This window comes from Stenotrophomonas sp. YJH_SMC_4, assembly GCF_059371575.1.
Genome location: NZ_JCAFUR010000003.1, coordinates 1 through 57,671, shown reverse-complemented (window position 1 = coordinate 57,671; position 57,671 = coordinate 1). Strand labels below are relative to the sequence as shown.

Genomic DNA, 57,671 nt, shown 5'->3' with positions numbered 1-57,671 from the left:
CCCTTCAGTTCCGGCGGCGTCTCGATCACTTCCAGCACCACCGAGGCCGGCAGCTGGATCGCCACCGGCTGCTCGTCGATCACCTGCACGTAGATGCCGGTCAGGCCATCGGTGATGTAGCCAGCGTCGTCGCCGATCACGTCCGCGTCCAGGGTGTAGGGGGTGTAGTCCTCGTCATCGAGGAACACGAACGCGTCGCCGTCCTTGTACGAATAGGTGGACTGGCGGCGCAGCAGTTCGACCTCGACCAGGTTGTCGTCGGCATCGAAGCTGGCATCGAGCTTGTTGCCGCCCGGCACGCTGTACATGATGAAGCGGAAGCGGACGTTGCCGCCGCGACCCTGCGGCGAGCTGCGCTCGATGTCGCGGATCTGGTACACGCCGTTGTTGTACTCGACGACGTTGCCCTTCTTGATGTCGTTGGCTTTCATGGTGATCTAGGTCGTTGGGGGAGGGCGCCGTCCCGGCGCCCGTGGGGAATCACTTCGGAGCGAGGCGGGTAGCGCCGTCCAGGCGGATGGTCTCGCCGTTGAGGTAGGTGTTGCCGAGGATGAAGCCGACCAGGCTGGCGAAGTCTTCCGGCTTGCCCAGGCGCGACGGGAACGGAATCGAGGCGGCCAGCGACTGCTGCACGGCTTCGGGCATGCCGTCGACCATCGGCGTCCAGAACACGCCCGGAGCAATCGTATTGACGCGGATGCCGAAGCGCGACAGTTCGCGTGCCATGGGCAGCGTCATCGAGACCACGCCACCCTTGCTGGCGGCATACGCGGCCTGGCCGATCTGGCCTTCATAGGCGGCGATGCTGGCGGTGTTGATGATCACGCCGCGCTCGCCGTCAGTGCCCGCTTCGTTGTGCTGCATGCGGTTGGCCGCGGCCTTGGCCACGTTGAAGCTGCCGACCAGGTTCACCATCACCGTGCCCTGGAAGCCGGCCAGCGGCATCGGGCCTTCCTTGCCCAGCACGCGGCCGGCGCCCAGGATGCCGGCGCAGTTCATCGCCACGTTCAGGCCGCCGAGGAAATCGTGGGCCTGGTCGATGGCCGCGGTCACCGCCGCCTCATCGCTGACGTTGACGTTGAAATAGCGGACCTTGTCGGCACCCAGCCCGGCAATGGCGGCAGCGCCCTTGTCGTCGTTGAGGTCGAACAGGGCCACCTTGCCGCCCTGGGCGACGAGGTGCTGGGCCACGGCCAGGCCGAGGCCGGAGACGCCGCCAGTGATCACGGCACGTACGGAAGACAGCTGCATTGAACGGTCCTGCAGGTTCGAGAACCGCCGATTCTAACGGAAGCCGCGACCGCCGCTGTTGTGCACTGCGCCGCCTTTGCGGGGCGGCGCAGTGCGGCGGTCAACCGGCGGCGGCCAGCGCCTGCCCGGTGCGGCTGGCGGTGGCGCGGCCGAGCAGGCCGGCCAGCCAGCGGCCGGTCTCGGCCAGTGCCGGCAGGTCCACGCCGCTGTCCAGGCCGAGGCCCTGCAGCAGGTAGACCACGTCTTCGCTGGCCACATTGCCGCTGGCGCCCTTGGCATACGGGCAGCCACCGGCACCCGACACCGCACTGTCGACCACGCGCACGCCTGCTTCCAGGCAGGTGGCGATGTTGGCGATGGCCTGGCCGTACGTATCGTGGAAGTGCACGGCCAGTGCTTCCATCGGAATCTCGGCAGCGACCGCCTGCAGCATCGCCCGTGCCTTGCGTGGGGTGCCGACGCCGATGGTGTCGCCCAGCGAAATTTCGTAACAGCCCATCTGGTGCAGGGCGCGTGCAACGCGCACCACATCAGCCAGCGGCACTTCGCCCTGGTAGGGGCAGCCGAGCACGGTGGAGACGTAGCCGCGCACGCGCACGCCATCGGCGGCGGCACGGCGCAGGATCGGCTCGAAGCGCGCCAGCGATTCATCGATGCCGGCATTGGTATTGGTGCGGTTGAATGCCTCGGACGCGGCGGTGAACACCGCTACTTCCTCGACGCCCACCGCACGGGCGCGGTCGTAGCCCTGTTCGTTCGGCACCAGTACCGGGTAGTGGATGCCGGGCCGGCGCTGGATGCCGGCATAGACCTCGGCGGCATCGGCCAGCTGCGGGATCCACTTCGGGCTGACGAAGCTGGTTGCCTCGATGCTGCGCAGGCCGGTGGCCGACAGGCGGTTGATCAGTTCGATCTTGTCGCCGGTGGAGACCGACTGCTTCTCGTTCTGCAGGCCGTCACGCGGCCCGACCTCGACGATGCGGACGTAGTCACTCATGCGGTTGCCCCATTGGCAGGGCGGTGGCAGACCGCCTCGATGTTGTTGCCATCCGGGTCCAGCACGAAGGCGCCGTAGTAGTCCGGGTGATACCACGAGCGCAGGCCCGGGGCGCCGTTGTCGCGGCCACCGGCGGCGAGGGCGGCGGCATGGAAGGCGTCCACCTGGTCGCGGCTGGCGCAGGCGAAGGCCACATGCACGCCATGGCTGGCGGTGCCGCCATTGCCAAGCCAGAAGAACGGCTTGCCGTCGCTGCCGAAGCCGATGTGGTCGTGCGCGCCGGTCTGTTCGGCGGTCACTTCCATCACCACGCCGATCTGCAGTGGCGCCAGTGCCTGCAGGAAGAAGGCCTTGCTGCGCGCCAGGTCGGCGCTGGTCAAACCAAGATGATCGAGCATGTTCAGGCTTCCGTGACCCAATGGGGGGCGCGCTTGTCGAGGAAGGCGCCCAGGCCTTCCTGGCCCTCGGCCGACACCCGCAGGCGCGCGATCAGGGCGGCGTTATCGCGATCCAGGGTGTCGCGGTCATGGCTGTCGCGGACCTGGCGGACCAGTTGCTTGGCGGTGGACGAGGCGATCGGGCCGGCCTTGTCGAGCAGGGCCAGCTGGCGTTGCACGGCCTCGTCCAGGCGTTCGGGCTCGACCAGCTGGTGGACCAGGCCGATGCGCAGCGCGGTGTCGGCGTCAAAATGCTCGCCGGTGGCGAACCAGCGGCGGGCTTGGCGCGGGCCGATGGCTTCGATCACATAGGGCGAGATCACCGCCGGCAGCAGGCCCAGGCGGCTTTCGGTCAGGCCGAAGCGGGCCGAGGTGCTGGCGATGGCGATGTCGCAGCAGGCGACCAGGCCGACGCCGCCGCCGAAGGCCGCGCCATGGACCCGGGCCAGGGTCGGTTTGGGCAGCTCGTCCAGGGTGCGCATCAGCCGGGCCAGGGCCAGCGAGTCCTCGCGGTTATCGGCTTCGCTGGCCGCCGCCATGCCGCGCATCCACTGCATGTCGGCACCTGCCGAGAAGGAGGCGCCGTGGCCGGCCAGCACCACCGCGCGCACCGAAGCATCGTGGCCGGCGGCCTCCAGTGCGGCAGTCAGCCGGGCGATCAGCCCGGCGTCAAAGGCGTTGTGCAGCTCCGGCCGGTTCAGCCAGAGAGTGAGGACGGCGCCGCTGCGCTCGATCTGCAAAGCATCGTTCATGGGATTCCAGGGTCACTCCATACCTGTATGGATCATAGCGGGCCATTGGTCATGGGCCATGACGCGACGCGGGAATGTTAGAATCGAGAACCATTTACATCCAGCAGAGAATACGCTAGATGACGCTGTCCGAACTGCCGCTGCACACCTCGGCCGTGGTCGAGTCCGTGCAGGACCTGCATGCCAACGATGCCATCGCCCGTCGCCTGCGCGAGCTGGGTTTCGTGAAGGGCGAGGAAGTACGCCTGGTGGCCAAGGGTCCGGTGGGGGGCGAACCGCTGCTGGTGCAGGTCGGGTTCACCCGGTTCGCGCTGCGGATCAGTGAAGCCAAGCGCGTCGTGGTCGACGCCGCCAGCCAGGAACGACGTGCATGACCGCCACTGCCACTACCGCCCCGCTGCGTATCGCGCTGGTCGGTAATCCCAACAGCGGCAAGACCGCACTGTTCAACCAGCTGACCGGCAGCCGGCAGAAGGTCGCCAATTACACCGGCGTCACCGTCGAGCGCAAGGAAGGCCGCCTGCGTGCGCCGTCCGGCCGCGAATTCGCCGTACTCGATCTGCCCGGTGCCTACAGCCTGCAACCGGCCAGCCTGGATGAAGCGATCACCCGCGACCTGTGCCGGGGCTTCTACCCGGGCGAAGCCGCGCCGGATGTGCTGCTGTGCGTGATCGACGCCACCAACCTGCGCCTGCACCTGCGTTTCGCGCTGGAACTGCGCGAGCTGGGCAAGCCGATGGTGGTGGCGCTGAACATGGTCGATGCGGCGCAGCGCCGCGGCATCCAGGTGGACGTGGCCGCGCTGGAGCGCGAGCTGGGCGTGCCGGTGGTGGAGACCGTGGCGGTGCGCAAGCAGGGCGCCAAGGCCCTGGTCGAGCGCCTGGACGCGATGGTGCCGCACCTGGATGCCCCTGTGCCGGGCCCGGAAGGCGGCATCGACTACCACGCCAAGGTGCGCCAGATCCTCTCGGTGGCCGTGCGCATGCCCGCACGTACCGCGAAGATCGATGACGCGCTGGACCGCTGGCTGCTGCACCCCGTGTTCGGCCTGATCAGCCTAGCGGTGGTGATGTTCCTGATCTTCCAGGCGGTGTACGCCTGGGCCACGCCGCTGATGGATGGCATCGAGGCCGGCTTTGCCTGGCTCGGCCAGTTCGTCGGCAGCGTGCTGCCGGAAGGCCCGCTGGCCAGCCTGCTGACCGACGGCATCATCGCCGGCGTCGGTGGAGTGGTGGTATTCCTGCCGCAGATCCTGATCCTGTTCTTCTTCATCCTGGTGCTGGAGGAATCCGGTTACCTGCCGCGCGCGGCGTTCCTGCTGGACCGCATGATGGCGGCCGCCGGCCTGTCCGGCCGCTCGTTCATCCCGCTGCTGTCCAGCTTCGCCTGTGCGGTGCCGGGCATCATGTCCACCCGCAGCATCCAGGATCCGCGTGACCGGCTGGCCACGATCCTGGTGGCGCCGCTGATGACCTGTTCGGCGCGCCTGCCGGTGTACGCGCTGCTGATCGGCGCGTTCATCCCGCAGAAGACGGTCTGGGGCGTGTTCAACCAGCAGGGCCTGGTGCTGTTCGGCCTGTACGCCGCCGGCATCCTCAGTGCGCTGGCGATGTCGTGGATCATGAAGAAGTGGCGCCGCGACAAGAGCGAACACCCGCTGATGCTGGAGCTGCCGTCGTACCGCCTGCCGCACGTGCGCGACCTGGCGGTGGGCCTGTACGAGCGCGGCATGATCTTCCTCAAGCGCGTCGGCGGCATCATCCTGGCGCTGACGATCCTGCTGTGGGTGCTGCTGTCGTTCCCGGCCGCCCCGGCCGGCGCCACCATGCCGGCCATCGATTACAGCTACGCCGGCCAGATCGGCCATGCGATGGCGGTGTTCTTCGCGCCGCTGGGCTTCAACTGGCAGATCTGCATCGCGCTGATCCCGGGCCTGGCCGCGCGTGAGGTGGCGGTGTCTTCGCTGGCCACCGTGTATGCGCTGTCGGCAGCCGATGACGATGCCGCCAGCCAGGCACTGACCCCGCTGATCAGCGATGGCTGGTCGCTGGCCACCGCACTGTCGCTGCTGGTCTGGTACATCTACGCCCCGATGTGCATCTCGACGCTGGCCACCATCAAGCGCGAGACCAACTCATGGAAACAGATGGGCTTCGCTGCGTTCTACCTGTTCGCGGCGGCCTACGTGGCCGCGCTGATCACCTACCAGGTGACCAGGGCGCTGGGAGGCGGCTGATGGATGCCGGGCTGCTGATCCAGTACCTGATCATCGCGGTGGCCGTGCTGGTCAGTGCCTGGGTGGTGCTGAAGAAGCAGTTCCCCGGTACCGTGCGCAAGCTGCGCGGTGCGTTGGCGCTGGCCCTGCTGAAGCCCGGTCGCGCCGCCTGGCTGCAGGCGCTGGGGCGGAAGGTCGCGCCACCGGCGAGCGGAAGTGGCGGTGCCTGTGGCGGTTGCGACAGTTGCGGGCCGACTCCGCCGAAGCGGCACTGACGCTGCTTCTCCTGCGCTGGTGGGTGCGAACCTTGGTTCGCACGCTTCCGGGGTTCAGACCTCTCTGCGGATGATCGCCCGGAAGCGTCCATCCCGATTCAATCGCCGCACCGATTCCCGGTTCCCATGGGTTGCCGCGAAGCCGGCCACGTCGGCAAGGGCATCGAGCAGCAGGCCTTTCAGTCCGTCGCGGTTACCAGCCTGCAGCAGGTCTTCAAGATCCTGCTGGATGAAGGCCCGGCGCAGGCCTGGTGTCTCTTCGATCCGCCAGTCGACGTGGGGCGTGGGAATGCTGGAGCGGTACCTGAAAGCCGTTTCAAGATCGTCAGGTGCGAGGGGATGCTCGAGCAGCTCTGGAAAGTAGAGTCCAGCATTCACATAGAAACCCCGGCTTTCGCTGGCACGCTGGTGATTCACGACAAGGAGGGCGTCATCCAGCAAGCGGTAGCGGGTAGTCGTGGTCCCGGCAAAGCCGGTCTTCCTGGCGCACTTGCTGAAGACAGTCGAGGATTTCATGGGCTTTGCCCGGGCCGGAACAGGGGGCCACAGCCTTGAGGCGCGGTGCCTGGCGGTCAATTGGCAAACGCGACACCCGCAACGAGCGCCCCAGGTGCGTGCGAACGCCCCGGGTGGGTGCGAACCTTGGTTCGCACGCTCTTCTGGCTAGTTGGCCCGTGAGCCCAGCTCCGCCGCCAGCGCCAGCCACTTGCTGCGTTGTGCCGGTGTACTGCTGCGTACAGCGCCAAGGCGGCTGACACGCACCGGGCGGATGCCGCAGAACTGCAGGATGGTGGCGCGGATCTGGGCGATGCCCGGGTCGCGGTAGATCCAGCGGTAGTACCAGGGCGGCGTATCCAGCGTGGTGATCACCCGCGCGCTGCGCCCGGCCAGCAGCCGGTCCCACCACACCGAATCGCGCCGGTAGCGGAAGGCGTACCCCGGCAGCAGCACGCGATCGAAGAAGCTCTTCAGCAGTGCCGGCATCGCGCCCCACCAGGTGGGGTAGACCAGCACCAGGTGATCGCAGGCCTCGATCGCTTCCGCGGCGTCCTGAAGGTCGGCTTCCAGCGGCTGGATCTGACGGTAGCCGTGGCGCAGTACCGGGTCGAACTGGAGGTCACCCAGCGCGATCAGGCGCACCCGGTGGCCAGCATTCTCGGCGGCGGTGGCATAGCGCTGGGCGAGGGCGCCGCACAGGCTGTCACGGTCAGGATGGCCCAGCAGGATCAGGATGGAACGGGACACGGCAACCTCGCGCAATGGAAAGTGCGCGAGGTTGGGGTCTGCCCCAGGGGCAGAGTCAAACCGGGGTGGTGCAGCCGCTGGGTTCCAGGATGCAGTCGCCGCTGCCGGAGTGCAGCCACTGCTGCAGTTCGTCGCTGACCAGCTGCAGGTCGCGCTCGACCTGTGCCAGCCGCATCCGCTCGTCGGCGATGCGGCCGCGCTGCTCCTCCAGCAAGGCCAGTACCGCTGGCCAGTCGAGCCGTCCATCGCGGCCCTGCAGGCGTGAGATCGCGGCCAGGGTGATGCCCAGCCCCAGTGCCTGGCGGATCAGCTGCACCCAGGCCACGTCCTGTTCGCTGTAGTCGCGATAGCGGTTCAGGCGTGGCACCGGCGGCAGTAGTCCGCGCGCCTCGTACAGGCGGATGGCCCTGGCACTGGCGCCGGTCAGGCGGCTGACTTCGGAGATGCGCATCGACTCAGTCCCGCACCAGCCCGCCATCGACCACCAGGTTCTGACCGGTCACCGCGCGCGACCAGGGGCTGGCGAAGAACAGCGCGGCATCGGCGAACTCGGCCGGCGTGGTGACGCTGCGCAGTGGCGTGTTGGCGGCGATGTAGTCGAACACTGCTTCCGGCGTGGCGGCGCTGGCATCGGTGGTGCGCAGCAGGCCGCCGGACAACATGTTCACGGTGATGCCATGCGGGCCGAGGTCGCCGGCCAGGGTACGGGTCAGCGACAGCAGTGCGGCCTTGGCGGCGGTGTAGTCGTGATAGGGCACCACCGGATTCTGGAACAGGTTGGTGCCGATGTTGATCACCCGACCGAAGCGACGGGCCTGCATGCCGGGCAGGGCGGCCTGCACGGTGTTCAGCGCGCCGCGCACGCTGCCGTCGAACTGCGCCTGGAACGCCGGCCAGCCGATGTCGGCGGCGCCGTCGCGGGCATCACCATTGAACGAGAACGCTGCCAGTGCGTTGTTGACTACGGTGGTGACGCCCTGGCCGAAGTGGGCGAGGGCGTGCTGCAGCATTGCATCGACCTCGGCGCGCTCAGTGACATCGGCCGGCAGCGCGATCGCCTGTCCGCCCAGCTCGGCAGCCAGAGCACGTGCAGCGCCTTCGCTTCGGTGGTAGTTGATGATGACGCGCGCGCCCTGCGCGGCGAAGGCGCGGGCGATGTGCTGGCCAAGTCCGCGCCCGGCACCGGTGACAAGCACCAGCTGTTCACTGATCTGCATGAGGGAACTGCCATCCATTGCATGAAAGGGCATGCAGCGTAGCAGCGATGGCGCTTGCCGGAGCGGGCGTGCTGCCGCTAGCCTGCAGGCATGAACCAGACTCCCCTGCGATTGCTCATCCACGGTGCCTCCGGGCGCATGGGCCAGGCCCTGCTGCGGCTGGCCGCCGAACATCCCGAAACCCTGCAGATCGCCGCTGCGGTGACGGGTCGTGCGCCGGCCCAGCGCGTGGTCGATGGCGTACCGTTCTTCGCGGCCAGCGAGCTGCCCGGTGCGCCGGCATTCGACGTGGCGATCGACTTCAGCCTGCCGGAGGGTTTCGACCCGATGCTGGCACTGTGCGTGGAACGTGGTGCGGGGCTGGTCTCGGGCACTACCGGCATCTCCAGCACGCAGCGCCAGGCGCTGGAGGCGGCGGCGGCGAGGATCCCGCTGGTCTGGGCCTCGAACTTCAGCCTGGGCGTGGCGGTGCTGGACGAGCTGGTCGAGCGCGCGGCGCAGGCGCTGGCCGGCTGGGACTGTGACATCGTCGAGTCTCACCACGCCCAGAAGAAGGACGCGCCGTCGGGCACTGCACTGACCCTGGGCGCGGCCGCGCAGCGGGGCGGGGCGGAGCCGCACTATGCCAGCCTGCGCGCTGGTGACATCGTCGGCGAGCATCTGGTGCAGTTCACCGGGCTGGGCGAGCGCATCGAGCTGGTGCACCGGGCCACCAACCGCGACATTTTCGCCCGCGGCGCCCTGTTCGCCGCCCGCCAGCTGCAGGGCCGCGCCCCGGGCAGCTACCGGGTACGGGACCTGCTGCAGTAGGGCGGGCTGATTCCTGGGGTCGGATCCCTTTCCTGCGGAAAGGGCTCTGACCCCATCCGAGGGCGCCTGGGGTCAGAGCCTTTCCGATTCGGGAAAGGATCCGACCCCACCTCCGGCCCGCATACGCCGCCGGATTGAAATGAATGCGCAATCGCCCGTTCATGAAGCGCGATAACCGCTGGCGCGAGCGCCCCGGCAGCGCTACAATTCGCACTCGCCGAATCACGAAAGCCGGACCGGTCCCAGACCGCACGTCCGCGCTTTTTTGCAACCGGATTTCCGTGAAGCGCAGGCGTGACTTCGGCAGCCCCCTCGGTAGCCAAAGTGAGATTCCCGTGACCCAAGCCGCAATCCTCGTCCTCGAAGACGGCACCGTATTCGAGGGCGAATCAGTAGGCGCGCCCGGCCTGTCCGTCGGTGAGGTGGTGTTCAACACCGCCATGACCGGCTATCAGGAAGTTCTGACCGACCCGTCCTACGCCCGGCAGATGGTCACGCTGACCTATCCGCATATCGGCAACACCGGCATGACCGACCAGGACAATGAAGCGTCCAAGGTGTGGTCGGCCGGCCTGATCGTGCGCGATGTTCCGCGTCGCCCCAGCAACTGGCGCAGCCAGGTGTCGCTGCAGGACTGGCTGATCCAGCGTGGCGTGGTTGCCATCGCCGGCATCGACACCCGCAAGCTGACCCGCATCCTGCGCGAGAAGGGCGCGCAGAACGGTGCGCTGATGGCCGGCGACATCGACGTGGAAAAGGCACTGGAAGCCGCCCGCAAGTTCCCGGGGCTGAAGGGCATGGATCTGGCCAAGGTCGTCACTACCGAGAAGACCTACACCTGGACCGAGGGCCAGCTGGACCTGGATGCCAATGCCTTCGTCAGCGTGCCGGCCAAGTACAAGGTCGTGGCCTACGATTTCGGCGTGAAGACCAACATCCTGCGCATGCTGGCCGAGCGCGGCTGCGAAGTGACCGTGGTGCCGGCGCAGACCCCGGCCGCCGAAGTGCTGGCGCTGAAGCCGGATGGCGTGTTCCTGTCCAACGGCCCGGGCGACCCGGAACCGTGCGACTACGCCATCGAAGCGATCAAGACCTTCATCGACGTGAAGATCCCGACCTTCGGCATCTGCCTGGGCCACCAGCTGCTGGGCCTGGCCTCGGGCGCGCAGACCATGAAGATGGGCCATGGCCACCACGGTGCCAACCACCCGGTGCAGGACCTGGACAGCGGCCGGGTGATGATCACCTCGCAGAACCACGGCTTCGCGATCGATGAAGCGACCCTGCCGCCGACCCTGCGCGTGACCCACCGCTCGCTGTTCGATGGCACCAACCAGGGCGTGGCCCGCACCGACGTGCCGGCGTTCTCGTTCCAGGGCCATCCGGAAGCGTCGCCGGGCCCGACCGATGTCGGCCCGCTGTTCGACCGCTTCGTGGTGCTGATGGAGCAGGCCAAGGCGTGATCAGTACGCCGCCGGCCCCCCGGTGGCGTCGCGATGGACCGTAAACCCCGCATCGCTGCTGCCCCTGGCGCGGCGCTGCGGTTCAAGATTCCTGATCGACAGCGTGCGATCACTCCCCCTTGTCACGCTGTACTGACTTAGAGAAGAAAATGCCCAAGCGCACTGACCTCAAGACCATCCTCATCATCGGTGCTGGCCCGATCGTCATCGGCCAGGCCTGCGAGTTCGACTACTCCGGCGCCCAGGCCTGCAAGGCCCTGCGTGACGAGGGTTACCGCGTGGTGCTGGTCAACAGCAACCCGGCCACGATCATGACCGACCCGGAGATGGCCGATGCCGTCTACATCGAGCCGATCAACTGGCAGACGGTCGAGAAGATCATCGCCAAGGAAAAGCCCGATGCGCTGCTGCCGACCATGGGTGGCCAGACCGCGCTGAACTGCGCGCTGGACCTGGCCGACCACGGCGTGCTGGAGAAATACAACGTCGAACTGATCGGCGCCAAGCGCGAAGCGATCCGCATGGCCGAAGACCGCGAGCTGTTCCGCGTGGCCATGGGTGAGATCGGCCTGGATTGCCCGACCGCCGCCGTCGCCCACACCCTGGACGAAGCGCTGGAGATCCAGACCCGCGTCGGCTACCCGACCATCATCCGCCCCAGCTTCACCCTGGGCGGCAGCGGTGGCGGCATCGCCTACAACCGCGAAGAGCTGGTCGAAATCGTCAGCCGCGGCCTGGAACTGTCGCCGACCACCGAAGTGCTGGTGGAAGAGTCGGTGCTGGGCTGGAAGGAGTTCGAGATGGAAGTGGTCCGCGATACCGCGGACAACTGCATCATCGTCTGCTCGATCGAAAACCTCGACCCGATGGGCGTGCATACCGGTGACTCGATCACCGTGGCCCCGGCGCAGACCCTGACCGACAAGGAATACCAGCGCCTGCGCGATGCCTCCATCGCCGTGCTGCGCAAGATCGGCGTCGATACCGGTGGCTCGAACGTGCAGTTCGGCATCAACCCGAAGACCGGCCGCGTGGTCGTCATCGAGATGAACCCGCGCGTGTCGCGTTCCTCGGCGCTGGCGTCCAAGGCCACCGGCTTCCCGATCGCCAAGGTCGCCGCCAAGCTGGCCGTGGGCTACACCCTGGACGAACTGAAGAACGAGATCACCGGCGGCCTGACCCCGGCCTCGTTCGAGCCGTCCATCGATTACGTCGTCACCAAGATCCCGCGCTTCGCCTTCGAGAAGTTCCCGGCCGCCGACGCCCGCCTGACCACCCAGATGAAGTCGGTGGGCGAGGTGATGGCGATGGGTCGCACCTTCCAGGAGTCGGTGCAGAAGGCCCTGCGTGGCCTGGAAACCGGCAAGGTCGGCTTCGACCCGACCGGCCTGGACCTGGGCAACGAAGACGACCTGCAGACCCTGCGCCGCGAACTGAAGGCACCGGGTCCGGAGCGCCTGTTCTTCGTCGCCGATGCATTCCGCGCCGGCATGAGCGTGGAAGAGATCTACGCGCTGTCGTTCATCGATCACTGGTTCCTGGACCAGATCGAGGAAATCATCGCTGCCGAAGCTGACGTCGCCGCCGGTGGCATCGACGCACTGGACGCCGCACGCCTGCGCAAGCTGAAGCGCGCAGGCTTCTCCGACGCACGCCTGGCGCAGCTGACCGGCACCAACGAAGCCGCCATCCGCGCGCTGCGTCGTGCGCACAAGGTGCGCCCGGTCTACAAGCGCGTGGACTCCTGTGCCGGTGAATTCTCCACCGGTACCGCCTACCTCTACTCGACCTACGAGGACGAGTGCGAGGCCGCGCCGAGCAACCGCGACAAGATCATGATCCTGGGCGGTGGCCCGAACCGCATCGGTCAGGGCATCGAGTTCGACTACTGCTGCGTGCATGCGGCACTGGCGCTGCGCGAGGATGGCTATGAAACCATCATGGTCAACTGCAACCCGGAAACCGTGTCGACCGACTACGACACCTCCGACCGCCTGTACTTCGAACCGCTGACCCTGGAAGACGTGCTGGAAATCGTCGAACTGGAACAGCCGAAGGGCGTGATCGTGCAGTACGGCGGCCAGACCCCGCTGAAGCTGGCGCGCGCGCTGGAAGCCAACGGCGTGCCGGTGATCGGTACCAGCCCGGATTCGATCGACCTGGCCGAGGACCGCGAGCGCTTCCAGCAGCTGGTCGACAAGCTGGGCCTGAAGCAGCCGCCGAACCGCATCGCCCGCAACGACCAGGAAGCGCTGCTGCTGGCCCGCGAGATCGGCTACCCGCTGGTGGTGCGCCCGAGCTACGTGCTGGGCGGCCGTGCGATGGAAATCGTCTACGGCGAAGCCGATCTGGCCCGCTACGTGCGCGACGCGGTGAAGGTGTCCAACGATTCGCCGGTGCTGCTGGACCGCTTCCTCGACAATGCTGTCGAGTGCGATGTCGACATCATCGCCGACAAGGAGGGCAACGTCCTGATCGGTGGCGTGATGGAGCACATCGAAGAAGCCGGCGTGCACTCGGGCGATTCCTCGTGCTCGCTGCCGCCGTACTCGCTGTCGGCTGAAACCCAGGCCGAGCTGCGCCGCCAGGTGGTGGAGCTGGCCAAGGCCCTGAACGTGGTCGGCCTGATGAACACCCAGTTCGCGATCCAGACCAGCGACGAAGGTGCCGACACCATCTACCTGCTGGAAGTGAACCCGCGTGCCTCGCGCACCGTGCCGTTCGTGTCCAAGGCCACCGGCATGCCGCTGGCCAAGATCGCCGCGCGCTGCATGGCCGGCAAGAGCCTGGCCGAGCAGGGCGCGACCAAGGAAATCGTGCCGGACTACTACTCGGTGAAGGAAGCGATCTTCCCGTTCGCCAAGTTCCAGGGCGTCGACCCGATCCTCGGGCCGGAGATGCGCTCCACCGGTGAGGTGATGGGCGTGGGCCGCAGCTTCAACGCCGCCTTCGCGCGTGCGCAGGAAGCCGGTGGCATCAAGGCACCGCCGGTCGGCAAGGCCTTCGTCTCGGTCCGCGATCCGGACAAGAAGCGCGTGCTGCCGGTGGCCAAGGCGCTGCTGGCGCGTGGCTACAGCCTGGTTGCGACCCGTGGCACCGCCGCGTGGCTGCAGCAGCACGGCATGGACTGCGAGATCATCAACAAGGTGGTCGAAGGCCGTCCGCACATCGTCGACTCGATCAAGAACGGCGAGATCGTCTACATCGTCAACACGACCGAAGGTCGCTCGGCGATCAACGACTCGTTCTCGATCCGTCGCGAGGCGCTGCAGCATCGCGTCACCTACTCGACCACCATTGCCGGCGCCAAGGCGCTGGTGGATTCACTGGAATTCCGCGGCACCGGCCCCGTCTGGTCGCTGCAGGAGCTGCACAAGGAGTTGAATGCATGAGAGCCCCCATCACGATGAAGGGTGCGCAGAAGCTGCGCGACGAACTGGATCACCTGAAGTCGGTCAAGCGCCCGAAGGTGATCGCGGCCATCGCCGAAGCGCGTGAGCATGGCGACCTGAAGGAGAATGCCGAGTACCACGCCGCGCGCGAGGAACAGGGCTTCATCGAAGGCCGCATCAAGCAGCTGGAAGGCGAGCTGTCGCACGCCGAGATCATCGACGTGAGCAAGCTCAATGCCGGCTTCAAGGTGGTGTTCGGCGCCAGCGTGACGCTGGCCGACGTGGAAACCGACGAAGAGAAGAAGTACCAGATCGTCGGTGACCTGGAGGCGGACATCAAGCAGGGCCTGATCGCGATTTCCTCGCCGGTGGCGCGCGCGATGATCGGCAAGCTGGAAGGTGATTCGATCGTGATCGACGCCCCGGCCGGCCAGCGCGAGTACGAGATCGTCAGCGTCAGCTACGTGGACTGACCCGGTGGCAACGGCGACCCTGCTGTTGCCGGCACGCAGCCGCTTTGCCGCGGCTGCGCTGCCGGACGATGTGGCGCGCGCGCTTGGCCGCGCCACGACGGTGCAGGTCGCACCGGGTGAACGCGCGCAGCTGACGCGCCATTTCACGGTCGCCGCGCCGCAATGGCCGGTGGCCGCGTTGACCCGCCAGCGCGACGTCGGCGATGCCGCTGGCGCCAGCTGGCTGCGTGCCGATCCGGCCTGCATGGTGCCGGACATGCATGGCGCGCGGATGATGGCCTACGGCGAAACGCTGCGACCGACCCTGGCCGACTGCCTGGCCCTGCTGCCGGTGCTGCAGCCGTTGTTCGCCGATGCCGGATTCGTGCTCGACGCACCGGACCCTTCGCGCTGGTACCTGCGGCTTCCGATCGACCTGGCCCTGCCGGACTTCGACAGTCCGGACGAGGTGCTGGGCGATGACCTGTTCTCGCACCTGCCGGAAGGCGAGGGCGGCCGCCGGTGGCGGGCGCTGATGACCGAAGCGCAGGTACTGCTGCACAACCATTCCTGGAACCAGCAGCGCGCCGCGCAGGGACAACAGCCGATCAATTCGCTGTGGTTCTGGGGCGGTGGCGTGATGCCGGTGTCGGTCAGCACGCCGCATGCGCAGGTGCGCAGCCGCGACGCGCTGCTGCAGGGCCTGGCTCTTGCGGCTGGCGTAGCCGTGGATGGTGAGCAGGCGGTGGATGCACTGGTTGATCTGCGCCAGCTGCGCTCGCTGCAGCAGCTCGGCAACGATGCGATCCGTCCACTGCTGGCCGCGCTGAAGCGCGGCGAGCTGCAGCGGCTGGTGCTGGATTTCGAGGACGGCCTGCAGTTCCAGCTGGATCGCGGACAGCGCTGGCAGTTCTGGAAGAAGCCGCGCCAGCTTCACGACTGATCGGGGCCTCGGCCGAGCGGGGTCGGATCCGTTTTCCTAGGGAAAACGGCTCTGACCCCATTTTGTCTATCGATATCTGAAAGATGTGTCGACCAAGGTCGACACCTACCAGCAGCGGCGTGAACCTGTCGAAGGTGGGGCGGTGTCGGATTGCGGGGTGTCAGCCGCATGGATGCGGCTGCCAAGCCTACAGGGACGTACTTGCGGCGTCCCCGCAATCCGACACCGCCCCGCCAACCCACGGACTCCCCGCTGTTGCTGTTGCTTCGGATGTTGCTTCGGCAGGTGCAGGGCGCAGCCCTGCAAACAATCACCTCACCGTGCTGACCACGGTCGGCAGCTGCCAATGCCCTCCGGCCACGCCGCGGCACTGCCCGGTGGTGAACTCGCCGCTCTTCACAAATCGCGCGCCATCCCAGGCCCAGTCGTGGCCGGAGAAGCAGTCACCGATGCCGCGCCCACGGAAGCGCCCGCGCAGCGTCGCGTCATCGCGATCAAAGTCCTCCGCGTTGGAGGTCACGAACTTCGCCTGGTACGGCGCCTTGTCCTGCACTACCCAGTAGCCGCTGCTGAAGTTGTAGGCACCCATGAAGCAGCTGGTGCTTGCCAGTACATGCTGGGCGTCCAGTCGCTGGATCTCGATCTCGTCTGTCCCGCCCTCGCTCAGGCGGCCGCACTCATCCGGCTTCGGCAGGCTGGCGATCAGCGCCTTGCGCAGGCCCGGTGCGTTCGCCAGTGCCGCGTCCGAGGCGCGCGGTGCCATCAGCGTGCCGCGCATGATCACTGGCACCGGCAACGCCGCAGGCACGCTCGCTTCGGGCTTGTCGCCACGCCGCACCAGCGCACCGGGTGTGCCCAGCCGGCCTTGGGCCTCGTCCATCTTCAGCAGTACGGCCGCTGCACCGCTGTCGGAGATCGGCCACGCCCTGCCCTTGCCGTCGATGATGTCGATGCGTGCGTGGCGTGGCAGCGCGGCGACCAGCGCATCGGTCTGTCCCTGCTGCAGCAGTACTTGATCTCCGTCGCCGGTGTCGCGCACCGGGCCCAGGTCCTTGCCGTTCAGGCGCAGGCGCAGCGCCCCGGTCGGCGTCGCGCTTTCGCCATCCTCGCCATTGCGCAGCCGCGCGAGCACCTTCGTACCCGGGCCGCCCGCGCGTTCCAGCATCAGGCTGAGCAGATTGCCGGATTGTTCCGGACTGTAGCCGGCGGCGCGGCAGGTGCGGGTGTTGTCACAGGCCAGCGACCAGTCGTTGTGCTGGAACTGCACGCCGGCCTTCGGTTCGGGCGTGGCGGCGTGGGTGGCCGGGGCCAGGGCGAGGCCCAGCAGCGCGGGAAGGAGCGTGCGATGCATGCGTTGAAGTCCATTTCCGGGCCGACAAGCATGGAAGATAGGCTGGCAGATTCCAAATGCCGGCGATCGGGGTGGAGCCTCCTGCGGGCAGCGAGATCCGACCCCGCGCTATCATGGGGACGTCTTCCGCAACCCGGCGATGCCGATGTCCCTTGCCGCCGATGCTGCGCAGCCGTCCTCTGATACGCCGATGATCCGCCGCCGCGATGCGGTCGTACCGGGCAGCTGGCCAGACGGCACGCTGCCACTGCTGGCGCGACTCTATGCCAGCCGCGGCGCCGGTACGCCAGAGCTGGCACTGCCGAAGCTGGGCAGCCTCCACGCGCCGGAGCTGCTGACCGGCATCGATGATGCGGTGGGTCTGCTGATCGAGGCCATCGCCAACGACAAGCGCATCCTGGTGGTCGGCGATTTCGATTGCGATGGCGCCACCGCCTGTGCGGTCGGCGTGCGGGGCCTGCGCATGCTCGGCGCGCAACACGTCTTCCACGCGGTGCCGAACCGCATGGTGCACGGCTACGGCCTGTCACCTTCTCTGGTGGAGGAGCTGGCCGCGCTGCAGCCGGACCTGCTGGTTACGGTCGACCACGGCATCGCCTGCCATGCGGGCGTGATCGCGGCGAAAGCGCGGGGCTGGCAGGTGCTGGTCACCGACCATCACCTTCCCGGGCCGCAGCTGCCGCCGGCCGATGTCATCGTCGATCCCAATCTCGACGGTGATGCGTTCCCCAGCAAGTCGCTGGCCGGTGTCGGTGTGATCTTCTACGTGCTGATGGCGCTGCGCCGGCACATGCGCGAGGCCGGCGTCTTCGCCGATGGCAAGGGGCCGGACCTGACCACGCTGCTGGACCTGGTGGCGGTCGGCACCGTCGCCGACCTGGTGGCGCTGGATCCGAACAACCGGGCACTGGTCAGCGCGGGCCTGCGCCGTCTGCGCGCGGGGCAGGGCTGCGTCGGCCTGCGAGCGCTGATCGAAGCCAGCGGCCGTGATGCGGCGCGGCTGACCGCCACCGACATCGGCTTCGCGCTCGGCCCGCGCCTGAATGCCGCGGGCCGGCTGGAAGACATGGCGCTGGGCATCGCGCTGTTGCTGACCGAAGACCCGCGCCAGGCGCGGGAGATCGCGCAGACGCTGGAGCAGATCAACTCGGAACGCCGCGCGGTGCAGCAGGCGATGACCGATGACGCCGAGCAGGCGTTGACCCGCGTGGTGCTGGACATGGCCGGTCAGCGACCGGTGGCGGCCTGCCTGTTCGATGCCGACTGGCATCCAGGCGTGGTCGGCCTGGTCGCATCGAAAATGAAGGATCGCCTGCATCGCCCGGTGATCGCCTTCGCCCCGGCCGAACCCGGCGCCGACACCCTGCGCGGCTCGGCGCGCTCCATTCCCGGCCTGCACATCCGTGACGCGCTGGCGTTGGTCGATGCGCGCCATCCGGGCCTGATCGAGCGCTTCGGTGGGCATGCCATGGCGGCCGGGCTGAGCATGCGGCTGGATCACGTCGATGACTTCAAGGCCGCCTTCGTCGCCGTGGTGCTGGAGATGCTCGATCCGGCCGCATTGCAGCAGCAGGTGCTCAGTGACGGCGAACTGGCGGCGGATGAGCTGGACCATCGCCACGCCGATGCGCTGCGCCTGGCCGGGCCGTGGGGGCAGGGTTTCCCCGAGCCACTGTTCGACGGCCACTTCGAAGTGGCCAACTGGCGAGTACTGAAGGAACGCCACCTCAAGCTGGAACTGCGCCTGCCGGGCGTACCCGGCACGATCAACGCCATTCATTTCGGCGGCTGGCACGGCAACGCGCCATCACGTCACGTCCACCTGGCCTACCGACTGGCCTGCGACGACTACCGTGGCGGCAGCGCCATCCAGCTGATCATCGAACACTGCCTGCCCGCCTAGAAAAAGGGGACGGAGGGGATTAAGCCGCTTTTGCCTTGTTTGCCAATTGCGACTTAATCCCCTCCGTCCCCTTTTTGGGGCCCCGCCAACCCCGTTACGGTTGCTGGTGCGTTCAACGATCCACGATCCCACTGGAGTCCGGTCATGGTCTTCGCCCGTTGCTGCACTGTGTTGTTGCTGGCCCTCGCGGCCTGGCCCGCTGGCGCACAGTCGCCGCCGATCTCCCGGCCGCAGGCCAGCACGCCGTTGCTGATTGCCCCGGCTGCCGAGCAGGCGGTCCAACTGCGACACGCCCGCATCGAAGGCGAGGTCCAGGCCGGCGTTGCCCAGACCCGGATCACCTTGGAATTCCACAACCCGAACCGTCGTGTGCTGGAGGGTGAGCTGCAGTTCCCGCTGGCTGATGGCCAGCAGATCACCGGCTTCGCGCTGGATATCAACGGCGAGATGCGTGACGCGGTGCCGGTGGCCAAGGACCGCGGCCGCCAGGTGTTCGAGGAAATCGCCCGCCGGGGTGTCGATCCGGGCCTGCTGGAACAGACCGCCGGCAACCAGTTCCGCCTGCGCGTCTACCCGCTGCCGGCCGGTGGCAGTCGGCGTGTGCAGCTGGTGATCCGCGAACCGCTGGCCTTCGCCGGCCAAGGCTGGCAGTGGACGCTGCCGCTGCAGTTCGCCGCCGGTGCAGCCTCGGTTGAACTGAAGGTGCATGCTCCCGACGCGGCCACCGCAGGTACTGCGCCATTCCGCATCAGCGCGGGCCAGCTGCAGTGGCAGGGCAAGGGTGCGCAGCTGCCGAAGCAACTCCAGTGGAACCTGCCGGCAGCCCGCCACGCACAGGTGCAGGTGGCGCCCTGGCAGGATGGGCACTACCTGTTGGCACAGCTGCCGGTGGCGGCCAGCAGTACGCCCCGCACGTTGCCCAGCGAGATCGGCCTGCTGTGGGACGGCTCTGGTTCGGCGGGGCAGCGCGATCGCACGCGTGAGTTCGCCCTGCTGGATCGCTATTTCGCCGCGCTGGGTGACGGCACCGTGGCCTTGACCGTACTGCGCGATCGCGCCGAGCCGGTGCGTCGATTCCGTATCCGCGCCGGCAACTGGAACGAGCTGCGCGCAGCACTGCAGGCGGTGCGCCCGGACGGTGCCAGCGCGCTGGCGCAGTGGCAGTCGCAGCCGGGCGTGAAGGAGTACCTGCTGGTCAGCGATGGGCTGTTGACCTACGGGCCGGAACAGCTGCCGGCGATGGCGCCGGATCAACGCCTGTTTGCGGTCAGCAGCGCCGGTGCGCGCACCGATGCCGTGCGACTGCGTGGTTGGACCGAAGCGCGTGGCGGCCGCTTCGTTGCGCTGGGCGAGGATGTTGATGCGGCGGCGCGCGAGCTGCTGTCGTCGCCGCTGGATGTGCAGGTCGATGCAGGGCGCGGCGTGCAGGACGTGGTGATCGATCGTCGCAGTGAAGCCCAGGGCTGGTTGTGGCTGCATGCACGACTGGCGGCCGACAGTGTGCCGATGCGGGTGCGCGTGGGTGGCGGCGAATGGCAGGCGCTGCCCGCCACGCAGAAGAGCAACGACGGAGAACTGCTGGCGGGCTTGTGGGCGCAGGCGCGCCTGCAGCAGCTGGCCGCCGACCGCCGTGGCAACCGCGAGGCGATGCAGCGGCTGTCGCAGCAGTTTGGCCTGGTCGGCCCGGACACCTCGCTGATCGTGCTGGAGACGTTGGAGGACTACCTGCGCTATGCGATCCGCCCTTCGGGCACGCTGCGCGCCGGGTACGACGCCAGGTTTGCAGTGCAGGTAAGAGATCGCGCCGCTGCTGATCGCCAGCGCCTGGATGAGGTGGCGGCACGCTGGAAGGAGCGCCAGCAGTGGTGGAGCCGCAGCTGGCCGAAGGGTGTGCCACCGCAGGCGAAGGGCGGGGCACTGGAAGTGGCCTCGGCGGACCATGCGATGGAATCGGCGCCGGTGGCAATGCTCGCCGCGCCGGCCCCTGCGGCACCGCCTGCCCCGGCACCGATGGCCGCCGCCGCCGAGCAGCGCATGGAAGCCAGCAGCGCGCGTGCACGTCGCTCGGCGCCTGCATCGAACAAGGCCCTGGATTCAATTACGGTCACTGGTGGCCGTGTCGCTGCGCCCGCTGCCGCCAACGAGGGCGAGCTCGGTATCCAGCTGGCGGCCTGGCAGCCGGACTCGGCCATCGCCCGGCGCCTGCGCCAGGGCCCGGCGTCGCAACTGTATGACCGCTACCTGGCCGAGCGCGATGCGCATGCCGACAGCAGCGCGTTCTTCCTCGACGTGGCCGACCTGCTGCTGGAGCAGGGTCAGCGCGACCTGGCACTGCGCGTGCTGTCGAACCTGGCCGAGATGGACCTGGACAACCGCCACCTGCTGCGCGTGCTCGGTTACCGGCTGATGCAGGCTGATGCCCCCGCACTGGCCGTGCCGGTGTTCGAGCAGGTGCTGGCGATGGGCCAGGAAGAGCCGCAGAGCTTCCGCGACCTGGGCCTTGCACTGGCCGCGGCCGGCAAGCCGCAGCAGGCGCTGGCGCCGCTGTACCAGGTGGTTGTGCGGCCGTGGGACAGCCGCTTCGATGGCATCGCCCTGATCGCATTGGATGAACTGACCAACCTGGTGGCCCGCAGCACGCCCCGGCTGGATACCACCAGCATCGACCCGCGCCTGCTGCAGGCAATGCCGCTGGACCTGCGCGTGGTGCTGTCGTGGGATGCCGACAACAGCGACATGGATCTGTGGGTGACCGACCCGAACGGCGAGCGCGCGTACTACGGCAACCACCTGACCTACCAGGGTGGGCAGATGTCGCAGGACTTCACCGGCGGCTATGGCCCCGAGCAGTTCTCTCTGCGCAACGCCAAGCCGGGCAAGTACAAGGTGGAAGCAAACTACTTCGGAAGCCGCCAGCAGCTGGTGGCCGGTGCGACGACCCTGATGCTGCGCTTGACCACCCATTGGGGCACGTCGAAGCAGAAGGACCAGATGGTCACGATGCGGTTGAAGGATCGCGCCGAAACCGTGCTGGTGGGCGAGTTTGAGGTGCGTTGACCGCTCGGACGTCCGCGTAGCGTCGAGCTTGCTCGACTGCTTTGATGTAGAGCCGGGGCCATGCCCGGCTCACGGCACAGGCAGCCGAGCCTCGGCGCGGCTCTACAACGCCACGGTGCGCGCCTTTGACGCCGCGGGCGGATCGGCACGCAGGCCGAACAGGGGCCGCAGCCAGCGGCAGCGACGGATCAGCAGCCCGTGGATCAGCAGGCAGCCGCCGACAGTACCGGCCAGCAGCAGCGCCGGTTCCAGCCATGGGCCCAGCTGCAGCGGCCTGAGCCAGAACAGCAGGGCGATGATCAGGCTCTGGTGCAGCATGTACCAGGGATAGATCGCCTCGGTGCAGTACGGCAGCCAGCGGAACGGGCGGTCGAGGAAGACTTTGCCCCAGCCGAGGATGCTCAGCAGCGCGGTCCAGACGTACAGCGACTGGCTGGCCCGGCCCTGCAGGTCCCAGAACGGTTCGGGCCATCGCCGCAGCGGTGAGTCGGCGGGCAGCACCTGGCCGAGGATGCGCAACCCCAGATACCAGCCAACGGCAGCAAGCGCCAGCCACAGAGTGGTGCGGCGCAGGGCGACCACGCGCTGCCAGAACACCGGCTCACGACCCAGCAGGTAGCCGGCCAGGAATACGGTTGCGTACTTCGCGTGCTGGTACCAGTCGCTGAGCAGGGCATTGGTGGACGGGTAGATCGGCTCCAGCCAGATCACCCAGGCCAGCAGCAGGGCGGACGGAAGGCCGATCAGCAGCATCGGCGATGCTGCGCAGAACGCCACCGCGCGGCGCACCACCGCCGTTCCCAGCAACGGCATCAAAAGGGCCAGGGCCAGCGTGTAGTTCCAGAGATACGCCAGGTACCACAGATGGTTCCAGGTGATGCCGTACTGCCAACCGGCAAAGCTCCCTTCCGGCCACGGCCGCACCTGCCAATAGCGCAGCAGGAAGTGGCCGAAGCCGGGTGCCACGTGGCCGTTGGCTACGCCTTCGCAGTAGGGCTGGATCGGCACGATCACGAACATGCCGAACAGCAGCGGCAGCAGCAGCCGCCAGGTGCGCAGGCCGGCGAAGCGCAGCAACCTGCCTTCCGGCCGCATCAGCGCGATGGCGATACCCGAGATCAGGAACAGCAGCGACATCCGCCAGCGGTTGACGAACAGCATCGGCCACTGCAGCCATTCGGCGGTATGCACGCTCTTGAGGTGAAAGCCCCAGTCGTCCACGTAGGCCATGGCGGCGTGGTAGAGGATCAGCAGGGCGAAGGCGAACACGCGCAGGGCGTCGATGTCGTAGCGTCGGGTCATGGTGGTGGTGTGCCGGAGAGTCGAGCCAAGGTGACGCCGTCCGGTCCGTGCGGCGACCGGCAAGGGGCCGCTGGAACCGACGCAGTGACCAATGGCGGGGGTGGTGGGACCAATGGAGCCGCTACCCTTGGTCCCTTGAGGCAGGCTGGAGCACCGCAACGACATGGATGCAGCAATGACCCAGGGCCGACCACCGCGCTGGCGCATTTCAACCCGACTGCTGGTATGGGCGGCAATCCTGTCGGCCTCGGCGGTGGCCAACGCGTTGGTCGATGTTATGGATGCCAGTCGCCGCGGCGCTGATCTCGGCTTGTGGGAACCCTTGATCTGGGAGTTCAGCAGCCTCGGCCTGATCCTGTTGACCCTGCCGTTGCTGTGGTGGAGCTGTGAGCGCTGGCCGCTGCATGCCGATACCTGGAAGCGGCGGTTGCCGCTGTATCTGCTGGCCAGCGTCGGCTGGTCGTTGCTGCATGTGGTGGGGATGATGCTGCTGCGGCACCTGGCCTACGCGTCGCTGGGCTACCGCTACCAGGATGATGCCGGCTGGTTGGAGCGTTTTGCGTATGAATACCTGAAGGATGTGCGCACGTTCGCGATTTTCGTCGCGCTGGAGCACTTCGCCAGCTGGTTCGGCCGGCGCAGGCAGGGCGAGGCGCGCCTGCTGGCCGAGCCCGACGTCGGCCCGCCGGTGGAACCGGTCGAGCGCCCCCAGCACTTCCTGGTGCGCAAGCTGGGCAAGGAGTTCCTGGTGGCCACGGCAGACGTGGAGTACGCCCAGGCGGCGGGGAACTACGTGAACTTGCGGGTACGCGGCCACGACTACCCGCTGCGCATCACCATGGCGGTGCTGGAGCAGCGGCTGGACCCGGGCGAGTTCCTGCGCCCGCACCGCAGCTGGCTGATCAATCGCGGCCAGTTGCGCTCGATCGAGCCGCTGGATGGCGGCGAGGCCCTGCTGCACATGGCCGATGGAGCCAAAGTGCCCTGCAGCCGGCGCCAGCTGCCGGTCCTGCGGCAGGCGCTGGGCGGCGCGGGCGCGGGTAGAGTCGACTGTTGGTCGACTATCGCGCGCAGCGCGGGCTCCACCGCAACCTGAATGAAAAGCAGTCGACTGACAGTCGACTCTACAGAGGCGGGTCTACCAGTGGTTGGCTCCCAGCGGCAGGCCTGGTCCCTCATTCCGGGCGCCCCCGGCCTGCGGTATCATTGGCAGTCATCTTTTGAATGCATAACCGCCGACATGATCGAACTGAATCCTGTCCGCCAGCGCATCACCGATCTGACCGATCGCGTGCTGTCGCTTCGGGGGTATCTTTGACTACGACGCCAAGAAGGAGCGTCTTGAAGAAGTAACGCGGGAGCTGGAAAGCCCCGACGTCTGGAACAACGCCGAGTACGCCCAGAACCTGGGCCGCGAACGTTCCAGCCTGGAAAAGACCGTGGGCGGCATCGCCTCGGTGCTGGATGGCCTGAACGACGCCACCGAACTGCTCGAGCTGGCCGAGTCCGAGCAGGACGAGGACACCGCACTGGCGGTGGTGGCCGACCTGGACAAGCACCAGGCGCACGTGGAGAAGCTGGAGTTCCAGCGCATGTTCTCCGGCGAGATGGACAATGCCGCTGCGTTCGTCGACATCCAGGCCGGTGCCGGTGGCACCGAAGCCCAGGACTGGGCCGAGATCCTGCTGCGCATGTACCTGCGCTGGTGTGAATCGCGCGGCTGGAAGACCGAGCTGATGGAAGTCTCCGGCGGCGACGTCGCCGGCATCAAGTCGGCCACGCTGCGCGTGGAAGGCGACTATGCCTATGGCTGGCTGAAGACCGAGACCGGTGTGCACCGCCTGGTGCGCAAGTCGCCGTTCGACTCGGACAACCGCCGCCACACCAGCTTCACCTCGGTGTTCGTGTCGCCGGAAATCGATGACAACATCGACATCACCATCAATCCGGCCGACCTGCGTACCGACGTGTACCGTTCGTCGGGTGCCGGTGGCCAGCACGTCAACAAGACCGAGTCGGCGGTGCGCATCACCCACATCCCGACCAACATCGTGGTGGCCTGCCAGACCGGCCGCAGCCAGCACCAGAACCGCGACAACGCGATGAAGATGCTGGCCGCCAAGCTGTACGAGCTGGAGATCCAGAAGCGCAACGCCGAAAAGGACGCCGTGGAAGCGACCAAGTCCGACATCGGCTGGGGCAGCCAGATCCGCAATTACGTGCTCGACCAGAGCCGCATCAAGGACCTGCGCACCGGCATCGAGCGTTCGGATACGCAGAAGGTGCTGGACGGCGACCTGGACGAGTTCGTCGAGGCCAGCCTGAAGGCCGGCCTGGCCGTGGGCTCCAAGCGCGTCGATGCCTGATCTGCGCGCCTGCGCGGATATCGTCACCCTCGTGCGCAACGCCGAGGGTGGCTGATCACGCTTCCGGTAGAGCCGAGCCCATGCTCGGCTGCTGTTGGCGCAGTAGCAGATGCGTCGAGCATGGCTCGACGCTACAACGGGTACGGCGGTGGCGATGATGCGCAGCGAAAGTGAACGCAAGGAACTTGGCGGCTTCCTCAAGGCCTGCCGCGCCCGTGTCGACCCCGCCACGCTCGGCCTGCCGGCCGGGCGGCGGCGCACCCCGGGCCTGAAGCGCGAGGAAGTGGCGCTGGCGATCGGGGTCAGCGTGAGCTGGTACACCTGGATCGAGCAGGGCCGCGAAGTGCGTGCCTCGCCCGAAGTGCTCGAGCGCCTGGCACAGGTGCTGCGCATGAGCGACGACGAACGCGCCTATGCATTCGCGCTGTCCGGCTACGGCGTACCGCTGGAATCACCGGACGAGAGCGTGACCGACGGCCTGCGCCAGCTGGTGGAGGCGATGCAGCCGATCCCGGCGTACGTGCGCAACACCCGCTTCGACATCCTGGCCTGGAACCCGGCCATCGCCGATCTGTTCGTGGACTACAGCCAGCTGGCGCCGCACGAGCGCAATACGCTGCGGCTGATGTTCCTGTACCCGCCGTACCGCACGCTGATCCTCAACTGGGAAGAAATGACCCGCGGCCTGCTGGCAGGCTTCCGCGCGGCGATGGCGCAGGCGCCGGACAAGGCTCCGTTCCTGGCGCTGGTCGAGGACATCTCGGCGCACAGCGAGGAGTTCCGCCAGTGGTGGCCGGAGCACGATGTGCGCCGATTCGATGAAGGTGCGAAGAAGTTGAACCATCCCACGCGCGGGTTGCTGGACCTGCAGTACGTGGCGCTGGTGCCGGAGAGCCGGCATGACCTTTCCCTGGTGACCTACCTGCCGCAGAAGTAGGGGGAGTTCGGCAGGGCTTGCAGCCCTGCACCTGCTCAATGCAACGGCCAAAGCCAGAGCCAGAGCCAGAGCTAGGTTCCGTGGTTTGGCGGGGCGTTGTCGGAGTGCGGGGACGCCGCAAGTACGTCCGTGTAGGCTTGGCAGCCGCATCCATGCGGCTGACACCCCGCACGCCGACACCGCCCCACCTTCGACAGGTTCACGCGGCTGTTGGCAACTGCGGCTTTGTTCCGCGCGGTTGTTGGTAGGTGTCGACCTTGGTCGACACGATTTTTCTCTCAGATATCGAATGAGTCATCCACGCATGGCGTGGATCTACTGTGTCGACCAAGGTCGACACCCACCAACAGCAACGCACAGCGCCGTCCCGACAGATCGCAGAACTCTGTCGAAGGCGGGGTGGGTCCGGTTGAGGGGGCGTGAGCCGCATGGATGCGGCGACCGAGCTTACATGGATGTACTTGCAGCGTCCCCCGCAACCGGACCCACCCCGCCAACCCACGGAATGCCAGCTTCTGCCGTTGCCTTGGCTTGAAGCCTCTGCGGGTGCAGGGCGCAGCCCTGCCGAAAACCCCATTCAGGCAGGTAAGTGCAGGTCACAGGATAAGCAGACGCCTTGTTGCCTCCGCCATTCGGGTCCACATTCCTGTGCAGGAGACGGGCCACCGCCCGTTGTCGAGACAACAGGAGCCCTGCATGTCCGCTGCCCCCACCACCGCCATTTCCCGTGATCCGGCCACTGGCCAGCAGATCGCCAGCCATCCCTTCGCCACCGACGCCGAGCTGGAAACAATCCTGGACCGCGGCCAGGTCGGCTTTGCGGCCTGGAGCGTCAAGAGCCTCGAACAGCGCGCAGACGTACTGCGTGCGATGGCCGCGGTGCTACGCCGTGACCGTGAAAAGCTGGCCGCGCTGGCTACCGCCGAAATGGGCAAGGTCCAGGCCGAAGCGCTGGCCGAAATCGAGAAGTGTGCTGTGCTGTGCGACTGGTACGCCGACAACGGTGCGCAGTTCCTGCGCGACGAACCGACCCAGGTGCCCGACGACAAGGCCTACGTGTCCTACCTGCCGCTGGGCGTGGTGCTGGGCATCATGCCGTGGAATTTCCCGTACTGGCAGGTGATGCGCGCGGCGGTGCCGATCCTGATGGGCGGCAACGGCTTCCTGCTGAAGCCGGCCGAGAACATCGTCGGTACCGCGCAGCTGCTCGACGCCGCCTGGCGCGATGCCGGCTTGCCGGAGGGCACCTTCATCGCGGCCAACATCAGCCGCGAGGGCACCAGCCGCGCGATCGCCGATGACCGCATCGCGGCGGTGACCCTGACCGGCAGTGTGGCCGCCGGTCGCAGCATTGCTGCCCAGGCCGGGCAGGCGCTGAAGAAGGTGGTGCTGGAACTGGGCGGTTCCGATCCGTTCATCGTCCTGGCCGATGCCGATCTTGATGCGGCCGTCGATGCGGCGGTGGCCTCGCGCTTCCAGAACACCGGGCAGGTCTGCATCGCCGGCAAGCGCATCATCGTCGAAGACGCGGTCTACGATCGTTTCGTGGCGCAGTTCTGCCAGAAGGTGCAGGCACTGACCATTGGCGACGGCCGCGACCCGGCGAACCGCATCGGCCCGATGGCGCGCCAGGATCTGCTGGAGCAGCTCGACGCGCAGGTACGTGCTTCGGTCGACGCCGGTGCGCAGCTGCTGGTCGGCGGGCACCAGCTGGATCGTCCGGGTGCGTTCTATGCACCCACCGTGCTGGCCGGGGTTGAGCCGGGCATGCAGGCCTTCGACACCGAAACGTTCGGGCCGGTGGCCTCGATCAGCCGCGCCCGCGACGCCGACCATGCGGTGGAACTGGCCAACCAGAGCGAGTTCGGCCTCAGCGGCAACCTGTGGAGCGGCGACCGCGCCCGTGCGATGCAGCTGGCGCGCCGGCTGCAGACCGGCGGTGTATTCGTCAACGGCTTCTCTGCGTCCGATCCGCGCGTGCCGATCGGCGGCGTGAAGAAGAGCGGCTTCGGCCGTGAGCTCTCGCACTTCGGCATCCGCGAATTCGTCAACGCGCAGACGGTGTGGTTCGACAAGCGTTGACGCGCAGCTTCCATCCTCCCTGCAACGATCCACCATCAGTCCAGCGAAAAGGACGGCATTCCAATGTCCAAGGGTTCAGATCTGCTTGTCGCCGCACTTGAGAACGAAGGCGTCGAGCGCATTTTCGGCATTCCCGGCGAAGAAAATCTCGACGTGGTCGAGTCGCTGCGCCATTCCAGCATCGAGCTGGTCATCACCCGTCACGAGCAGGCGGCGGTGTTCATGGCGGCCACCTATGGCCGCCTGACCGGCAAGCCGGGCGTGTGCCTGGCCACGCTCGGCCCCGGCGCGCTGAATTTCACGACCGGCGCCGCGTATGCGCTGCTTGGCGCATGGCCGGTCATCATGATCACCGGGCAGAAGGGCATCGTCGCCAGCAAGCAGGCGCGCTTCCAGATCGTCGACATCGTCAGCACGATGAAGCCGCTGACCAAGCTGGCGCGTCAGATCGTCTCGGCGCGCACCATCCCGACCATCGTCCGCGAGGCGTTCCGTGTCGCCCAGGAAGAGCGCCCGGGCCCGGTGCTGCTGGAGCTGCCCGAAGATATCGCGGCCGATGAGGTCGAGGGCGTGGCGCTGATTCCGCCGCACGCGGTGGATCGTCCCATTGCCAGTCCGGAGGCGCTGGATCGGGCGGCGGAGATCATCCGCAACGCCAAGCGCCCCCTGCTGATGATCGCCTCGGCGGCGTCGCGGCCGCAGTCCAGCGAAGCGCTGTCGGCGTTCGTGTTGCGCGCCGGCATTCCGTTCTTCACCACGCAGATGGGCAAGGGCGCGGTGGCCGGTGGTTCGGGCCTGTACATGGGCACCGCGGCGCTGACCGAGCGCGATTACGTGCACATGGCTATCGACCAGGCCGACGTGATCGTGACCATCGGCCACGAGGTCACCGAGAAGCCGCCGTTCGTGATGCGCCCGGGTGGGCCGACCGTGATCCATATCGGCTACTCGCAGGCGGCCGTGGAGCAGGTGTACTTCCCGCAGGTGGAAGTGATCGGTGACATCGGTCGTTCGCTGACCCAGTTGGCCGATCGTATCGAAGGCGCGGTGCCGGATGCTGACGCGCTGCTGCCGCTGCGCGCGACCATTCTGGAACATCTGGCTGACCGAGCCGAGGAGGCTGGATTCACGCCTCAGCGGCTGGTGCACGACGTGCGCCAGGTGATGCCGCCGGACGGCATCGTGGCGCTGGACAACGGCATGTACAAGATCTGGTTCGCGCGCAATTACCGCACCCAGGTGGCCAATACGCTGCTGCTGGACAATGCGTTGGCGACCATGGGCGCGGGCCTGCCGTCGGCGATCATGGCTTCGATCCTGTACCCGCAGCGGCGGGTGCTGGCGGTGTGCGGCGATGGCGGGTTCATGATGAACAGCCAGGAGCTGGAGACCGCGCGTCGGCTGGGCCTGAACCTGGTGGTGCTGATCCTCAACGACGGCGCCTACGGCATGATCCGCTGGAAGCAGGCGGTAGATGGCTTCACCGACTACGGCATGACCTTCAGCAACCCGGATTTCGTGAAGTACGCGGAAGCCTACGGCTGCAAGGGCCACGAGGTGACCGCCATCGAGCAGTTCATCCCGACGCTGGAGGCGGCCTTCAACGAGGGCGGGGTGCACCTGGTGTCGGTGCCGGTGGACTATTCGGAGAACCAGCGGGTGCTGGTGGACGAGTTGCGGCAGGCGTTCCCTGGGAACGGTTGACGCCGGGACGAGCGCCAACCAAGGTTGGCGACTACCGGGGCATCGGTTCCCCGGAATCCGGTAGGTGTCGACCTTGGTCGACACACGGACCGCCAACCAAGGTTGGCGGCCATCTGGGCGGGCCCGGCCCAAGGCCGGGGCAGGGCGGTTTTGGTATGCTGGGCAACCGGCTGTGCCGGGTGCAACATCCCCCCTCACTACACGATTCCCGCAGATCCATGAGCGAAGCTACCGATACCCCCCCCGTTGACGAAAACAAGTTGATCGCCGAGCGCCGCGAGAAACTCAAAACGCTGCGTGGGCAGGGCATCGCGTACCCGAACGACTTCCGTCGCGAGGACTTCGCCGGCCGCCTGCAGGAAGAATTCGCCGATGCCGAGGCCTGGACCGCCGAGGCGCTGGAAGGCAACGGCCGCCAGGTGAAGATGGCCGGCCGCCTGATGGCCAAGCGCATCATGGGCAAGGCCAGCTTCGCGCAGATCCAGGACGAGTCCGGCCGCATCCAGCTGTTCCTGCAGGGCGCGGTGCTGGGCGATGCCTACACGGCCTTCAAGGGCTGGGACGTGGGCGACATCATCGCCGTCGAAGGCGGCCTGACCCGTACCAAGACCGGCGAACTGTCGGTCAAGGCCGAGTCGATCCGCCTGCTGACCAAGTCGCTGCGCCCGCTGCCGGACAAGTGGCACGGCCTGGCCGACGTCGAGCAGCGCTACCGCCAGCGTTACGTCGACCTGATCGTGACCCCGGAATCGCGCGCAGTGTTCATCAAGCGCTCGAAGATCATCCGCGCCATGCGCGCGTGGCTGGACAACCGCGACTTCCTGGAAGTCGAGACGCCGATGATGCATTACATCCCCGGCGGCGCGGCGGCCAAGCCGTTCACCACCCATCACAACGCGCTGGACCTAGACCTGTACCTGCGCGTGGCGCCGGAGCTGTACCTCAAGCGCCTGACCGTGGGTGGCCTGGAGCGTGTGTACGAGATCAACCGCAACTTCCGCAATGAAGGCGTCAGCACCCGCCACAATCCGGAATTCACCATGATGGAACTGTACGAGGCCTATGCCACGTACAACGAAATCATGGACCTGACCGAGGGTGTGATCCGTGATGTGGCCAAGGCCGTGAACGGTGGCACCGAAGTGGAATGGGACGGCGCGAAGATCGACCTGGGCCCGGCGTTCCGTCGTTGGCGCATGGATGAGGCAGTGCGCCACCACAACCCGGAAATCTCGGCCGCTGATTGCACTGACCGCGATGCGCTGCTGCGCCATTGCGAGCGCTTGAACATCCGCGTCAAGCCGTCCTACGGCTGGGGCAAGCTGTTGCTGGAGATCTTCGAGGCCACGGTCGAGCACACCCTGATCCAGCCGACCTTCATCACCGACCATCCGGTCGAGGTCTCGCCGCTGGCCCGTGCCAATGACAACGACCCGGGCTACACGGATCGCTTCGAGCTGTTCGTCAACGGCAAGGAGCTGGCCAACGGCTTCTCCGAACTGAACGACCCGGAAGACCAGGCCCAGCGTTTCCAGGCCCAGGTGGCCGCGAAGGAAGGCGGCGACGACGAGGCGATGCATTACGACGCCGACTACATCCGTGCGCTGGAGTACGGCATGGCCCCGACCGGCGGCCTCGGCATCGGCGTTGATCGCCTGGTGATGCTGCTGACCGGCAGCAGCTCGATCCGTGACGTGCTGCTGTTCCCGTACATGCGTCCGGAGCAGTAAGTCGTCTTTTTGACTCCCGTTTGTGCGCGCCGTCGCGAAATGAGACGGCGCGATTGACGCCTCCCGCGCTCGGCGTATCGTTAATGCACTACCTTGACGTCTGTTATGGCTTGATCGGCGCCAGGGGGAGTGCGCATTGTGGAGAGTCCGCTTCACAATGTGATGACGATCATGAACCGGGACGCATGACACGGGAGTCGGGCCGATGCAGGGTGCGAGCGTTCGCAGCAGCAGGGTATCCTCGCCTGCTGATGATCCAGCATGGTCGAGAAACCAGGCGGAGTACGCGTTGAACATCGTCATTGTTGACGACCAGACGTCCGCGCGGACGATGCTGCGTCACGTCATCGAAGACATCGCGCCGGAACTGAGCGTGTATGACTTCGGTGATCCGCTGACCGCATTGGCCTGGTGCGAGGCGCACCCGGTCGACCTGCTGCTGCTCGATTACCGCATGCCGGAGATGGACGGGCTGGAGTTCGCCCGTCGATTCCGGCGCCTGCCCAAGCACCGCGATATCCCGGTGATCCTGATCACCGTGGTCGGCGACGAGCCGATCCGCCAGGCGGCGCTGGAAGCAGGGGTCATCGACTTCCTGGTCAAGCCGATCCGTCCGCGCGAACTGCGCGCGCGCTGCTACAACCTGCTGCAGCTGCGCCAGCAGACCGAGAACGTGAAGCAACGTGCGTTGTCGCTGGAGCAGCGCCTGCTGGCCAGCATGCACGAGGTCGAGGAACGCGAACGCGAGACACTGTCGCGATTGGCGCGGGCGATCGAGTTCCGTGATGCCGGCACCAGCGCCTATCTCGAACGCATGGCGCGCGTTGCGGGGCTGATCGCCGAGCAGCTTGGCCTGCCCGAAGACGACGTGCGCCTGATCGAGATGGCGGCGCCGCTGCATGACATGGGCAAGATCGCCATTCCCGACGCGGTGCTGCTCAAGCAGGGCAAGCTCAATGACGAGGAGCTGGCGATCATGCGCCGGCACCCACGCATCGGCCACGAGCTGCTCAGTGGCAGCCAGAACCGTTTCATCCAGGTGGGCGCGCTCATCGCGCTGCGCCATCACGAACGTTACGACGGCAGCGGCTATCCCGACGGCCTGGTCGGCGAAGCGATCCCGCTGGAAGCGCGGATCGTTGCTGTCGCCGACGTCTTCGATGCGCTGATCTCGCCCCGTCCGTACAAGGAAGCATGGACCATGGAAGCCACTCTGGCTTATCTGTACGCCCAGCGTGGGCGACTGTTCGATCCGCGCTGCGTGGATGCGCTGATGCGCGGCCACCAGCAGTTGATGGATATCTGCGCCCAGCACTCGACGGCATCGACGCGACCGGGTGGGTGACATGCAGGACCTGTTCGCACGCGTGAGGCGTCGGCTGGCGCAGCGTCCGGATTCGGAACATGGCCAGGCGATCGTGCGGGTGGTGCTGATCTCGCTGATCCTGGTCTATGTTCTGTTGTCCGGCGCCCGCCTGCACCGGCTGGATCAGTACCAGGGCGCGCTGGCAACGGCGGTGACCGGGCTGGGCCTGTCGCTGCTGTTGTTCGGCTGGCTGCTGTGGAAGCCGCAGCGCTCGGACCCGCGGCGGGTGGCCGGGATGCTGGCCGATTACGGCCTGATCGCGATCGGCATGATCCAGATGGGTGAGCCGCTGGCGTGGGTGTATGCGGTGGTGATGTGGGTCACGGTGGGCAACGGCCTGCGCTTCGGGCCGCGTTACCTGACCGCTGCCATCGTGCTGGCGATGATCAGTTTCGGCACTACCGTGCTGTTGACTCCCTATTGGCAGGCCAACCTGGGGCTGGCCATTTCCCTGTGGTTGGGGTTGCTGGCAGTACCGTTGTGCTGCTCCTCCCTGCTGCGCCGAAGGATGCGACATCCAACCATGGATACGATTCCCGCCGCTGGATCCGACAAGCGCTCGCTGTTGGCCCGCTTCAAGCAGCGCCTGTCCGGGCGCGAGGACAGCGAGCACGCGCAGAACCTGATCCGCATCATCATCACGGCACTGTTCATCAGCTATCTCGGCTGGCGCTCGCTGAGCGGCGGCGGTGAGGCGCTGACGGCGACGTGGCTGATCCTCGCCTTCGAGCTGACCATTTCCGCCGGCCTGCTGACCGCGATCCTGGTCAATCCGGGCGTGTCGCATGTGCGCCGGGTGATCGGCATGCTGACCGATTACACCTGCATGGCCTGGATCATGACCATCCAGGGCGAGCCGGCCGCACCGCTGTATGCGGTGATGCTGTGGGTGACGATCGGCAACGGCATGCGCTACGGCAGCACCTACCTGCGCGTGGCCACGGCCATGGGCTGCCTGGCCTTCCTGTGCACGGTGATGCTGTCGCCGTACTGGCGCGGCCACGATTATCTGGGCTGGGGCCTGTTGCTGGGCCTGGGTGCGATTCCGCTGTACTTCGATTCGCTGCTGCATGCCTTGACCCGGGCGGTGGCCGAGGCGCGCCAGGCCAACGAAGCCAAGAGCCGCTTCCTGGCCAACATGAGCCATGAGTTCCGCACGCCGTTGAACGGGCTGGCCGGCATGACCGAAGTGCTGGCCACCACCCGCCTGGACGACGAACAGCGCGAGTGCCTGAACACCATCCAGGCCTCGACCCGCAGCCTGCTGGCGCTGGTGGAAGAGGTGCTGGACATCTCCGCGATCGAAGCTGGCAAGGTGCGCGTGGAGTGGCACGAGTTCGCGCTGGCCGACGTGCTGCAGGCGATCAACCTGATCCTGACCCCGCAGACCCGCTCCAAATCGCTGGATTATCGCGTGCAGGTGGACGACAACGTGCCGCCGCGCCTGCTCGGGGATGCCGGGCATCTGCAGCAGATCCTGCTGAACCTGATGGGCAACGCGGTCAAGTTCACCGACAGTGGCTACGTGCATCTGCGCGTGTCCAGCCCCGATGCGCTGGGCAGCGAGCGGATGCGCCTGCGATTCGAGATCGTCGATACCGGCATCGGCGTGCCGGTGGCGTTGCGCGGACGCCTGTTCAATGCGTTCGAGCAGGGCGATGTCGGCCTGGCCCGTCGCCATGAAGGCACCGGTCTGGGCACCGCCATTGCCAAGGGCCTGGTCGAGTCGATGGGCGGGCAGGTCGGCTATGCGCCGAACAGCCCGCGCGGCAGCGTGTTCTGGGTCGAGATCACGCTGGACGTCGCAGACACCTCATCAGCCCCGGCGGTTCCGTCCGAGGTGGCTGAAGCCGGCAATGTCATCGCGTTTTCCAACCCCTTCCTGCGCCATCGTGCACGGGTGCGGAGCCTGCGGGTTCTGGTCGCCGACGACCACGAGGCCAACCGCATGGTGCTGCAGCGGCTGCTGGAGAAGGCCGGCCACAAGGTCACCTGCGTCAACGGCGGCGCTGAAGTGCTCGATGCGCTGGAGCAGGCCAGTTACGACGCAGCGATCGTCGACCTGCACATGCCCGGCATGAGCGGACTGGATCTGCTCAAGCAGTTGCGGGTGATGCAGGCCAGCGGCATGCCTTACGTTCCGGTCATGGTGCTGAGCGCAGACGTCACCCCCGAGTCCATCCTGCGTTGCGAGCAGGCCGGCGCCCGCGCCTTCCTTGCCAAGCCCGTGGTGGCCACCCGCCTGCTGGAAGTGCTGGCCGATGTCGCCGCCAACACCCGCGCCGAGCCCGGCATCCAGTCGGTGCCTGCATTGCCGGTCGGCGATGGCGTGCTCGATACTGCGGTGCTGGACGAGCTGGCGTCGCTGGGCATGGGCGATGGCTTCGAACGCAAGTTCATCGACCAGTGCCTGGCGGACGTCGACGCGAGCATGGGCCAGCTGCAGGGCTGCGGCGAGCGCCAGGCCTGGGAGGATTTCCGCGAGCACGCCCACGCGCTGCGCGGCGTGGCAAGCAACCTGGGGCTTGTCCAGGTTGCCGCCTCCAGTGGCGAAATCATGCGCATGGCGGACTGGCAGCTGAAGGGTGAATGGAGCTCCCGCCTCAGCAACCTGGCGACCGCTCTGCGCAACGGCAGGAATGCGTTGGCTGCCCGTAGTGCGGGGGCACCGCACCGCGACGACAGCGAGCGCAGCCCGTCCTGACCCGCCAGACGATCAGGCCGGGTCGCCATTGCGTCGGGCCTGCGCCCGTACCAGCCGATCCATGGTGCGCAGGGACTTCTCGCCGAGCTGCATCGCAGTGTCTACCCAGATCTCGGTGATCCGCATCATTTCATGCAGCGGCACCATGGTGGCGATCTCGTTGACCTCACGCATCGCCGCCCAGGCGTGCGGGATGCGTCGGCTTTCCTTGATCACCTGTTCGACTGCGGCAACACCTTCGCCCACCGGCACCACGATGTCGACCAGGCCCATTTCCTTCAGCTGGCTGGCGGTGTAGAGGTTGCCTTCCAGCATGATCTTCTCCGCCAGCCGCGGACTGATCCGCTGGCACAGGAAGGAGTAGGCGCCCATGCCGGGGAACAGGTCGAACAGCACCTCCGGCAGGCCCATCAACACGCCTTCCTCGGCGACGATGGTGTGGCAGCTCAGTGCGGCCTCGAAGCCGCCCCCCAGTGCATTGCCCTGGACCAGGGCGATGCTGTGGGCACGGGTGCCCAGGCCGGCATGGAAGGCATGCACGCCGCGCACGCAGCGCTGGGCATAGTCGAGCAGGCGGGCGCGGTCGCCCTCGCGGATCAGGCGGCAGAACAGTTCGAGATCGCCGCCCAGGTTGAACACGTCGCTGTCCGAGGCAAGTACGACATGGGGTGACAGAGCGTGCGAGGCGCTGAGGCGATCGCCCAGTTCGCGCTGGTAGTCGACGATGTCATCGACCAGGCGCGAGGCGAAGCACGGCCGGCCTGGCTGGTTGACCAGGTTGGCGTGCATATGGATCCAGTAAACATCCCGCTCGGGTTCTTCGGTGATACGCAGGGTAGGGTGCTGCGAGGGACGGGTAATGATGGGGCGTACTGCAGACATGGGAGTTCTCCGTGTGACCGTCCGGCCAACCGCAGAGCGGACGGAGAGGAGTGAGGGGGCGAGCTGAACATGCGGCGGCGACTGATTCTATGCACCCGGCGTGAACCGCCCGCAAGCGCCGGGCCGGCCATGTTCCGGCAATAAAAAGACCCCGCCGTCTCCGGCGGGGTCCCCTGTACTGTCGTGTTGCCCGGAAACCCTTACTGGGCGGGCGTATCACGCAGCTCGCGACGGAGAATCTTGCCGACGTTGGTCTTCGGCAGCTCCTTTCGGAATTCTACGATTCTGGGGTGCTTGTAACCGGTCAGGTTGGCCCGGGCATGTTCCTTGACCATTTCCGCGGTCAGGTTCGGGTCCTTCTTCACGATCACGACCTTCACGACCTCGCCGGACTTCTCGTCCGGGACACCGACCGCAGCCACTTCCAACACGCCGGGCATCATCGCGATGACGTCCTCGACCTCGTTCGGGTACACGTTGAAGCCGGACACCAGGATCATGTCCTTCTTGCGGTCGACGATGTAGAAGAAGCCCTGTTCGTCCATCTTCGCCATGTCGCCGGTGTGCAGCCAGCCGTCGGCGTCGATGGCGGTGGCGGTTTCCTCCGGGCGCTGCCAGTAGCCCTTCATCACCTGCGGGCCCTTGATGCACAGCTCGCCCACTTCGCCCAGCGCCAGGATGTTGCCGTTGTCGTCCTTGATGCACGCATCGGTGGACGGGATCGGCAGGCCGATGGCGCCGTTGTACTCGGGCAGGGTGAGCGGGTTGATGCAGGCTGCCGGCGAGGTCTCGGTCAGGCCATAGGCTTCGACCAAGGTCACCCCGGTAACCTTCTTCCAGCGTTCGGCCACGGCACGTTGTACCGCCATGCCGCCGCCGAGGGTGAACTTGACCGAAGAAAAGTCGATCTCGTCGAAGCCGGGCGTGTTGAGCAGGCCGTTGAACAGCGTGTTGACGCCGGTGATGGCGGTGAAGCGGGTGCCCTTGAGCTCCTTGACGAAGCCCTTCATGTCGCGCGGGTTGGTGATCAGGTGGTTGCAGCCACCGAACTTCATGAAGACCAGGCCGTTCGCGGTCAACGCGAAGATGTGGTACAGCGGCAGGGCAGTGATGATCACTTCCTTGCCCGGCTCGATGCCCGAGGTGGACAGCCACGCCGACGCCTGCTGCATGTTGGCGATCAGGTTGCGGTTGGTCAGCATCGCGCCCTTGGCCACGCCGGTGGTACCGCCGGTGTACTGCAGGAAAGCGATGTCGTCGTGGTCGATCTCGACCTTCGGAAGCGCGTGGTGGCTGCCCAGTTTGAGCGCCTGCCTGAAGCGGACGGCGCCCTTGATGTGGTAGTTGGGCACCATCTTCTTGACGTACTTCAGCACGAAGTTGACGATCGCGCCCTTGGCGCCGAGCAGGTCGCCCAGGCCGGTGGTGACCACGTGCTTGACCGGCGTATCGGCGATGACCTGTTCGACGGTGTCGCCGAAGTTGTCGACCACCACCAGCGCACTGACGCCCGCGTCGACCAGCTGGTGCTTGAGTTCGCGCGCGGTGTACAGCGGGTTGACGTTGACCACGGTCAGTCCGGCGCGCAGCACGCCGAAGGTGGCCACCGGGTACTGCAGGCAGTTGGGCATCATCAGGGCGACGCGGTCACCCTTCTTGAGCTTGAGCTCACCCAGCAGGTAGGCGGCGAACTGGGTGACCAGCGCATCGGTCTCACCGTAGGTGAGCACTTTGCCGAAGCTGGAGTAGGCCGGACGGTCGCGGAATTTCGCGACGGAAGCGTCGAAGACCGAAGCTACCGAATGGAACTCGTTGACGTCGATTTCGGCGGGAACGCCTTTCGGATAGCTCTGCAGCCAGGGACGATCCAGACTCATATTCCCCCTCCAGGAATCGTGATGTATTAGGTTCCGGCCCTGAGCGTAGCGACAATGGCCGTTCATTGCAGCATACCCCGCCGTAGGGAAAACGCGAAGAGGCCCCGAAGGGCCTCTTTGCTTGGTCGTGCCGGCCGCTGGCCGGCGTCTGCGCTCGATCGGGATTCCGGTGGATGCCGGCCAGCGGCCGGCACGACCGTGTCGCCAAGCGGGGCGCTTGCGTCAGTCCTGCTTGCGCACCGGTGCACCGTTGGCCTTGTAGTACGGCGCGGTGCTGCGGGCCAGCGGGGTGCGGCCGCGGATCACGTCGGCCAGCTTCTCGGCCATCATGATGGTCGGCGCGTTGAGGTTGCCGGTCACCACCTGCGGCATGATCGAGGCATCGACGATGCGCAGGCCTTCCAGCCCGTGCACGCGGCCCTGGCCGTCGACCACCGCCATCGGGTCATCGGCGTGGCCCATCTTGTTCGAGCACGACGGGTGGTAGGCGGTCTCGGCATGTTCGCGGACGAACGCATCGATCTGCGCATCGGTCTGCAGCGCGCTGCCCGGGGAAATCTCGCGGCCGCTGTACGGTGCCAGCGCCGGCTGCGCGAAGATCTCGCGGGTGATGCGGATCGCCGCGCGGAACTCGCGCCAGTCCTGCTCATGCGACATGTAGTTGAAGAGGATGCTCGGATGTTCGCGCGGATCCTTCGAACGCACGTGGATGCGGCCGCGGCTGGGCGAGCGCATCGAACCGACGTGCATCTGGAAGCTGTGCGCCTTGATCGGGTTGGAGCCGTTGTAATTGATCGCCACCGGCAGGAAGTGGTACTGCAGGTTCGGCCAGTCGAATTCGGCGTCGCTGCGGATGAAGCCGCCGGCCTCGAACTGGTTGCTGGCGCCGATGCCGGTGCCCAGGAACAGCCACTCGGCGCCGATGGCCGGCTGGTTGTACAGCTTCAGTGCCGGTGCCAGCGAGACCGGCTTCTTGCACTCGTACTGCAGGTACATCTCCAGGTGGTCCTGCAGGTTGGCGCCGACGCCCGGCAGGTGGTGCACCAGGTCGATGTCCAGGCTGCGCAGCAGGTCGGCCGGGCCGACGCCCGAACGCTGCAGGATCTGCGGCGAGGCGATGGCGCCGCCACACAGCAGTACTTCGCGGCGCGCGGTGGCACGCTGCGGCTGGTCGTTGTGCAGCCACTGCACGCCCACCGCACGCTTGCCCGAGAACAGGATGCGGTCGGTAAGCGCGTGGGTGACGATGGTCAGGTTCGGGCGCGGCTTGGCGAGGTCCAGGTAACCACGGGCGGTGCTGGAGCGACGGCCCTTCGGGGTCACCGTGCGGTCCATCGGGCCGAAGCCTTCCTGCTGGTAGCCGTTGAGGTCGTCGGTGCGCGGGTAGCCGGCCTGCACGCCGGCTTCGACCATCGCAGCGAACAGCTCGTTGTTACCGGCCTTCGGCGTGGTCACGCGCAGCGGGCCGTCGCCACCGTGGTAGTCATTGGGGCCGATGTCGCGGGTTTCCGCCTTGCGGAAGTACGGCAGGCAGTCCAGGTAGGTCCAGTCTTCCAGGCCCGGCATGCTGGCCCAGTTGTCGTAATCCATCGCGTTGCCGCGGATGTAGCACATGCCGTTGATCAGCGACGAGCCGCCCAGCCCCTTGCCGCGGCCGCAGTCCATGCGGCGGTTGTTCATGAAGGGCTCGGGATCGGTCTTGTACGCCCAGTTGTAGCGCTTGCCCTGCAGCGGGAAGGCCAGTGCCGCCGGCATCTGGGTACGGAAGTCGAGCCGGTAGTCCGGGCCACCGGCTTCCAGCAGCAGCACGCTGACATCGGCATCTTCGGTGAGGCGGGTAGCCAGCACGTTGCCGGCCGAACCGGCGCCGATGATGATGTAGTCGTACTCGTTGTGGGTGCTCATGGGTGTCTCCTGCAGGCCGGGGCGCGCTGCATGCAGGCGTCCCGGCGGAATGTCGGATCGGCGCGGTGGCCGGACGAGGGTGCGCGCTCGGGGCGCGCCGGTCAGAACACGCTGGCGTAGTCGCCCAGTTCCACCTGCACCGACTTGATGCGGGTGTAGTGGCCGAGGGTGGAGATGCCATTCTCGCGGCCGACGCCGGATTCCTTGTAGCCACCGACCGGCATTTCGGCCGGCGACTCACCCCACGTATTGATCCAGCAGATGCCGGCTTCCAGGCGGTGGATGATGCGGTGGGCGCGGCTGATGTCCTTGCTGACCACGCCGGCGGCCAGACCGAAGGTGGTGTCGTTGGCGCGACGCACCACTTCGTCTTCGTCGTCGTAGGCGAGGATGCTCATGACCGGCCCGAAGATCTCTTCCTTGACGATGGTCATGTCATCGCGGCAGTCGGAGAACACGGTCGGCAGAACGTAGGCGCCATTGGCCAGCGCGCCTTCGGTGGCACGGCCACCGCCGGTCAGCAGGCGGGCGCCTTCGGCCTTGCCGCTTTCGATGTAGCGCAGCACGTTTTCCATGTGCGGGAAGCTGGTCAGCGGGCCGAAGTTGGTTTCGGCGGCCATCGGGTCGCCGATGCGGATGCGCTTGACACGCTCGACCACGGCGGCCTCGAATGCGGCCAGCATGCTGCGCGGCACGAACACGCGGGTGCCGTTGGTGCAGACCTGGCCGGAGCTGAAGAAGTTGGCCATCACCGCGATGTCGGCGGCGCGGTCCAGGTCGGCGTCATCGCAGATCACCAGCGGCGACTTGCCGCCCAGCTCCATGGTCACTTCCTTCAGCGAGGAGGACGCGGCGCTGGCCATGACCTTCTTCCCGGTGGCGACGCCGCCGGTGAAGGAAATCTTCTCGATCACCGGGTGCTCGGTCAGCCACTGGCCGATCTCGCGGCCCGGGCCCTGCACGACGTTGAACACGCCAGCCGGCACGCCGGCTTCGGTGTAGATCTCGGCCAGCCGGATCGCGGTCAGCGGGGTCACTTCCGAAGGCTTGAACACCATCGCGTTGCCGGCGGCCAGGGCCGGGGCCGACTTCCACATGGCGATCTGGATCGGGTAGTTCCAGGCGCCGATGCCGGCGACCACGCCCAGCGGCTCGCGACGGGTGTAGAAGAAGCTCGATTCGCGCAGCGGCAGCTGGATGCCCTCGATGGCGGTGGCCAGGCCGGCGTAGTACTCGACCACGTCGGCGCCGGTGACGATGTCCACGGTGGTGGTTTCGGCCAGCGCCTTGCCGGTGTCCAGGGTTTCCAGGTGGGCCAGCTCGTCGTTGCGCTCACGCAGGATCTCGACGGCGCGGCGCAGGATGCGCGAGCGCTCCATGGCGGTCATCGCGGCCCACACCTTCTGGCCTTCGGACGCGCTCTGCACGGCACGCTCGACGTCGGCCTGGCTGGCAACCTGCACTTCGGCGATCACCTCACCGGTGGCCGGGTTGACGGTCTTGAAGGTCTTGCCGCTGGTGGCATCGACGCGCTGGCCGTGGATGTAGAGCTGTTGGACGGGCAGGGTGGTCATGGGGCGTACTCCTTGGAAGGGGGCGGGTGCTGAAGCGCTTATAGCGCGACAGCCTGCAACTGGAAGTCGATGTAGCCGTAAGCGATGCGCCGGGACTTCTCGGCGTTGAACTGGCCGCCGACCAGGCTGCCGCGCAGCCACAGGCCATCGATCATCGCGGCCAGCCCGCGGGCGGCCAGGCGGGCCTGCGGGTGGGGCAGCAGGCGGTTGAACTGGTGGCACAGGTTGGAGAACAGGCGCTGGTCGTTGGCGCGCTGCAGCCGGGCCAGTTCCGGCTGGTGCATGCTCGCGGCCCAGAAGGTGAGCCAGACGCGCATCGCGGTGCCGTTGATCTGGCTGTCGTCGAAGTTGCCGTCGACGATGGCGCGCAGCTGCTCGCGCGGGTCGTCGCTGGCGTCGGCGCGGTAGCGGGCGACTGCGTCCTTCAGCTCGCGCAGGATCTGCCGCATTGCAGCATTGAGCAGGCCGTCCTTGTCGCCGAAGTAGTGGGCGACGATGCCGCTGGACAGCCCTGCCTTCTTCGCGATGGTGGCGACGGTCGCATCGGCCATGCCGATCTCGTCGATGGTCTGGAAAGTGGCCCGGATCAGCTGTTCGCGCCGTACCGGTTCCACGCCTTTCTTCGGCATTGTCTCTCCACGGATTGCGACCCGAAGGATCGGGCTGCCCGCCATTATGCTTTTTATTGATTGAACGTTCAATCAATAAACCCTAGGATGCGCTCGCGCCCCACGCCATGGGCCCGGTTTACCGGTCCGGCCCCGCCCATGTGCTCCCTCGGACTTGATGAGACGACCCCATGTCTTCCCTGGCTCATCCCAAGCGTTCGCCCCTGCGCTTGAACCGTTTTGTCTTCTTCAGCTCCTCGGTGTCGATCGGCATCCTCGGGCTGCTCACCGTTCTCTATCCCGAAGGCAGCGAGCACTGGCTGCAATGGGCGCAGGCCGAGGTGTCGGCCGCGTTCGGCTGGTGGTACATGCTGCTGATCGTGCTGTGCCTGGGCTTCGTGCTGTGGCTGGCGTTCTCGCCGTATGGCCGCATCCGCCTGGGTCACAACGAGGAATCGCCGGCCTTCGGCTACGTCGCCTGGGTCTCGATGCTGTTCTCGGCCGGCATCGGCATCGCGCTGCTGTACTACGGCGCCTACGAGCCGCTGGACCACTTCCTGCATCCGCCCGGGCAACCCGGCGGCACCGTGGCCGCCGGCCGCGAGGCGATGGTGCTGACCTTCCTGCACTGGGGCCTGCACGGCTGGGCGCTGTATGCGCTGGTCGGCGTGGCACTGGGCTATTTCGCCTACCGCCGTGACCTGCCGCTGGCGCTGCGCTCGGCGCTGTACCCGATCTTCGGTGAGCGCATCCATGGCCGCATCGGCGACATGGTCGATGGCTTCGGCATCCTCGCCACGCTGATCTCGATGGTCACCAACCTCGGCATCGGTGCGCTGGTGGTGCAGTCCGGCCTGGTCTACCTGTTCCACATCCCGGATACGCCGCAGGTGCTGGTGGCGATCGTGCTGGTGATGATGGTGGTGGCCACCATCGGCGTGGTGGCCGGTGTGGAGAAGGGCATTGCCTGGTTGTCCAACCTCAACGTGCGCCTGCTGTGCGGCCTGCTGCTGTTCGTGCTGGTCACCGGCCCGACCCTGCACCTGTTCGATGGCCTGATCCAGAACACCGGCGATTACCTCGGTGCGTTCGTGCGCAAGAGTTTCGACATGTACCTCAACGACCCGAAGGGTCGTGAGTGGATGGGCTCGTGGACGCTGTTCTACTGGGCCTGGTGGATCGCCTGGGCGCCGTTCGTCGGCCTTTTCGTGGCACGCATCTCGCGTGGCCGCACCATCCGCGAAGTGATCATGGGCGTGCTGCTGATCCCGCTCGGCTTCACCCTGGCGTGGCTGTCGATCTTCGGCAACACCGCCATCGACCTGGTGCTCAACCATGGCCAGGCGATCCTGGGTGACGTGGCCCAGCACGATGCGGCGATGACGCTGTTCAAGCTGCTGGAATACCTGCCCGCCGCGCCGTACGTGGCCGGTGCCGCGGTGGTGATCGGCTTCGTGCTGTTCCTGACCCCGGTCGATTCGGGCACGCTGATGATCGCCAACCTGTGTACCCGTCGCGTTGACGATGGCGTGGAAGATGGCCATGACGCGCCGATCTGGCTGCGCGTGTTCTGGGCCGTCGGCATCACCGTAGCCAGCGTCGGGCTGCTGCTGGCCGGCAATTTCAGCGCAATGCAGACGGCGGTGGTGCTGTGCGGCCTGCCGTTCTCGTTCACCCTGGCGTTCTATATGTGGGGCCTGCTGAAGGCGTTGCGCACCGACCCGGACGCGCCGCGCCGCTGAGCGCGCACCTGGCGCCCATCCCGGTGCCGCCGGAGATGCGGTAGAGCCAGGCCATGCCTGTCTGCAGAGAAACAGGAAGGGCCGGATCCGCGAGGATCCGGCCCTTTTGTTGGGTGGTCGACCAGCAGTCGACTCTACCGAGAGCGGAACGTTACTTGCTGGCCAACTGGCGCAGCACGTACTGCAGCAGGCCACCATGACGGAAGTACTCGACTTCCTTCGGGGTCAGCAGCATCACCGACACCTCGAAGGTCTTCTTCGTGCCATCGGCCTTGGTCGCGGTGACCGTGGCGCGCTTGCTGGCACCGTCCTGCAGGCCGGTGATGTCGATTACTTCCGAGCCGTCCAGGCCCAGGCTCTGCGCGTTCTCGCCGTTGCGGAACTGCAGCGGCAGCACGCCCATGCCGACCAGGTTGGAGCGGTGGATGCGCTCGAAGCTTTCGGCGATGACTGCCTTCACCCCCAGCAGCAGGGTGCCCTTGGCAGCCCAGTCACGCGACGAACCGGTACCGTATTCCTTGCCGGCCAGCACCACCAGCGGCACCTTGTCGGCCTTGTACTTCATGGCCGCATCGTAGATCGCCAGCTTTTCCGGCTGGCCGCCACCGGCCGGGTAGTACAGGGTGTTGCCGCCTTCCTCGCCACCGAACATCAGGTTCTTGATGCGGATGTTGGCGAAGGTGCCGCGGACCATCACGTCATCGTTGCCGCGGCGGCTGCCGTAGCTGTTGAAGTCGGCCGGCTGCACGCCGCGCTCCTGCAGGAAGCGGCCTGCCGGCGAGTCCTTCTTGATGTTGCCGGCCGGGGAGATGTGGTCGGTGGTGATCGAATCGCCGAACAGGCCCATCACGCGCGCGCCGTGCACGTCGTTGATGCTGCCGGTCTGCATGGTCATGCCATCGAAGTAGGGCGGGTTCTTGATGTAGGTGGAGGCATCGCTCCACGCGTACAGGTTGCCGTCCGGCGAGGCGATGGTGTTCCAGCGGGTATCACCCTTGAACACGTCGGCGTAGTTCTGCTTGAACATCTCCGGCCCGATGGTGGCGGCGATGACGTCGCCGATTTCCTTGTTGCTCGGCCAGATGTCGCGCAGGAACACCGGCTGGCCATCGCTGCCGGTACCCAGCGGCTGGGTGGTCAGGTCGATGTCGGTGGTGCCGGCGATGGCGTAGGCCACCACCAGCGGCGGGCTGGCCAGGTAGTTCATCTTCACTTCGGGGTGCACGCGGCCCTCGAAGTTGCGATTGCCCGACAGCACCGAGGTGACCACCAGGTCGCCGGTGGCGATGCCGGCGCTGACTTCGGTCGGCAGCGGGCCGGAGTTGCCGATGCAGGTGGTGCAGCCGTAGCCGACCACGTAGAAGCCGATCTTTTCCAGCTCCTTCAGTACGCCGGCCTTTTCCAGGTAATCGGTGACCACCCGCGAGCCCGGCCCGAGCGAGGTCTTCACCCACGGCTGGCGGTTCAGGCCCTTGGCGGCCGCATTGCGGGCCAGCAGGCCGGCGCCGATCATCACCGCCGGGTTGGAGGTATTGGTGCACGAAGTGATGGCAGCGATGACCACCGCGCCGTCCTTCAGGCGGACCTTGCGGCCTTCGATCTCGATGTCGGCGAAGCCCTTGGCCAGCTGCTCGTTGCCGACCGCGGCGCCGCCGCCTTCGTTGACGAACGAGGAGACGTCGTCGCTGCGCTTGTCACGGTTGGCGGTCATGCCGACCAGGGCTTCACGGTAGTTCTTCTGCACGTCTTCCAGCAGCACGCGGTCCTGCGGGCGCTTCGGGCCGGCCAGCGACGGCTTCACCGTGCCCATGTCCAGTTCCAGCGTGGTGCTGTACTGGGCGTGCGGGCTGCCCGGCTCGTGCCACAGGCCCTGCGCCTTGGCGTAGGCCTCGACCAGGTTGATCTGCTCTTCGCTGCGGCCGGACAGGCGCAGGTAGTTCAGCGACTCGGCGTCGATCGGGAAGATGCCACAGGTGGCGCCGTATTCCGGGGCCATGTTGCCGATGGTGGCGCGGTCGGCCAGCGGCAGGTGCTGCAGGCCGTCACCGTAGAACTCGACGAACTTGCCGACGACGCCCAGCTTGCGCAGCATCTGGGTGACGGTCAGCACCAGGTCGGTGGCGGTGGCACCCTCGGGCAGCTTGCCGGTCAGCTTGAAGCCGACCACCTGCGGGATCAGCATCGACGATGGCTGGCCGAGCATGGCGGCCTCCGCTTCGATGCCGCCAACGCCCCAGCCCAGCACGCCGATGCCGTTGATCATCGTGGTGTGGCTGTCGGTACCGAACACGGTATCGGGGTAGGCCACGGCTTTGCCATCCTTCTCCGCGGTCATCACCACGCGGGCGAGGTTTTCCAGGTTCACCTGGTGGACGATGCCGGTGTTCGGCGGCACCACCTTGAAGTTGTCGAAGGCCTTCTGGCCCCAGCGCAGGAAGCCGTAGCGTTCCTGGTTGCGCTGGAATTCGATCTTGCCGTTGAGGTCCAGTGCGTCCGGCTTGCCGAACACATCGACCTGCACCGAGTGGTCGATGACCAGTTCGGAGGGAATCTGCGGGTTGATCTGCTCCGGCGAGCCGCCGAGCTTGACCACCGCATCGCGCATCGCGGCCAGGTCGACCACGCAGGGCACGCCGGTGAAGTCCTGCAGGACCACGCGCGCCGGCATGAAGGCGATCTCGGTGTCCGGTTCTGCCGCCGGATTCCAGCGGGCCACGGCTTCGATGTGGTCCTTGCCGACGGTGATGCCGCCGTCCTCGTGCCGGAGCAGGTTCTCCAGCAGGATCTTCATCGAGTAGGGCAGGTGGGAGATATCGAAGCGCTGGCCCAGCGTGGGCAGGCTGAAGTAGTCGTAGGTCTTGCCGCCGACGTTCAGCTGGCTGCGGGTGGAGAACGAATCGCTCATGCGGGGTAACTCCTTCTTGCGGATGGCTTGCTCTGGCCCGTGCGTGCAGGGGCCTGCTTGCGGTCGCCGGTGGCATTCCGGCCCCGGATCCTGCCCAGTATCGGCGATCCAGCGCCCGGCAATGACCCGGCTGGCTTGGAACGCAAGGTTACAGCGGTGTGTGTAGCCTTCGTGTCAGCGCGTGCGGTCGTCGCCCGCTGGCCCGAACGCAGACGGGACGCCCATGGGCGTCCCGTCCGGAAGTGCGTGTCGAGCAGGACTTACTTGCCGTTGGCGGCATCCAGCAGCGGATTGCCGGTCTTGCCAACAGCGTTGCTCTTGGACTTGGCCGTCAGCACACCCTGCTTGTTGAATTCCAGGACGGTCGCTTCCTGGATGTTCTTGCCGAAGGTCTTGATCTTCACGTAGTCGTAGTACCAGACCTGCGTGTCGCCCAGCTGTTCGCGGCGGCCGGGTGCGCCGAACTTCTCACGGACCTGGTCCTGGTTGGTCTTGCCGACTTCCAGGGTGTCCATCTGCTGTTGGGTGATCTCGACGCCGGTGGTGTAGGCGCCGAACGGATTGGCGTGGGCTGCCGTCGTCGAAAGGGCCAGCGGGGCAGCCAGCATCAGGGCAAGGGTCAAGGCGCGCATGGAACATCCTTTTATGGCGGGTAGGTGCGGGCGGCACGCGGTGCGTCCAGCCCGGGGCCGCAGCAGGTCGCTGCGGAGCCAGTCTAACCCCCGGATGCGACCAGCGCAGGATCGCGGTCACGGATTGGGCGGGTTTGTTCCAGATGCTGCGAGTATGTATAATTCATGCATACTTTTTGAGGCGTACCCCCCCATGGAAGCCACCGTTGCTGAACGCGGACAGATCACCCTGCCCAAGGCGGTGCGTGATGCCCTCGGCCTGACCAAGGGCACGCTGCTGAAGGTCGAGCTGGACGGCAGCCGCATCATCCTGCGCAAGAGTGTTGACGATGCCATCTCACGGGCGCGCGGCAAGTTCGCGCTGGACGGCTTCGAATCGTCCGACGCGGCGGTGCGCGCGGTGCGTGACGAGGAGTAAGCGGTGATGATCGCCGTCGATTCACCAGTTCTGGTCGAGCTGCTCAGCAATGGTCCGCAGGCCGATGCGGTGGAAGCCATCCTGCGGCAGAGCCTGGTCGGCGGCCGCGTGGTGGTCTGTGGCGCGACGTTGGCCGAAGTCTGCGCATCGCTGCGCGGCGGTGCCGAAGTGCTCGAAGCGCTGGAAGAGATGGGCGTGCATTTCAATCCGATGGAAGCCAAGTCGGCACTGCGCGCCGGCGAGATGCACCGCCGTCATCGCCAGCGCGGCGGCAGCCGCCGCAGCCTGGACGAATTCATGGTCGGCGCCCACGCACTGCTGCAGTGCGACGGCCTGATCACCTGGAACGACACGTTTTACCGCGACTACTTCAAGGGCCTGAAGCTGATCGTGCCGCAAGCCTGAGCCCACTTTGTTTTTTCAACCTACGCATTACCCGGGAGTTGTCATGTTGGAAGCCTACCGCCACCACGTCGCCGAGCGCGCTGCGCTTGGCATCCCGCCGCTGCCGCTGAGCGCGCAGCAGACGGCCGATGTCATCGAACTGCTGAAGAACCCGCCGCAGGGCGAGGCCGAGTTCCTGCTCGACCTGCTGACCCACCGCGTGCCGGCCGGCGTCGATGACGCAGCCAAGGTCAAGGCCTCGTACCTGGCCGCGATCGCGCTGGGCAGCGAGCAGAACCCGCTGATCAGCCGCGAGCGCGCCACCGAACTGCTGGGCACCATGCTCGGCGGTTACAACGTTGCGCCGCTGGTGCAGCTGCTTGACGACACCAGCGTCGGCACCATTGCCGCCAACGGCCTGAAGAAGACCCTGCTGGTGTTCGACGCGTTCCACGACGTGCAGGAAAAGGCCAAGGCCGGCAACGCCAACGCCCAGGCCGTGCTGCAGAGCTGGGCCGATGCCGAGTGGTTCACCAGCAACCCGGAAGTGCCGCAGAGCCTGACGGTCACCGTGTTCAAGGTGCCTGGCGAGACCAACACCGACGACCTGTCGCCGGCACCCGATGCGACCACCCGCCCGGACATCCCGATGCACGCCCTGGCGATGCTGAAGAACAAGCGCGACGACGCGCCGTTCACCCCGGAAGAAGACGGCAAGCGCGGCCCGATCCAGCAGATCCTCGACCTGAAGGACAAGGGCCACCTGGTTGCCTATGTCGGCGACGTGGTCGGTACCGGCTCCTCGCGCAAGTCGGCCACCAACAGCGTGCTGTGGTGGACCGGCGATGACATTCCGTTCATCCCGAACAAGCGCGCCGGTGGCGTCTGCCTGGGTTCGAAGATCGCCCCGATCTTCTACAACACCATGGAAGATGCCGGCGCACTGCCGATCGAGCTGGACGTGTCGAAGATGGAGCACGGCGATGTGGTCGAGCTGCGTCCGTACGAAGGCAAGGCGCTGAAGAACGGTGAAGTGATCGCCGAGTTCCAGGTCAAGTCCGAAGTGCTGTTCGACGAAGTGCGTGCCGGTGGCCGCATTCCGCTGATCATCGGCCGTGGCCTGACCGGCAAGGCGCGCGAAGCGCTGGGCCTGGCCCCGACCAACCTGTTCCGCCTGCCGGTGCAGCCGGCCGACACCGGCAAGGGCTTCTCGCTGGCACAGAAGATGGTCGGCCGCGCCTGTGGCCTGCCGGAAGGCCAGGGCATGCGCCCGGGCACCTACTGCGAACCGAAGATGACCTCGGTCGGCTCGCAGGACACCACCGGCCCGATGACCCGTGACGAGCTGAAGGACCTGGCCTGCCTGGGCTTCTCGGCCGATCTGGTGATGCAGTCGTTCTGCCACACCGCCGCCTACCCGAAGCCGGTGGACGTGAAGACCCACCACACCCTGCCGGAGTTCATCTCCACCCGTGGCGGCGTTTCGCTGCGCCCGGGCGACGGCGTGATCCACAGCTGGCTCAACCGCATGCTGCTGCCGGACACCGTGGGTACCGGTGGTGACTCGCACACCCGCTTCCCGGTGGGCATTTCGTTCCCGGCCGGTTCGGGCCTGGTCGCCTTCGCTGCGGCCACCGGCGTGATGCCGCTGGACATGCCGGAGTCGGTGCTGGTGCGCTTCAAGGGCAAGATGCAGCCGGGCGTGACCCTGCGTGACCTGGTCAACGCGATCCCGCTGTACGCGATCAAGTCGGGCCTGCTGACCGTGGCCAAGGCTGGCAAGAAGAACATCTTCTCCGGCCGCATCCTGGAAATCGAAGGCCTGCCGGAGCTGAAGGTCGAACAGGCGTTCGAACTGTCCGACGCCTCGGCCGAGCGTTCGGCGGCCGGTTGCTCGGTGCGCCTGAACAAGGAACCGATCATCGAGTACCTGACCAGCAACATCACGCTGCTGAAGTGGATGATTGCCGAGGGCTACCAGGATCCGCGTTCGCTGCAGCGTCGCATCGAGAAGATGGAGGCGTGGCTGGCCAACCCGCAGCTGCTGGAGCCGGATGCCGACGCCGAGTACGCCGCCGTCATCGAGATCGACCTGGCTGACATCCACGAGCCGATCGTGGCCTGCCCGAACGATCCGGACGACGTGAAGACCCTGTCCGAAGTCGCTGGCGCCAAGATCGACGAAGTGTTCATCGGTTCGTGCATGACCAACATCGGTCACTTCCGTGCCGCTGCCAAGCTGCTGGAAGGCAAGCGTGACCTGCCGACCCGCCTGTGGGTGGCCCCGCCGACCAAGATGGACGCCTCGGAGCTGACCAAGGAAGGCGTGTACGGCACCTTCGGCGCCACCGGCGCCCGCATGGAAATGCCGGGCTGCTCGCTGTGCATGGGCAACCAGGCGCAGATCCGCGAAGGCTCCACCGCGATGTCGACCTCGACCCGCAACTTCCCGAACCGCCTGGGCCGCAACACCAACGTGTACCTGGGTTCGGCCGAACTGGCCGCGATCTGCTCGCGTCTGGGCCGCATCCCGACCAAGGAGGAGTACATGGCGGACATCGGCGTGATCAACGCCAATGGTGCGGAGATCTACCGCTACATGAACTTCGACCAGATCGAGGAATACCAGGACGTGGCCAACACGGTCGCTGCCTGATGCGGTAGTGCCGGCCACTGGCCGGCACGCCGTTGAAACGAAGAACCCCCGGTGAGAGCCGGGGGTTCTTCGTTTGGGGGCGTACCCAGGTTCAGGCCTGGGTAACGGCCGCCGCTTCCTCGGTCACGGCCGGCGTTTCCGCCGGAAGCTCGGCTTCCACCGCAGGCTGCGGCAGAGCGCCATGGTCGGGGAACAGGCGGGGCAGCTCAGCCACGAAACGCGCGATGCAGGCCTCGGCGAACTCACGCGACGCCGCCTTGGCCTTCGCGTAGTCGTCTGCCTGCCATTCCTGCAGCGGGGCAACCCGTGCTTCGTCCCGGCAGTGCACGCCCTGGCCGCCACTGGCGCCGCGGAACAGCTTGCGCACCACCGGGAAGCCGATGGTTACATCGTGGCGCAGCTCGTAGGGGGTCTCTGCATCGCTGAGCTTCTGGTACACCAGCGACCACTGGCCGGCACTGGCTTCCACGGTGCGCTCGTCGCTGGGAATGGCGCCGGGGTGGGCCGCGAAATAGAGTGCCAGCTGCTCGCGGATCATGCCGGGCAATGCGCCGAAGGCCGGGCTGGGCACAGAGTTGATGTCCTCGCCACGGACGTTGTTCTTGCTGAAGCTGTTGCTGGTACCGATGTCACCCACGCCAGTGACGAACGCCAGAGCAGACAGGCCGACCTTGGCCGCGGTGACGGCAGCGGTGTCGGCACGCATCACCAGTCGCAGCACGTGATCGCCCACGCGATTGCCGTTGGGGCCTGCACCCAGTCCGGAGGTGACCTTGATGTGCTGCAGGCTGCTGTAGTCGACAGGAGGTGCCACGGCGGCTGTGACATTCCCGATGGCCGGATCGGCCGCGGTGGGGGCGTGCGCCGCGTCTGGCGCGGTCGCCGCATCCGTTGCTGGATCGAGCGTTGATCCGCTGGTGACCGCGGAATCCACGGCAGGCGTGGGTGTGGGTGCTTCGTCGTTGGCGTAGGCCGACGGCGCCAGCAGCAGGGTGGCCGCGATCGCGGCGGTGAGGCAGGTTGGGCGTAATGCCACGGTAGTACTCCTTGGGGAAACGAAGATGAGGCGCTGTGTGCGCTCTGGTGGTTGATGCCCGGCGAAGGCCGAAGGTAGGGGAGCGATTGCTCAGTGCGGCGCGAATTCCCTGATCGGGAACGCATTGCAATGGGCGATCGCAGCGGCGATGTCGACCGGAGCATCGGCGGCGGCACTGCGGCGCCTGTTCACCGTGGCCGCCTCTTCCCACAGGCTGGGCAATACCTGCGGTGCGTCCAGTACGCGTTCGCGCACGGCATCGTGAAGGGCGCTGCTGTAATCGGTAGCCGGTACCACCACGCACAGGCGTGTGCCGGGATTGCTGCTGGCCTGCTGCAGCATCTTCCGCAGTGCCTCGGTGCTGCCCGCGTCGTCGGTCAACCGTTCCGGTGCGCTGCCCCGGCGGGCATCCTGGATCTGCAGCTGGCCTGGGCTGAACAGCAGGACCTGCATGTCCTGCCGCGGTTCAACGCGCACCGGCGCACGCGTGCCCTCACAGATGCTGGGGGTCTTGCGCGCAACCTGTGGCGTCGTGCTGCCATCGGCGTGTACCTGGCGCAGATGCAGGCGGCACATCTTGTCGGCCACTTCCATTTCCACTTCGTAGTCCTGTCCGGGCCTGGCCACGAACTGACCCGACAACTGCCCGTCGCAGTACATGCGGCTTGATGCGTCGAAGCGCGCTTCGACGATCAGCGGCTTGCCGCCGGCGACTTCGTACTCCTGGTAGCTGAGCATGGAGAACCGCTCGTTCTCCTTGCTGCGCAGGGTTTCCGTGGCGGGGATGCCGAGCACGCCCTTGTCACCGGCGTTGTTGTACTTGACGTCGATCCTGTCGCGGTAGTCCTCGCGGCAGGCGGCGTCGGTGTACAGGGTGGTGGTCCGCCCCAGGCTGGCATAGATGCGCACCCGTGCCGGCGGCACGGCACCGCCTGCGTAGGCCGTGAGATCTTCAGCAGCAAGCGGGCGAGGGTACATCGCCGGAATTCGCTTGATGAGCTGCTCGGTGCACTTCATCGTGATCACCTGGGCGGCAATCTTGAGCCTGGCGTAGTCATTGGCCTGCCACTCGCCCAGGGTCGCCCGGTCGTCGCTGTCACTGCATCTGATGATTTCAGCCAGGGTGCCATCGGCACGGCGTTGCTCGATGGTGCTGACGTGGTTGAGGCGGTAAAGGGGATCCTTCCGCGTGTTGCCCTGGTGCACCAGCGCCCAGGTGTCTGCACTGAAACGCAGGGTGCTGCTCTGGTTGGGCAGCGCGTCAGGCGCATAGCTGAAGTAGCCACCCACCAGCGCCCTGGCTACGTTGGGCATCAGCGTGGTGGCGGGGCTGGCCTGGCTCTCGACGATGCTGCCGGGCAGGGTGTTGCGCCGGAAGTAGTCCGGCTCATTGCCGCTGAAGAGCAGTGCGAGGCCCTTTGGCGTGAGCGACTCGCTGTCATCGGGGGTGACGATGCGCAACGCCACGTCGGGTGCGTGGAGGCGCTTCGATGCGGTATCCGGACCACTCTGGATGTGGACGCGATCGGTCCAGGCGGTGCCCTTCGCGACGGGGGCGGCGGGAAGGCCCGGGGTGGCCTGCGGCGGTGCCGGCACGCCGGCAGCGGTAGCTGCCAGCGGAGCCAGCAGAGCGGCCGCCAGCAGTGACGGTTGGTAACGGAAGAGACGCAGGGCCATGGTCAAACTCCTTGGAAAACACGACAGCCGTGCCGGCCCTTCCGGGGCCGGCATCTGAAAGAGGAAATCAGGCGGTGCGATGCCGCGGACGATCAGCCGCGGGCGAGCGCCAACAGTCGTTCGGCGATCCGTTCCAATGGCACCTGTTCTTCGGCCGCTCCCAGTTTGAAGGCAGCACCGGGCATGCCCCAGACCACGCTGGTGGCTTCATCCTGGACCAGCGTCGGCGCGCCGGCCTGGCGCATTTCCAGCAGGCCGCGCGCGCCATCGTCACCCATGCCGGTGAGGATGGCGCCGATGGCGTTGCCGCCCGCGCTCTGCGCGACCGAACGGAACAGCACGTCCACCGCGGGCTTGTGGCGGTTCACTGCAGGGCCATCATCGACGCGGCAGCGCCAGCGCGCACCGTCGCGGATGATCCGCAGGTGCTTGCCGCCCGGTGGCAGGTAGGCATGGCCAGGCAGCACTGCCTCGCCGTCGCTGGCCTCACGCACGGCCATCGCGGAATGCCGGTCCAGGCGTTCGGCGAAGGCGCTGCTGAAGCTGGCGGGCAGGTGCTGGGTCATCACCACGGCAGGCGCATCGGCCGGCATGCCTTCCAGCACCACGCGCAGCGCCTCGGTGCCGCCGGCCGAAGAACCAATCGCGATCAGGCGGTCGGTGGTGCGGAACTGCGGTGCAGCCGGGCGCATTGCAGGAGCTGCTTCCAGCAGGAGTTTCGGAGCGGCAGCACGCACCAGCGGGCGCACCCGCGAGCGCGCCGCCATCTTCACCTTGGCGATGATCTCGTCGGCGTAGCCCTGCAGGCCGCGTGCGACGTCCAGCTTGGGCTTGGAGACGAAGTCCACGGCGCCCAGTGCCAGTGCCTGCAGCGTGGTATCGGCGCCGCGCTCGGTCAACGAGGAAATCATCACCACAGGCAGTGGGTGCAGCCGCATCAGGTTTTCCAGGAAGGCGAGGCCGTCCATGCGTGGCATTTCCACGTCCAGCGTGATCACGTCCGGGGCCAGGCGCTTGATCTTCTCGCGCGCCAGCAGCGGGTCGGCAGCGGTGCCGACCACGTCGATGGCCGGATCGCTGGACAGGATTTCCGTGAGCATCTGGCGCACGACGGCGGAGTCGTCGACGATCAGGACCCGGCAGGGGGCGTTGCCGGTCAGGGTCATTCGAACAACTCCACGCCACCGGTGACCGGGGCCTTGGACAGGCGCGCACGCACTGCCGATTCGGTGGCAGCCACTTCGGCTTCGTGGGCATGCGGCAGGCGCTGCACCACCACCCGGCCGGTGTCGGCGAAGAACCAGATCTTGCGCGGATGGATGCCGCACAGGTCCTCGGCGATGATCGGAATATGCTCGGCCTGCAGGTACTGGCGCACGAACTCGGCGTTACGGGTGCCGACCGGATTGCTGGTGAAGCCCTTCAGTACGTTGGCGCCGCCGAACACCTTGGCCTCGATGCGCTTGCGGTGCGCGCCGCGCTTGAGCATGTCGTTGATCAGCAGCTCCATCGCATAGCTGCCGTAGCGTGCGGGCGCGCCGTCGCCAGCGTTGCCCTCCGGCAGCAGGAAGTGGTTCATGCCGCCGATCTTCAGCACCGGGTCGCGCAGGCAGGCGGCCACGCACGAACCCAGGGTGGTGGTCAGCGCGGTGGTGTCATCGACCACCAGGTACTGGGTGGGCAGCAGCTTGGCGGCAAGGGTCTGGAAGCGTGCATCCTGGTAGCGCATCACGTCGTCGGTACGCAGTGAGGCGTTCATGCGCCGGCCTTTGCCGCGCGGCGGTACAGGGTGCGCCCGCAGGGCTGGATCAGGTCGGCGGCGTGCAGGTAGTTCTCCGAGTGTCCGGTGTAGAGCAGGCCATCGTCGGCCAGGTGCTGCACCAGGCGGCCGAGGATGGCGCGCTGGGTCGGCTTGTCGAAGTAGATCATCACATTGCGGCAGAACAGCGCGTCGAACGGGCCGCCGACGTCGTAGCGCGGGGCGAGCAGGTTCAGTGGACGGAACTCGATCAGCTCGCGCAGCGCCGGCAGCACGCGGCACTGGCCCTCGTTGGGACCGCTGCCACGCTGGAAGTAGCGGCGGCGCAGGTCCGGGTCGAGATTGGCGACACGGTCGATGTTGTAGACGCCGCGGCCGGCGGTGGCCAGTACCTGGGTATCGACGTCGGTAGCGATGATGCGCACCGGCGGCTTCAGCGTACCGAAGGCCTCGCAGGCGGTGATCGCCATCGAATAGGGTTCCTCACCGGTGGACGCCGCGCACGACCACAGCAGCAGCGGCGAACGGCTGGAACGCTGCTGCAGTTCTTCGCGCAGCTTGTCGAAGTGGTGCGGCTCGCGGAAGAACGAGGTCAGGTTGGTGGTCAGTGCGTTGGTGAACGACTGCCACTCGTCACCGTCTTCCTGCTCAAGATGGTCCAGGTACTGCTGGAAGCTGCGCATGCCCAGCGTGCGCAGGCGGCGCGACAGGCGGCCATAGACCATGTCGCGCTTGGCCGGTGCGAGGGCGATGCCCACGCGCTGGTAGATCAGGTCGCAGACGCGGCGGAAATCACGGTCGGCGAACTCGAACTCGCGCGGGCCGGTGACGATGGGAGTAGGACTTTGCACGGGGGACGTGTCCATCGGCAGAGGCGGCGGCCGAAGCCGCCGCGGGTGGGTCTCAGAATTCCTGCCAGTCGCTGTCGCTGGCGGCGAAGGTGCTGGCGTTGCTGCTGCGACGTACCGGCGTGGGCGTGCTGGTCGGCTGCGGACGTGCCACGGGGGTGATGCGCGCCGGTTCCACGCGTTCGGCGACAGCCTTCACCGCGGCCGAGACCTGGTTGTCGAGGCGGAAGATCGCCACGGCGTCGGCCAGCTGCGCGGCCTGGTCTTCCATCGCACGTGCGGCGGCGGTGGCTTCTTCCACCAGCGCGGCGTTCTGCTGGGTGGTCTCGTCCATCTGCACCACGGTCTGGTTGACCTGCTCGATGCCGGCCGACTGTTCCTGCGAAGCGGCGGAGATCTCGGCCATGATGTCGGTCACGCGCTGCACCGAGGCGACGATTTCGCCCATGGTGCTGCCGGCCTGGTGGACCAGGCTGGAGCCTTCGGCGACCTTGCCGACCGAATCATCGATCAGGCCCTTGATCTCCTTGGCCGCCGCAGCCGAACGCTGGGCGAGGGTACGCACTTCGCTGGCGACCACGGCGAAGCCGCGGCCCTGCTCACCGGCACGCGCGGCTTCCACTGCGGCGTTCAGCGCCAGGATGTTGGTCTGGAACGCGATGCCGTCGATGACGCTGATGATCTCGGCGATCTTCTTCGACGAGGCTTCGATGGCCGACATGGTGGTGACCACCTGGCCGACCACCTCGCCGCCCTGCGAAGCGACACCGTGCGCGCCGATGGCGAGCTGGTTGGCCTGGCGGGCGTGCTCGGCGTT

46 protein-coding genes (1 of these 46 running past the window's edge) are annotated in these 57,671 nt (G+C 66.8%); 22 read left to right on the top strand and 24 right to left on the bottom strand.

Features of this window, described 5'->3' with window-relative positions; genetic code table 11:
• From yeiP to AC5P9F_RS06320, 5 genes are all read right to left on the bottom strand, one after another.
• A protein-coding gene (gene yeiP / locus AC5P9F_RS06340) for an elongation factor P-like protein YeiP (protein ID WP_005409468.1) crosses the window boundary here: on the bottom strand, positions 1-431 show its 5' portion. 136 nt of this gene lie to the left of the window's left edge; 431 of the gene's 567 nt are visible here — the first part of the coding sequence; it begins with the start codon at positions 429-431; the stop codon falls past the left edge of the window.
• Positions 432-480: 49 nt separating this feature from the next.
• A complete protein-coding gene (locus AC5P9F_RS06335) occupies positions 481-1,251 on the bottom strand; it encodes an SDR family oxidoreductase (RefSeq protein WP_165710417.1) in 771 nt (256 codons plus the stop codon).
• A 100-nt stretch (positions 1,252-1,351) separates the two neighbouring features.
• Positions 1,352-2,248: a hydroxymethylglutaryl-CoA lyase gene (locus tag AC5P9F_RS06330; protein WP_012480063.1), complete on the bottom strand. Its 897-nt coding sequence runs from the start codon at positions 2,246-2,248 to the stop codon at positions 1,352-1,354.
• Positions 2,245-2,646, bottom strand: a complete 402-nt coding sequence (locus AC5P9F_RS06325; protein WP_043035388.1) for a VOC family protein — start codon at positions 2,644-2,646, stop codon at positions 2,245-2,247. Before AC5P9F_RS06325 ends, AC5P9F_RS06330 begins: the two co-directional genes overlap by 4 nt.
• Before the next feature lie 2 nt (positions 2,647-2,648).
• The gene (locus AC5P9F_RS06320) at positions 2,649-3,437 is read right to left on the bottom strand and encodes an enoyl-CoA hydratase/isomerase family protein (protein WP_005409472.1); all 789 of its coding nucleotides are present in this window, start codon (positions 3,435-3,437) and stop codon (positions 2,649-2,651) included.
• A 119-nt stretch (positions 3,438-3,556) separates the two neighbouring features.
• Between AC5P9F_RS06320 and AC5P9F_RS06315 the strand changes: the two genes are divergently transcribed.
• The 3 genes from AC5P9F_RS06315 to AC5P9F_RS06305 are packed head-to-tail and all read left to right on the top strand — an operon-like array spanning position 3,557 to position 5,927.
• Positions 3,557-3,811 (top strand): FeoA family protein, encoded by a 255-nt coding sequence (locus AC5P9F_RS06315; protein WP_005409473.1) that lies wholly within the window; start codon positions 3,557-3,559, stop codon positions 3,809-3,811.
• Positions 3,808-5,673: a ferrous iron transporter B gene (gene feoB / locus AC5P9F_RS06310; RefSeq protein ID WP_165710419.1), complete on the top strand. Its 1,866-nt coding sequence runs from the start codon at positions 3,808-3,810 to the stop codon at positions 5,671-5,673. The genes AC5P9F_RS06315 and feoB overlap by 4 nt, the downstream gene beginning before the upstream one ends.
• Complete coding sequence (locus AC5P9F_RS06305; RefSeq protein WP_005409475.1) at positions 5,673-5,927, top strand: DUF6587 family protein; 255 nt, start codon at positions 5,673-5,675, stop codon at positions 5,925-5,927. The genes feoB and AC5P9F_RS06305 overlap by 1 nt, the downstream gene beginning before the upstream one ends.
• 54 nt (positions 5,928-5,981) lie before the next feature.
• Here the strand turns inward: AC5P9F_RS06305 and AC5P9F_RS06300 are convergent, their stop codons facing one another.
• From AC5P9F_RS06300 to AC5P9F_RS06285, 4 genes are all read right to left on the bottom strand, one after another.
• A complete protein-coding gene (locus AC5P9F_RS06300) occupies positions 5,982-6,443 on the bottom strand; it encodes a DUF4304 domain-containing protein (RefSeq protein WP_012480065.1) in 462 nt (153 codons plus the stop codon).
• Between the two features lie 147 nt (positions 6,444-6,590).
• On the bottom strand, positions 6,591-7,172 hold the full coding sequence (locus AC5P9F_RS06295; RefSeq protein ID WP_062605885.1) for an NAD(P)H-dependent oxidoreductase: 582 nt from the start codon (positions 7,170-7,172) through the stop codon (positions 6,591-6,593).
• Positions 7,173-7,227: 55 nt separating this feature from the next.
• Entirely contained in the window at positions 7,228-7,623 is a 396-nt protein-coding gene (locus tag AC5P9F_RS06290; protein ID WP_062605883.1) for a MerR family transcriptional regulator, read from the bottom strand.
• Positions 7,624-7,627: 4 nt separating this feature from the next.
• Positions 7,628-8,389 carry a 3-oxoacyl-ACP reductase gene (locus AC5P9F_RS06285; protein ID WP_414490314.1) on the bottom strand — a complete coding sequence of 254 codons (762 nt, stop codon included), beginning with the start codon at positions 8,387-8,389 and terminating at the stop codon, positions 7,628-7,630.
• Between the two features lie 90 nt (positions 8,390-8,479).
• Here AC5P9F_RS06285 and dapB point away from each other — a divergent pair, with 90 nt between their 5' ends.
• From dapB to AC5P9F_RS06260, 5 genes are all read left to right on the top strand, one after another.
• Complete coding sequence (gene dapB / locus AC5P9F_RS06280; RefSeq protein WP_425524965.1) at positions 8,480-9,199, top strand: 4-hydroxy-tetrahydrodipicolinate reductase; 720 nt, start codon at positions 8,480-8,482, stop codon at positions 9,197-9,199.
• Between the two features lie 335 nt (positions 9,200-9,534).
• Entirely contained in the window at positions 9,535-10,662 is a 1,128-nt protein-coding gene (gene carA / locus AC5P9F_RS06275; protein WP_005413213.1) for a glutamine-hydrolyzing carbamoyl-phosphate synthase small subunit, read from the top strand.
• A gap of 149 nt (positions 10,663-10,811) precedes the next feature.
• The gene (carB, locus tag AC5P9F_RS06270) at positions 10,812-14,054 is read left to right on the top strand and encodes a carbamoyl-phosphate synthase large subunit (protein ID WP_274850203.1); all 3,243 of its coding nucleotides are present in this window, start codon (positions 10,812-10,814) and stop codon (positions 14,052-14,054) included.
• 8 nt (positions 14,055-14,062) lie between these two features.
• A complete protein-coding gene (gene greA / locus AC5P9F_RS06265; RefSeq protein ID WP_204303441.1) occupies positions 14,063-14,527 on the top strand; it encodes a transcription elongation factor GreA in 465 nt (154 codons plus the stop codon).
• Between the two features lie 4 nt (positions 14,528-14,531).
• Positions 14,532-15,449: a hypothetical protein gene (locus AC5P9F_RS06260; protein WP_005409484.1), complete on the top strand. Its 918-nt coding sequence runs from the start codon at positions 14,532-14,534 to the stop codon at positions 15,447-15,449.
• Positions 15,450-15,759: 310 nt separating this feature from the next.
• On the opposite strand, the gene AC5P9F_RS06255 is transcribed toward AC5P9F_RS06260, so the two are convergent.
• Positions 15,760-16,800 carry a DUF1176 domain-containing protein gene (locus AC5P9F_RS06255; protein ID WP_164173030.1) on the bottom strand — a complete coding sequence of 347 codons (1,041 nt, stop codon included), beginning with the start codon at positions 16,798-16,800 and terminating at the stop codon, positions 15,760-15,762.
• A gap of 145 nt (positions 16,801-16,945) precedes the next feature.
• Here AC5P9F_RS06255 and recJ point away from each other — a divergent pair, with 145 nt between their 5' ends.
• Together recJ and AC5P9F_RS06245 are read left to right on the top strand one after the other, a co-directional pair.
• On the top strand, positions 16,946-18,703 hold the full coding sequence (recJ, locus tag AC5P9F_RS06250) for a single-stranded-DNA-specific exonuclease RecJ (RefSeq protein ID WP_099523832.1): 1,758 nt from the start codon (positions 16,946-16,948) through the stop codon (positions 18,701-18,703).
• A 144-nt stretch (positions 18,704-18,847) separates the two neighbouring features.
• Positions 18,848-21,760: a DUF2135 domain-containing protein gene (locus AC5P9F_RS06245; RefSeq protein ID WP_111173926.1), complete on the top strand. Its 2,913-nt coding sequence runs from the start codon at positions 18,848-18,850 to the stop codon at positions 21,758-21,760.
• Positions 21,761-21,862: 102 nt separating this feature from the next.
• On the opposite strand, the gene AC5P9F_RS06240 is transcribed toward AC5P9F_RS06245, so the two are convergent.
• A complete protein-coding gene (locus tag AC5P9F_RS06240; RefSeq protein WP_171968985.1) occupies positions 21,863-23,062 on the bottom strand; it encodes an acyltransferase family protein in 1,200 nt (399 codons plus the stop codon).
• A 175-nt stretch (positions 23,063-23,237) separates the two neighbouring features.
• Between AC5P9F_RS06240 and AC5P9F_RS06235 the strand changes: the two genes are divergently transcribed.
• The 8 genes from AC5P9F_RS06235 to AC5P9F_RS06200 all read left to right on the top strand — a co-directional run bounded on the left by AC5P9F_RS06235 (position 23,238) and on the right by AC5P9F_RS06200 (position 35,951).
• The gene (locus AC5P9F_RS06235) at positions 23,238-24,158 is read left to right on the top strand and encodes a LytTR family DNA-binding domain-containing protein (protein WP_032966701.1); all 921 of its coding nucleotides are present in this window, start codon (positions 23,238-23,240) and stop codon (positions 24,156-24,158) included.
• A gap of 144 nt (positions 24,159-24,302) precedes the next feature.
• Positions 24,303-25,428 (top strand): peptide chain release factor 2 gene (gene prfB, locus AC5P9F_RS06230; protein WP_014037064.1). Its coding sequence is split into 2 segments (ribosomal slippage): positions 24,303-24,377 and positions 24,379-25,428, totalling 1,125 coding nucleotides; the frame shifts between segments, so codons are not numbered across the junction.
• 154 nt (positions 25,429-25,582) lie between these two features.
• Positions 25,583-26,365, top strand: a complete 783-nt coding sequence (locus AC5P9F_RS06225) for a helix-turn-helix transcriptional regulator (RefSeq protein ID WP_171968992.1) — start codon at positions 25,583-25,585, stop codon at positions 26,363-26,365.
• Positions 26,366-27,061: 696 nt separating this feature from the next.
• On the top strand, positions 27,062-28,447 hold the full coding sequence (locus AC5P9F_RS06220; protein WP_005413223.1) for an NAD-dependent succinate-semialdehyde dehydrogenase: 1,386 nt from the start codon (positions 27,062-27,064) through the stop codon (positions 28,445-28,447).
• Between the two features lie 63 nt (positions 28,448-28,510).
• Positions 28,511-30,151: an acetolactate synthase large subunit gene (locus tag AC5P9F_RS06215; RefSeq protein WP_043035394.1), complete on the top strand. Its 1,641-nt coding sequence runs from the start codon at positions 28,511-28,513 to the stop codon at positions 30,149-30,151.
• Positions 30,152-30,369: 218 nt separating this feature from the next.
• Positions 30,370-31,881, top strand: a complete 1,512-nt coding sequence (lysS, locus tag AC5P9F_RS06210) for a lysine--tRNA ligase (RefSeq protein ID WP_043035395.1) — start codon at positions 30,370-30,372, stop codon at positions 31,879-31,881.
• Between the two features lie 205 nt (positions 31,882-32,086).
• Positions 32,087-33,226 (top strand): cyclic di-GMP phosphodiesterase response regulator RpfG, encoded by a 1,140-nt coding sequence (rpfG, locus tag AC5P9F_RS06205; RefSeq protein ID WP_005409495.1) that lies wholly within the window; start codon positions 32,087-32,089, stop codon positions 33,224-33,226.
• 1 nt (position 33,227) lies between these two features.
• On the top strand, positions 33,228-35,951 hold the full coding sequence (locus AC5P9F_RS06200; protein WP_274850205.1) for a response regulator: 2,724 nt from the start codon (positions 33,228-33,230) through the stop codon (positions 35,949-35,951).
• 12 nt (positions 35,952-35,963) lie between these two features.
• Here AC5P9F_RS06200 and rpfF read toward each other — a convergent pair whose 3' ends face one another.
• The 5 genes from rpfF to betI form a co-directional block, all read right to left on the bottom strand.
• Complete coding sequence (rpfF, locus tag AC5P9F_RS06195; protein ID WP_012480080.1) at positions 35,964-36,833, bottom strand: diffusible signal factor synthase RpfF; 870 nt, start codon at positions 36,831-36,833, stop codon at positions 35,964-35,966.
• Positions 36,834-37,033: 200 nt separating this feature from the next.
• The gene (locus tag AC5P9F_RS06190; protein ID WP_164173026.1) at positions 37,034-38,710 is read right to left on the bottom strand and encodes a long-chain fatty acid--CoA ligase; all 1,677 of its coding nucleotides are present in this window, start codon (positions 38,708-38,710) and stop codon (positions 37,034-37,036) included.
• 222 nt (positions 38,711-38,932) lie between these two features.
• A complete protein-coding gene (gene betA, locus AC5P9F_RS06185; RefSeq protein ID WP_005409499.1) occupies positions 38,933-40,615 on the bottom strand; it encodes a choline dehydrogenase in 1,683 nt (560 codons plus the stop codon).
• 101 nt (positions 40,616-40,716) lie between these two features.
• Positions 40,717-42,189, bottom strand: a complete 1,473-nt coding sequence (betB, locus tag AC5P9F_RS06180) for a betaine-aldehyde dehydrogenase (protein WP_005409500.1) — start codon at positions 42,187-42,189, stop codon at positions 40,717-40,719.
• A 38-nt stretch (positions 42,190-42,227) separates the two neighbouring features.
• Complete coding sequence (gene betI / locus AC5P9F_RS06175) at positions 42,228-42,818, bottom strand: transcriptional regulator BetI (RefSeq protein ID WP_005409501.1); 591 nt, start codon at positions 42,816-42,818, stop codon at positions 42,228-42,230.
• A gap of 170 nt (positions 42,819-42,988) precedes the next feature.
• Between betI and AC5P9F_RS06170 the strand changes: the two genes are divergently transcribed.
• Positions 42,989-44,539 carry a BCCT family transporter gene (locus AC5P9F_RS06170; RefSeq protein WP_005409502.1) on the top strand — a complete coding sequence of 517 codons (1,551 nt, stop codon included), beginning with the start codon at positions 42,989-42,991 and terminating at the stop codon, positions 44,537-44,539.
• A gap of 151 nt (positions 44,540-44,690) precedes the next feature.
• Here AC5P9F_RS06170 and acnA read toward each other — a convergent pair whose 3' ends face one another.
• Positions 44,691-47,444 carry an aconitate hydratase AcnA gene (gene acnA / locus AC5P9F_RS06165; protein WP_088431980.1) on the bottom strand — a complete coding sequence of 918 codons (2,754 nt, stop codon included), beginning with the start codon at positions 47,442-47,444 and terminating at the stop codon, positions 44,691-44,693.
• Between the two features lie 260 nt (positions 47,445-47,704).
• On the bottom strand, positions 47,705-48,076 hold the full coding sequence (gene bamE / locus AC5P9F_RS06160; RefSeq protein WP_111189521.1) for an outer membrane protein assembly factor BamE domain-containing protein: 372 nt from the start codon (positions 48,074-48,076) through the stop codon (positions 47,705-47,707).
• 193 nt (positions 48,077-48,269) lie between these two features.
• Between bamE and AC5P9F_RS06155 the strand changes: the two genes are divergently transcribed.
• The 3 genes from AC5P9F_RS06155 to acnB are packed head-to-tail and all read left to right on the top strand — an operon-like array spanning position 48,270 to position 51,534.
• A complete protein-coding gene (locus tag AC5P9F_RS06155) occupies positions 48,270-48,494 on the top strand; it encodes an AbrB/MazE/SpoVT family DNA-binding domain-containing protein (RefSeq protein ID WP_005409505.1) in 225 nt (74 codons plus the stop codon).
• 6 nt (positions 48,495-48,500) lie between these two features.
• Entirely contained in the window at positions 48,501-48,899 is a 399-nt protein-coding gene (locus AC5P9F_RS06150; RefSeq protein WP_005409506.1) for a type II toxin-antitoxin system VapC family toxin, read from the top strand.
• Between the two features lie 43 nt (positions 48,900-48,942).
• Positions 48,943-51,534: a bifunctional aconitate hydratase 2/2-methylisocitrate dehydratase gene (gene acnB / locus AC5P9F_RS06145; RefSeq protein WP_005409507.1), complete on the top strand. Its 2,592-nt coding sequence runs from the start codon at positions 48,943-48,945 to the stop codon at positions 51,532-51,534.
• Between the two features lie 91 nt (positions 51,535-51,625).
• Here acnB and AC5P9F_RS06140 read toward each other — a convergent pair whose 3' ends face one another.
• The 6 genes from AC5P9F_RS06140 to AC5P9F_RS06115 all read right to left on the bottom strand — a co-directional run.
• Complete coding sequence (locus tag AC5P9F_RS06140) at positions 51,626-52,570, bottom strand: hypothetical protein (RefSeq protein WP_164173024.1); 945 nt, start codon at positions 52,568-52,570, stop codon at positions 51,626-51,628.
• Positions 52,571-52,660: 90 nt separating this feature from the next.
• Positions 52,661-54,247, bottom strand: a complete 1,587-nt coding sequence (locus AC5P9F_RS06135; RefSeq protein WP_164173022.1) for a hypothetical protein — start codon at positions 54,245-54,247, stop codon at positions 52,661-52,663.
• Between the two features lie 92 nt (positions 54,248-54,339).
• Positions 54,340-55,413 (bottom strand): protein-glutamate methylesterase/protein-glutamine glutaminase, encoded by a 1,074-nt coding sequence (locus AC5P9F_RS06130; RefSeq protein ID WP_005409510.1) that lies wholly within the window; start codon positions 55,411-55,413, stop codon positions 54,340-54,342.
• Complete coding sequence (gene cheD / locus AC5P9F_RS06125) at positions 55,410-56,006, bottom strand: chemoreceptor glutamine deamidase CheD (RefSeq protein WP_005409511.1); 597 nt, start codon at positions 56,004-56,006, stop codon at positions 55,410-55,412. The genes AC5P9F_RS06130 and cheD overlap by 4 nt, the downstream gene beginning before the upstream one ends.
• Complete coding sequence (locus tag AC5P9F_RS06120) at positions 56,003-56,872, bottom strand: CheR family methyltransferase (protein WP_012480090.1); 870 nt, start codon at positions 56,870-56,872, stop codon at positions 56,003-56,005. Before AC5P9F_RS06120 ends, cheD begins: the two co-directional genes overlap by 4 nt.
• A gap of 37 nt (positions 56,873-56,909) precedes the next feature.
• Positions 56,910-57,671: methyl-accepting chemotaxis protein (locus AC5P9F_RS06115; protein WP_495216512.1), on the bottom strand; the 762-nt coding region annotated here is incomplete at its 5' end.

Bases quoted from the DNA above. Each gene is read 5' to 3' on its own strand.
- AC5P9F_RS06315 (WP_005409473.1), top strand. From the start codon at position 3,557: ATGACGCTGTCCGAACTGCCGCTGCACACCTCGGCCGTGGTCGAGTCC.
- AC5P9F_RS06255 (WP_164173030.1), bottom strand. From the start codon at position 16,800: ATGCATCGCACGCTCCTTCCCGCGCTGCTGGGCCTCGCCCTGGCCCCG.
- AC5P9F_RS06235 (WP_032966701.1), top strand. From the start codon at position 23,238: ATGACCCAGGGCCGACCACCGCGCTGGCGCATTTCAACCCGACTGCTG.
- AC5P9F_RS06330 (WP_012480063.1), bottom strand. From the start codon at position 2,248: ATGAGTGACTACGTCCGCATCGTCGAGGTCGGGCCGCGTGACGGCCTG.
- AC5P9F_RS06300 (WP_012480065.1), bottom strand. From the start codon at position 6,443: ATGAAATCCTCGACTGTCTTCAGCAAGTGCGCCAGGAAGACCGGCTTT.
- AC5P9F_RS06120 (WP_012480090.1), bottom strand. From the start codon at position 56,872: ATGGACACGTCCCCCGTGCAAAGTCCTACTCCCATCGTCACCGGCCCG.
- AC5P9F_RS06150 (WP_005409506.1), top strand. From the start codon at position 48,501: ATGATCGCCGTCGATTCACCAGTTCTGGTCGAGCTGCTCAGCAATGGT.
- recJ (WP_099523832.1), top strand. From the start codon at position 16,946: ATGTCCCTTGCCGCCGATGCTGCGCAGCCGTCCTCTGATACGCCGATG.
- AC5P9F_RS06200 (WP_274850205.1), top strand. From the start codon at position 33,228: ATGCAGGACCTGTTCGCACGCGTGAGGCGTCGGCTGGCGCAGCGTCCG.
- AC5P9F_RS06135 (WP_164173022.1), bottom strand. From the start codon at position 54,247: ATGGCCCTGCGTCTCTTCCGTTACCAACCGTCACTGCTGGCGGCCGCT.
- AC5P9F_RS06305 (WP_005409475.1), top strand. From the start codon at position 5,673: ATGGATGCCGGGCTGCTGATCCAGTACCTGATCATCGCGGTGGCCGTG.
- acnB (WP_005409507.1), top strand. From the start codon at position 48,943: ATGTTGGAAGCCTACCGCCACCACGTCGCCGAGCGCGCTGCGCTTGGC.
- lysS (WP_043035395.1), top strand. From the start codon at position 30,370: ATGAGCGAAGCTACCGATACCCCCCCCGTTGACGAAAACAAGTTGATC.
- bamE (WP_111189521.1), bottom strand. From the start codon at position 48,076: ATGCGCGCCTTGACCCTTGCCCTGATGCTGGCTGCCCCGCTGGCCCTT.
- rpfF (WP_012480080.1), bottom strand. From the start codon at position 36,833: ATGTCTGCAGTACGCCCCATCATTACCCGTCCCTCGCAGCACCCTACC.
- AC5P9F_RS06325 (WP_043035388.1), bottom strand. From the start codon at position 2,646: ATGCTCGATCATCTTGGTTTGACCAGCGCCGACCTGGCGCGCAGCAAG.
- AC5P9F_RS06170 (WP_005409502.1), top strand. From the start codon at position 42,989: ATGTCTTCCCTGGCTCATCCCAAGCGTTCGCCCCTGCGCTTGAACCGT.
- acnA (WP_088431980.1), bottom strand. From the start codon at position 47,444: ATGAGCGATTCGTTCTCCACCCGCAGCCAGCTGAACGTCGGCGGCAAG.
- dapB (WP_425524965.1), top strand. From the start codon at position 8,480: ATGAACCAGACTCCCCTGCGATTGCTCATCCACGGTGCCTCCGGGCGC.
- AC5P9F_RS06155 (WP_005409505.1), top strand. From the start codon at position 48,270: ATGGAAGCCACCGTTGCTGAACGCGGACAGATCACCCTGCCCAAGGCG.
- AC5P9F_RS06290 (WP_062605883.1), bottom strand. From the start codon at position 7,623: ATGCGCATCTCCGAAGTCAGCCGCCTGACCGGCGCCAGTGCCAGGGCC.
- feoB (WP_165710419.1), top strand. From the start codon at position 3,808: ATGACCGCCACTGCCACTACCGCCCCGCTGCGTATCGCGCTGGTCGGT.
- AC5P9F_RS06285 (WP_414490314.1), bottom strand. From the start codon at position 8,389: ATGCAGATCAGTGAACAGCTGGTGCTTGTCACCGGTGCCGGGCGCGGA.
- AC5P9F_RS06335 (WP_165710417.1), bottom strand. From the start codon at position 1,251: ATGCAGCTGTCTTCCGTACGTGCCGTGATCACTGGCGGCGTCTCCGGC.
- betA (WP_005409499.1), bottom strand. From the start codon at position 40,615: ATGAGCACCCACAACGAGTACGACTACATCATCATCGGCGCCGGTTCG.
- betB (WP_005409500.1), bottom strand. From the start codon at position 42,189: ATGACCACCCTGCCCGTCCAACAGCTCTACATCCACGGCCAGCGCGTC.
- AC5P9F_RS06240 (WP_171968985.1), bottom strand. From the start codon at position 23,062: ATGACCCGACGCTACGACATCGACGCCCTGCGCGTGTTCGCCTTCGCC.
- AC5P9F_RS06320 (WP_005409472.1), bottom strand. From the start codon at position 3,437: ATGAACGATGCTTTGCAGATCGAGCGCAGCGGCGCCGTCCTCACTCTC.
- AC5P9F_RS06215 (WP_043035394.1), top strand. From the start codon at position 28,511: ATGTCCAAGGGTTCAGATCTGCTTGTCGCCGCACTTGAGAACGAAGGC.
- AC5P9F_RS06220 (WP_005413223.1), top strand. From the start codon at position 27,062: ATGTCCGCTGCCCCCACCACCGCCATTTCCCGTGATCCGGCCACTGGC.
- AC5P9F_RS06130 (WP_005409510.1), bottom strand. From the start codon at position 55,413: ATGACCCTGACCGGCAACGCCCCCTGCCGGGTCCTGATCGTCGACGAC.
- AC5P9F_RS06225 (WP_171968992.1), top strand. From the start codon at position 25,583: ATGATGCGCAGCGAAAGTGAACGCAAGGAACTTGGCGGCTTCCTCAAG.
- rpfG (WP_005409495.1), top strand. From the start codon at position 32,087: ATGCAGGGTGCGAGCGTTCGCAGCAGCAGGGTATCCTCGCCTGCTGAT.
- AC5P9F_RS06190 (WP_164173026.1), bottom strand. From the start codon at position 38,710: ATGAGTCTGGATCGTCCCTGGCTGCAGAGCTATCCGAAAGGCGTTCCC.
- betI (WP_005409501.1), bottom strand. From the start codon at position 42,818: ATGCCGAAGAAAGGCGTGGAACCGGTACGGCGCGAACAGCTGATCCGG.
- AC5P9F_RS06245 (WP_111173926.1), top strand. From the start codon at position 18,848: ATGGTCTTCGCCCGTTGCTGCACTGTGTTGTTGCTGGCCCTCGCGGCC.
- carB (WP_274850203.1), top strand. From the start codon at position 10,812: ATGCCCAAGCGCACTGACCTCAAGACCATCCTCATCATCGGTGCTGGC.
- cheD (WP_005409511.1), bottom strand. From the start codon at position 56,006: ATGAACGCCTCACTGCGTACCGACGACGTGATGCGCTACCAGGATGCA.